44 protein-coding genes (1 of these 44 running past the window's edge) are annotated in these 57,671 nt (G+C 64.2%); 18 read left to right on the plus strand and 26 right to left on the minus strand.

The genetic code is table 11. The annotated features are described in order from the left end of the window. On the plus strand, window positions 1-148 hold a 148-nt coding region (locus GAK28_RS18225; RefSeq protein WP_291782783.1), incomplete at its 5' end, for an IS3 family transposase. A 615-nt stretch (window positions 149-763) separates the two neighbouring features. Here the strand turns inward: GAK28_RS18225 and GAK28_RS18230 are convergent. The 5 genes from GAK28_RS18230 to GAK28_RS18250 form a co-directional block, all read right to left on the minus strand. Beyond that, window positions 764-1,480, minus strand: coding sequence for an FkbM family methyltransferase (locus GAK28_RS18230; protein ID WP_291782586.1), 717 nt, complete (start codon window positions 1,478-1,480; stop codon window positions 764-766). A 79-nt stretch (window positions 1,481-1,559) separates the two neighbouring features. Then, window positions 1,560-2,720, minus strand: a complete 1,161-nt coding sequence (locus GAK28_RS18235; RefSeq protein WP_291782588.1) for a glycosyltransferase — start codon at window positions 2,718-2,720, stop codon at window positions 1,560-1,562. Between the two features lie 105 nt (window positions 2,721-2,825). Beyond that, window positions 2,826-4,520, minus strand: coding sequence for an MAC/perforin domain-containing protein (locus GAK28_RS18240; protein WP_291782590.1), 1,695 nt, complete (start codon window positions 4,518-4,520; stop codon window positions 2,826-2,828). A gap of 60 nt (window positions 4,521-4,580) precedes the next feature. After that, on the minus strand, window positions 4,581-5,339 hold the full coding sequence (locus GAK28_RS18245) for an endonuclease/exonuclease/phosphatase family protein (RefSeq protein ID WP_291782592.1): 759 nt from the start codon (window positions 5,337-5,339) through the stop codon (window positions 4,581-4,583). A 342-nt stretch (window positions 5,340-5,681) separates the two neighbouring features. Then, the gene (locus GAK28_RS18250) at window positions 5,682-5,867 is read right to left on the minus strand and encodes a hypothetical protein (RefSeq protein ID WP_291782595.1); all 186 of its coding nucleotides are present in this window, start codon (window positions 5,865-5,867) and stop codon (window positions 5,682-5,684) included. 258 nt (window positions 5,868-6,125) lie between these two features. On the opposite strand from GAK28_RS18250, the gene GAK28_RS18255 reads away from it, so the two are divergent. Beyond that, window positions 6,126-6,485 (plus strand): VOC family protein, encoded by a 360-nt coding sequence (locus GAK28_RS18255; RefSeq protein WP_291782598.1) that lies wholly within the window; start codon window positions 6,126-6,128, stop codon window positions 6,483-6,485. A 148-nt stretch (window positions 6,486-6,633) separates the two neighbouring features. Further along, window positions 6,634-7,758: an agmatine deiminase family protein gene (locus tag GAK28_RS18260; protein WP_291782601.1), complete on the plus strand. Its 1,125-nt coding sequence runs from the start codon at window positions 6,634-6,636 to the stop codon at window positions 7,756-7,758. 4 nt (window positions 7,759-7,762) lie between these two features. On the opposite strand, the gene maiA is transcribed toward GAK28_RS18260, so the two are convergent. From maiA to GAK28_RS18275, 3 genes are read right to left on the minus strand one after another with little or no spacing between them, the layout of a single operon-like run. Next, window positions 7,763-8,407: a maleylacetoacetate isomerase gene (maiA, locus tag GAK28_RS18265; protein ID WP_291782604.1), complete on the minus strand. Its 645-nt coding sequence runs from the start codon at window positions 8,405-8,407 to the stop codon at window positions 7,763-7,765. Between the two features lie 16 nt (window positions 8,408-8,423). After that, window positions 8,424-9,698, minus strand: coding sequence for a dihydrolipoyllysine-residue acetyltransferase (gene aceF / locus GAK28_RS18270; protein WP_291782607.1), 1,275 nt, complete (start codon window positions 9,696-9,698; stop codon window positions 8,424-8,426). A gap of 17 nt (window positions 9,699-9,715) precedes the next feature. Continuing rightward, window positions 9,716-12,283 (minus strand): pyruvate dehydrogenase (acetyl-transferring), homodimeric type, encoded by a 2,568-nt coding sequence (locus GAK28_RS18275; RefSeq protein WP_291782609.1) that lies wholly within the window; start codon window positions 12,281-12,283, stop codon window positions 9,716-9,718. Window positions 12,284-12,456: 173 nt separating this feature from the next. On the opposite strand from GAK28_RS18275, the gene GAK28_RS18280 reads away from it, so the two are divergent. Beyond that, on the plus strand, window positions 12,457-12,906 hold the full coding sequence (locus tag GAK28_RS18280; protein WP_291782610.1) for a MarR family transcriptional regulator: 450 nt from the start codon (window positions 12,457-12,459) through the stop codon (window positions 12,904-12,906). A gap of 448 nt (window positions 12,907-13,354) precedes the next feature. Continuing rightward, a complete protein-coding gene (locus GAK28_RS18285; RefSeq protein WP_291782612.1) occupies window positions 13,355-16,117 on the plus strand; it encodes a TonB-dependent receptor in 2,763 nt (920 codons plus the stop codon). A 66-nt stretch (window positions 16,118-16,183) separates the two neighbouring features. Here the strand turns inward: GAK28_RS18285 and GAK28_RS18290 are convergent, their stop codons facing one another. Beyond that, window positions 16,184-17,185: an alpha/beta hydrolase gene (locus tag GAK28_RS18290; protein WP_291782615.1), complete on the minus strand. Its 1,002-nt coding sequence runs from the start codon at window positions 17,183-17,185 to the stop codon at window positions 16,184-16,186. A 148-nt stretch (window positions 17,186-17,333) separates the two neighbouring features. Further along, complete coding sequence (locus GAK28_RS18295) at window positions 17,334-18,191, minus strand: LysR substrate-binding domain-containing protein (protein WP_291782618.1); 858 nt, start codon at window positions 18,189-18,191, stop codon at window positions 17,334-17,336. A 230-nt stretch (window positions 18,192-18,421) separates the two neighbouring features. Between GAK28_RS18295 and GAK28_RS18300 the strand changes: the two genes are divergently transcribed. Further along, window positions 18,422-20,383, plus strand: a complete 1,962-nt coding sequence (locus GAK28_RS18300) for a CocE/NonD family hydrolase (RefSeq protein WP_291782621.1) — start codon at window positions 18,422-18,424, stop codon at window positions 20,381-20,383. Between the two features lie 3 nt (window positions 20,384-20,386). Here GAK28_RS18300 and GAK28_RS18305 read toward each other — a convergent pair whose 3' ends face one another. Then, window positions 20,387-21,250, minus strand: coding sequence for a DMT family transporter (locus GAK28_RS18305; protein ID WP_291782624.1), 864 nt, complete (start codon window positions 21,248-21,250; stop codon window positions 20,387-20,389). 120 nt (window positions 21,251-21,370) lie between these two features. Between GAK28_RS18305 and GAK28_RS18310 the strand changes: the two genes are divergently transcribed. After that, window positions 21,371-22,759: a PLP-dependent aminotransferase family protein gene (locus tag GAK28_RS18310; protein WP_291782626.1), complete on the plus strand. Its 1,389-nt coding sequence runs from the start codon at window positions 21,371-21,373 to the stop codon at window positions 22,757-22,759. A 17-nt stretch (window positions 22,760-22,776) separates the two neighbouring features. Here the strand turns inward: GAK28_RS18310 and GAK28_RS18315 are convergent, their stop codons facing one another. Continuing rightward, window positions 22,777-23,658 (minus strand): LysR family transcriptional regulator, encoded by an 882-nt coding sequence (locus GAK28_RS18315; protein ID WP_291782786.1) that lies wholly within the window; start codon window positions 23,656-23,658, stop codon window positions 22,777-22,779. Window positions 23,659-23,776: 118 nt separating this feature from the next. On the opposite strand from GAK28_RS18315, the gene GAK28_RS18320 reads away from it, so the two are divergent. Beyond that, window positions 23,777-24,637, plus strand: a complete 861-nt coding sequence (locus tag GAK28_RS18320; RefSeq protein WP_291782630.1) for an aldo/keto reductase family oxidoreductase — start codon at window positions 23,777-23,779, stop codon at window positions 24,635-24,637. Window positions 24,638-24,673: 36 nt separating this feature from the next. Here the strand turns inward: GAK28_RS18320 and GAK28_RS18325 are convergent, their stop codons facing one another. Continuing rightward, on the minus strand, window positions 24,674-25,801 hold the full coding sequence (locus tag GAK28_RS18325) for an aminotransferase class I/II-fold pyridoxal phosphate-dependent enzyme (RefSeq protein ID WP_291782633.1): 1,128 nt from the start codon (window positions 25,799-25,801) through the stop codon (window positions 24,674-24,676). A 178-nt stretch (window positions 25,802-25,979) separates the two neighbouring features. Between GAK28_RS18325 and GAK28_RS18330 the strand changes: the two genes are divergently transcribed. From GAK28_RS18330 to GAK28_RS18340, 3 genes are all read left to right on the plus strand, one after another. Next, the gene (locus GAK28_RS18330; protein ID WP_291782636.1) at window positions 25,980-26,858 is read left to right on the plus strand and encodes an EamA family transporter; all 879 of its coding nucleotides are present in this window, start codon (window positions 25,980-25,982) and stop codon (window positions 26,856-26,858) included. Between the two features lie 504 nt (window positions 26,859-27,362). After that, window positions 27,363-27,611, plus strand: coding sequence for a hypothetical protein (locus GAK28_RS18335; RefSeq protein WP_291782638.1), 249 nt, complete (start codon window positions 27,363-27,365; stop codon window positions 27,609-27,611). A gap of 163 nt (window positions 27,612-27,774) precedes the next feature. Beyond that, window positions 27,775-29,679 carry a CocE/NonD family hydrolase gene (locus GAK28_RS18340; RefSeq protein WP_291782788.1) on the plus strand — a complete coding sequence of 635 codons (1,905 nt, stop codon included), beginning with the start codon at window positions 27,775-27,777 and terminating at the stop codon, window positions 29,677-29,679. Between the two features lie 205 nt (window positions 29,680-29,884). Here GAK28_RS18340 and GAK28_RS18345 read toward each other — a convergent pair whose 3' ends face one another. From GAK28_RS18345 to GAK28_RS18360, 4 genes are all read right to left on the minus strand, one after another. Beyond that, window positions 29,885-31,105 (minus strand): AGE family epimerase/isomerase, encoded by a 1,221-nt coding sequence (locus tag GAK28_RS18345; protein ID WP_291782641.1) that lies wholly within the window; start codon window positions 31,103-31,105, stop codon window positions 29,885-29,887. Then, entirely contained in the window at window positions 31,102-32,082 is a 981-nt protein-coding gene (locus GAK28_RS18350; RefSeq protein ID WP_291782644.1) for a carbohydrate kinase, read from the minus strand. The genes GAK28_RS18345 and GAK28_RS18350 overlap by 4 nt, the downstream gene beginning before the upstream one ends. Window positions 32,083-32,155: 73 nt before the next feature. After that, complete coding sequence (fucP, locus tag GAK28_RS18355) at window positions 32,156-33,385, minus strand: L-fucose:H+ symporter permease (protein ID WP_291782790.1); 1,230 nt, start codon at window positions 33,383-33,385, stop codon at window positions 32,156-32,158. 114 nt (window positions 33,386-33,499) lie between these two features. Beyond that, complete coding sequence (locus tag GAK28_RS18360; RefSeq protein WP_291782647.1) at window positions 33,500-34,549, minus strand: LacI family DNA-binding transcriptional regulator; 1,050 nt, start codon at window positions 34,547-34,549, stop codon at window positions 33,500-33,502. A 169-nt stretch (window positions 34,550-34,718) separates the two neighbouring features. Here GAK28_RS18360 and GAK28_RS18365 point away from each other — a divergent pair, with 169 nt between their 5' ends. The 4 genes from GAK28_RS18365 to GAK28_RS18380 all read left to right on the plus strand — a co-directional run bounded on the left by GAK28_RS18365 (window position 34,719) and on the right by GAK28_RS18380 (window position 41,124). Next, window positions 34,719-37,067: a GH92 family glycosyl hydrolase gene (locus tag GAK28_RS18365; protein WP_291782649.1), complete on the plus strand. Its 2,349-nt coding sequence runs from the start codon at window positions 34,719-34,721 to the stop codon at window positions 37,065-37,067. Between the two features lie 241 nt (window positions 37,068-37,308). Then, the gene (locus GAK28_RS18370; RefSeq protein ID WP_291782651.1) at window positions 37,309-39,105 is read left to right on the plus strand and encodes an ATP-binding protein; all 1,797 of its coding nucleotides are present in this window, start codon (window positions 37,309-37,311) and stop codon (window positions 39,103-39,105) included. After that, complete coding sequence (locus GAK28_RS18375) at window positions 39,102-39,551, plus strand: response regulator (RefSeq protein ID WP_291782652.1); 450 nt, start codon at window positions 39,102-39,104, stop codon at window positions 39,549-39,551. Before GAK28_RS18370 ends, GAK28_RS18375 begins: the two co-directional genes overlap by 4 nt. A gap of 31 nt (window positions 39,552-39,582) precedes the next feature. Then, on the plus strand, window positions 39,583-41,124 hold the full coding sequence (locus tag GAK28_RS18380) for a hybrid sensor histidine kinase/response regulator (protein WP_291782655.1): 1,542 nt from the start codon (window positions 39,583-39,585) through the stop codon (window positions 41,122-41,124). Between the two features lie 54 nt (window positions 41,125-41,178). On the opposite strand, the gene GAK28_RS18385 is transcribed toward GAK28_RS18380, so the two are convergent. The 3 genes from GAK28_RS18385 to GAK28_RS18395 all read right to left on the minus strand — a co-directional run bounded on the left by GAK28_RS18385 (window position 41,179) and on the right by GAK28_RS18395 (window position 45,554). Next, window positions 41,179-42,351 (minus strand): M23 family metallopeptidase, encoded by a 1,173-nt coding sequence (locus tag GAK28_RS18385; protein WP_291782657.1) that lies wholly within the window; start codon window positions 42,349-42,351, stop codon window positions 41,179-41,181. A 79-nt stretch (window positions 42,352-42,430) separates the two neighbouring features. Further along, a complete protein-coding gene (locus GAK28_RS18390; protein WP_291782659.1) occupies window positions 42,431-43,840 on the minus strand; it encodes a sigma-54 dependent transcriptional regulator in 1,410 nt (469 codons plus the stop codon). Window positions 43,841-43,907: 67 nt separating this feature from the next. Then, complete coding sequence (locus GAK28_RS18395; protein WP_291782662.1) at window positions 43,908-45,554, minus strand: ATP-binding protein; 1,647 nt, start codon at window positions 45,552-45,554, stop codon at window positions 43,908-43,910. Between the two features lie 285 nt (window positions 45,555-45,839). On the opposite strand from GAK28_RS18395, the gene sucC reads away from it, so the two are divergent. Continuing rightward, the gene (gene sucC / locus GAK28_RS18400) at window positions 45,840-47,000 is read left to right on the plus strand and encodes an ADP-forming succinate--CoA ligase subunit beta (RefSeq protein ID WP_166947401.1); all 1,161 of its coding nucleotides are present in this window, start codon (window positions 45,840-45,842) and stop codon (window positions 46,998-47,000) included. Between the two features lie 14 nt (window positions 47,001-47,014). Next, window positions 47,015-47,890: a succinate--CoA ligase subunit alpha gene (gene sucD / locus GAK28_RS18405; protein WP_291782668.1), complete on the plus strand. Its 876-nt coding sequence runs from the start codon at window positions 47,015-47,017 to the stop codon at window positions 47,888-47,890. A gap of 67 nt (window positions 47,891-47,957) precedes the next feature. Here sucD and GAK28_RS18410 read toward each other — a convergent pair whose 3' ends face one another. Then, the gene (locus tag GAK28_RS18410; RefSeq protein ID WP_291782671.1) at window positions 47,958-49,178 is read right to left on the minus strand and encodes a hypothetical protein; all 1,221 of its coding nucleotides are present in this window, start codon (window positions 49,176-49,178) and stop codon (window positions 47,958-47,960) included. A gap of 324 nt (window positions 49,179-49,502) precedes the next feature. Between GAK28_RS18410 and GAK28_RS18415 the strand changes: the two genes are divergently transcribed. Continuing rightward, a complete protein-coding gene (locus GAK28_RS18415) occupies window positions 49,503-52,505 on the plus strand; it encodes a TonB-dependent receptor (RefSeq protein ID WP_291782674.1) in 3,003 nt (1,000 codons plus the stop codon). Window positions 52,506-52,509: 4 nt separating this feature from the next. On the opposite strand, the gene GAK28_RS18420 is transcribed toward GAK28_RS18415, so the two are convergent. From GAK28_RS18420 to GAK28_RS18440, 5 genes are all read right to left on the minus strand, one after another. Continuing rightward, the gene (locus GAK28_RS18420; RefSeq protein WP_291782676.1) at window positions 52,510-53,622 is read right to left on the minus strand and encodes an FAD-dependent oxidoreductase; all 1,113 of its coding nucleotides are present in this window, start codon (window positions 53,620-53,622) and stop codon (window positions 52,510-52,512) included. Next, the gene (locus GAK28_RS18425; protein WP_291782792.1) at window positions 53,619-54,272 is read right to left on the minus strand and encodes a L,D-transpeptidase family protein; all 654 of its coding nucleotides are present in this window, start codon (window positions 54,270-54,272) and stop codon (window positions 53,619-53,621) included. Before GAK28_RS18425 ends, GAK28_RS18420 begins: the two co-directional genes overlap by 4 nt. Before the next feature lie 120 nt (window positions 54,273-54,392). Then, window positions 54,393-55,502, minus strand: coding sequence for a dipeptide epimerase (locus tag GAK28_RS18430; RefSeq protein ID WP_291782679.1), 1,110 nt, complete (start codon window positions 55,500-55,502; stop codon window positions 54,393-54,395). Window positions 55,503-55,511: 9 nt separating this feature from the next. After that, window positions 55,512-56,918, minus strand: a complete 1,407-nt coding sequence (locus tag GAK28_RS18435) for an SH3 domain-containing protein (RefSeq protein WP_291782682.1) — start codon at window positions 56,916-56,918, stop codon at window positions 55,512-55,514. A 13-nt stretch (window positions 56,919-56,931) separates the two neighbouring features. Then, window positions 56,932-57,671, minus strand: partial view of a DUF819 family protein gene (locus GAK28_RS18440; protein WP_291782685.1) — the 3' portion only. The gene runs 409 nt beyond the window's last position; 740 of the gene's 1,149 nt are visible here — the last part of the coding sequence; its start codon lies beyond the right edge, outside the window; the stop codon is at window positions 56,932-56,934.

Here is a 57,671-nt window from a genome sequence, read left to right on the forward strand (position 1 = left end):
GGCCATCCATGGTGAACACCTCGCCACACGGGAGCAGGCCAAGGCTCATGTGTTTGACTACATTGAGGTTGACTACAATCGGATCCGGCTGCACTCGACCCTGGGCTACCTCAGCCCAGAGCAGTACGAGCTGGCCAATGTCGCTTAGATAGGTGTCCGTAAATCAGGGGCAAGATCAGGATTCTCAAAAGTTACCTCACCGTCGTTCCTGCGCACGCAGGAACCCAGCGCCTCGGTTCGCAAGCAACACGATGACGCTGCATCGGCTTTTACGTAGGTAACGTACTCGCGACAACCCATCGCATCGCGCTGGGTTCCAGCGTGCGCTGGAACGACGTGGGGGCACGATCAAACGGTGACGATGACCTGGCCCGCTGCGCGGGGTCGCGCGCAAGCGCGCTCCTACAAGAGGCGGGATGCGATAATCGGATGCATCGCCGTAGGCACCGGCCTGCGCCGGTGCGACGACGCGCTTCGTCGTTCCGGCGTAGGCCGGAACCCACTGCCTCGGTTTGCCAGCCATGCGGCGATGCTGCATCGGCTTTTGCGTAGGTAACGTATTCGCGACAACCTATCGCATCGCGCTGGGTTCCAGCGTGCGCTGGAACGACGTGGGGCGCGATCAGACGGTGACGATGATCCGGCCCGCTGCGCGGGATCGCGCGCAAGCGCGCTCCTACAAGAGGCGGGATGCGATAACCGGGCGCATTGCCGGGGGCACTGGCCTGTGTCGGTGCGACGAACTTCGTCGTTGATCGATGTGTTAGGCGAGGGATGGGGGTGTTACGCGGCGGCGCGCGAAGAAGAGGCCGTGGTTGGGTGATTTTTCTTCGCACCGAGCGATCTCGACGTCGAAGCCTTGCGTCGACAGGTGGCTGATCAGTACCCGTTCGTCCAACAGGTCGAAACCATCCGCTCGCATCGATTCATCGACGTCGCCATGTATCGAGCCGGGTCCGAGTCGATGGAATTCCCCCACGATGGCCTCGACGAGGTCCAGTCGGGAGGCCGTCAACAGGATCGGATACTCGCCGCCTTCGCAGTCGATCTTCAACAGGCTCACTCTGCGCGCAAGTCGTGATAACACGTCGTCGAGCGAGACGGCGCGTATCCGGCGGGCTTCACCCTTATCGGATACGACGCGATGACCGCCCGTATTCAGGCGCTCGGAGGCTGAGCGTAGACGCAGCGGTTCGGAGGGTCTGTCCGATCGCCATACGGCCTCGGCGCGGAGGTCGATGGCTTCGGCGAAGGGTGCCAGGTTCTCCATGGCGAGGCTGAAATTTGCCGGCTCTGGCTCGAAAGCGATCACCCGGCCCGCGCCGCGATGGAGACAGGCGTGACTGAAGGCACCGATATGGGCGCCGATGTCGACGATCAGGTCGTTTGCATCGAACGTGTCGGGAAGCCGGTATTCGTTGTCCATGAGAACCGATCGGGCGATACCGTAATCCCAGCTTTCCGGCCGGAGTCGAAGCATGCTGCCATCGTCAAGGCGAACCTGGCATGTGTATGACATTCACGGCCCCCTTTCCCGAGCGTGACGAAGCGTGTCGCCGTCAGTGTCCATGAATCCACCCTTTCAGTCGTTGGCCTACGTCTCGCCAGGTCAGCGTGTTGACCGTCGCGTTGTGGAATGCGAGCGCGTCGTATGTCGCTCGTAAGGACACGTCCGTATAGAGCCGTGCCAGATCGTCGGCGATCGCATCGACATCCACCTCGAAGGCCCTGCGATTCAATGCCATGTCGTGGTAGGGCTCGGCGGGAATCATCAGGGCGTGATCACGCCAGAGTTCTCCACAGCCCGTATGCGCGGGGACGAGCTGCGCCCTGCCGGTGGCGGCATGTTCGAAGGCGATCAATCCCCACCCCTCGGCGTCGGCCGTATTCAGGCCGACATCACAGGCGTTGTACAGAAGATTGAGATGGGTATCGGTCGACGACGGATGGTCGAGCGTGGTTCCGGTCAGCAGGAGGCGGTCGTCGATGCCGAGCGAGCCCGCCAAGGGAAGGATCAGGGAGCCCCGATCGCGCAGGCCCATGTGCAGGTAAAGCTTGGCGTCGGCATCGGGCACGATGTCGAGGAACCGGCGAAAGGCCTGCAAGGTAAGGTCGACCCTTTTGCGAGGCTGGTTTCGGTTGGCATTGAGAACGATGAAGGTATCGTCCATGGCGTGGTCGGTGCCGAACAACGCATCCCGGGCCATCGTCCGTGCTCGTGGTGCGTGTGCGTCGAGGGGAAAGAACATCCCGATGTCGCAGCCGTGAGGAAGCACCTCCACGCGCGGCGCGGGGAGCGACAATTGGGCCAGGGCATCGAGAAGGCTGTCCCGGGCGAACGTCGTGTAGACGGCAAGGACATCCAGGGTCGCGAGTCCCGCCAAGGCGGGGGAGGGCATGACTGGGGAGTCGATCGCCATATAGGCGACGACCCGAGTTCCCGACAAGCGCATGGCGCAGGTCAGCTCGCATACCGTATCGATATCCGCAAAGATAAGCGCCACATCGTGCGACGATTCGCTCATGATACGGGCGACGTCGATGGCATCCATGCGGCGTGGTCGTGAGCTCGGGGCGTGGGTTTGAGCGATGAACGGGGCGGCGAGATCGAGGTGCGTGATATCGAAGTCGTCGGCGAACGCCGTATGCAGTTCGCCAAGCACGCGACCGAATCCGAAGCCGGGCCTTGCATAGCCGATGGTAAGCAGGGATCGCTTCATCCTCGACACTCCCATGGGGCGGTGAGTCTTGCCAATCCGGCAAGGTGATGGAGGATTGCCCCCATCACCTCGTCTACGGATTCCGTCGTGTGTACGGATGCGCGATCAGGATGGGATGTATATGAACGAGTTGCCATCCGTCGTCGGCTCAAGGAACGATTCCAGTATCAGTCCGCCGCTGGAGCGATCCTGGGAGTAGTAGGTCACGAAGCTCTCCACAGTGGCGGAGGTCGCACCCCGGAACATCCCGATGAGGCCGTAAGCTACCCGCAGGCCGAGCACCGATGTGTCCGTTTCCAGGCTACGCCACCACTCGTTGAGCGCGTCGCCTGCGCCAAGATTGACGAGGAAGTTGTAGAAGTCCGACGTGGGAAAGTCGGTCTTGTTGAGCACCCAGGGGATCAACACGGACACGATGATGTCGGACCGCTGGCTCACGGGGAACTTCTTGTTGAATTCGTCCAGTGCCTTGTCGTATGCCTCGGCGGAAGGCTTGCGGGAAGGAAGCAGGTTGCCCGGATGATTGGGGAATTCGTAAGCCGCCTGGTGCTTGACCGCGAGTGTCCGGGCATCCTGGACGACGAGGATGATCGCCAGGTTTTCCAGGGATGTCGGCGCGGAGATCACCAGATTTTCGTTGACGTTGACGAAACCCTTCGGGAGCGTCGTGAGGGGGTTTGGTTTCGCGCTTTGATTCTTCGTGTCCCTGGCGAAGGGCGTGGCGACGGCTTTCAGCAGGATCGATTTCGATGCGTAGGCATCCATGGCCTGGCGCAAGGCCATGGCTTTCTCGCCTGAAAAGATGTCCGCGATGCTTTTCAGTTTGTACTCCACGGGCATGGGCGCGGCCTGGGACATCGCCAGCCACTGGACGTAGATTTCATGGAAATTCTGATCCTGCTCGGGCACCAGGCTGTTGAGAATGGACATGCTTCCGATCGAGCTGATACGTACCGAGCGGGAGCTGGCCCAGCTTTTCAACGTGTTGTTCCAGATGACGCTCGCTTCGGCCTTGGTGGCGAAGAAAACCGCTTTGACCTCCGCCTTCAGCTTTGCCTCGAAGTCGATCTGGGAAACGATGTTCGCCTTGTTGGCGTACATGAAATAATCCAGGCGAGATCCCATCACCACTTCGTTGACGTAGTGCGTTCCGAACTTGGCGAAAAAAGCGAAGAATAGAGCGACGTTTTCGTGCTTGCTTGCGTCGAACCTCGCGGGAAGGTTTTTGTAGTCCGGGTCGTCCAGCAAGCCCTTGTAGAGCTGGCTCTCGGAGTCGTCTTTCAGGCGTAGCTTGTACGATCGGCTTTTCACCGAGTACAGGCCCATATGGTAATCCTGGACGGAGGAGGTCATGCTTGAAAAAGCGGCCTTGAACTCGCCGGAGAAAACCCGGTATCGCCCGTTCATGCCGGCTTCCGCCGCGAAATACTCCGATACGTCGGCGCGGCTGCTGAATATATGCGAGCTGCCTTCGTGGGCGCCGACCAGGAGCGGATCGTCGACTTGCTCGGGCACAACGTATTCGTTGCCAGACAACGTGTTATGCCAGGTGCGGTCGCTGGGTGTCGTCGTGTCGAAAAGCATCTTTCGGGCCGAACTGCTGTTGTAGCGGCCGAAGATGTTGAATCCCTTTCCCAGGATGGAATGTCCGGGAACGACCTGGCGTGGCTTTTTATCCTGCGTCCTGGGTTCGGACGGCATCGGTTGCAGTGGCCATAGAGGCCAGTAGGGAGGACGCGTCGGTATCACGGGCGCTGACTCGGTGCCGTTTTCCACGGGCTCTGGCAATTCCTGCGACATGAGGTATCCCCTCTGGATGGTGGATGATGTGGATGTCGTGACATAACGCTGGCGTGACGATCAGAACTCGGCACCCGCCACGGGTATCGCCGCGTTCACCTCGAAGAGTTGCGGGTAGTGATCGGATTGAAGCAGGGCGCTCTCATAGCGTTCGCATTGTTCCGAAACGCCGACGTCAGGGCTCGATATGGCGTAGTCGAGGCTGCGCTCGATGGCGTTGTATGGACCCCGACCCCAGGCGGGATGCGTCGGATCCGTCGGCGGATGCACGATGTGATTTTCGTAGAAGGGGTGCGCTTCCATTTGCCCGGGGTCTGCGTTGAAGTCGCCGGCAAGCACCCAGCCCGCTTGCGCGCTGTAAACGGTCTCGTCGCCCCAGATACCTGCGATGAGATCCTTTGCATCCGCTGCCCCGCCCCCGCCACTCGTGGCATGCAGATTGAAGATCCATGGGCGACCCGCGCCGGGTTGGACACCTAGCGTTGGTCGCCTGTTCCCCGGCAGCAGGCGCGTTTCTGCGTGCGTGGGGCGATATTGCCGAATGGCTGTGGCGAGACTGCAGCGCTTATTGCCGCCGGGCCATGTCTCCCTCCACTCGTGGTAGACGATGTACCACTCGGGCAGTGGCCGGAAGCGCGTTCCGCCGGGGGAGTATCGATAGAGATGACAGTCGCCATAGTCCGCGACGAATGTGGCGTTCTTCGTCACTTCTGTCACCTCCTGGAGGAGCAGCATGCTGAACGCACCGCTCTTCATTTCCTGGGAGATGGCACCCCACTTGGACTGGGCGCCCTGGGCGTTCCACGTCACGACGTTCATCGTCTCTCCACGATCGACGGGCAGCTATGGGGAGCCTCCTGTCGATGCTGTCCGGGAGGCTTTCAGGGAGCGTCGGTGTCACGGATGGGCGGAAGTCCGCTCCGTGAACGATGCGTCGGAGGCTAGATTTGCCGCAAGGCTTCGACAATCCCCGAAAACGGGGCTGTGGTGTGGAATGTGATTTACCACACGCGCGATCGACGGCATCCGGCTACGGGCGATGCCGGAGGACAATCTGGGATCGATGCTGATGGGTGCGTTGTGTAGGAGCGCGCCAGCGCGCTCCTACAGAGGCCTTGCAGGTTCCATGGTATCGACCTGGGGCCGGTGAAGCGGGAGCGATCAGATCGGGACGCAGCGCCAGGTCGCCTTGCCATTGATGACGCCGACGAACTGGGCGACCTGTCCATCCGGGCATACCGGTGCGTTGCTATAGATGTGGTTCGGCGTCGGAGAGGTAACGATGCCGCTTGCGTTCGCAGAGACGGCGGCCACGATCAGGACAAGACCAGCGCACAGGATCTTCATATCGACGTTCTCCCAGAGGAATGTGAAAGGTACGATCGGTCGGGACCCCCGGCTACGGGAATCAGGCACGCCTTTACTCCCGCACGGAAGGGTTTGCAACCGACGCCGGTAGGCCTTGGGGCGCGCAGGTGCCGGCCGTCCCCGGGTAGCCTCCAAAGAGACGACCCTCTTCCGAATCTGTCCATGCGGTCGTTGCCGGTGGGCCGTCCTTCTGCTATTGGTCTGCCGAACTGGGCCAGGGTCGACGGGGAGTAGGCAATGGGCGTGACGGGGATTGGCGGATTCTTCTTCCGGGCGAACGATCCGGAGGCGTTGAGCAAGTGGTATGCCGAACATCTCGGTGTGGGGGCGGGTAAGTACGGGAAGTGGGAGATGCAGGCGGGGACGAGTGTGTTTTCGCCGTTCAAGGCCGATACCGATTATTTCCCGGCCGGTCACCCGTGGATGCTCAACCTGCGCGTGGATAACCGCGATGAGTTGTGCGAGAAACTTCGCGCGGCGGGTATCGAGGTGATCATCAAGGAGGAATGGGATGCATCGGGGGTGGGACTATTCGCGCGCATCCACGATCCGGAGGGTAACCCGATCGAATTGTGGCAGCCGCCAATCAAGCCATGAAGCGTTTTTTATTTGATATATATTTTTATAAATTTATATACGGATGTTCCATGAAAATGGCGGCTAATTAGCAAGCCGCCATACATGTTCCCGCACTCAGAATGCCGTTCATTCGATTCATTCATCGCGTTTGACGAAGAGCGTATTTATGCAGAGCCGCCGGGATTTCCTTAAAAAGGCCTCGCTGACAGCGAGTGCCGGTTTCCTCCTGTCCCATGGTCTGAGTGCGAAGGCATTCGATAGCGAGAAAGCGTCGCCTGGCATGTGGCGCATGCCGGATGAAGACCTGCCGCAGGAGTGTGTCTTTCTCGCCTATGCGGCATCGTCGGCGGTGTGGAAGGATTTCGCGCCGGACGTGAATCGCACGATCGCGATGCTGGCCAGGACGATTTCCCGCTATCAACCGGTAACGATTTTCTGTCGCGAAGATCAGGAAGACGACGCGCGTGAAGCCTGCGGTACGCAGAACATCGATTACTTCCCGTTGCCGCTTGATGACATCTGGGTGCGTGACTACGGTGGTTGCTTCGTCCGTAACGCCGATGGCGACCTCGCGCTCGTCGATTTCAATTTCAACGGGTGGGGCGACAAGCAGCGCCACGGCAAGGACACCCAGGTGGCCCGCCTGCTGGGCGACGATCTCAAGATCGCATGCATCAAGAGTCGTCTTACGGGCGAGGGTGGTGGTATCGAGGTGGACGGGCACGGCACGGCGATCCTGACGGAAAGCTGCTGGGTCAATGCGAACCGCAATCCGGGCATGACGCGGGCGCAGATCGAGGCGGAGCTGAAGCTTCGGCTGGGTCTGCGGAAAATCATCTGGTTGCCCGGCATCAAGGACGAGGACATCACGGATGCGCACGTGGATTTCTATGCGCGATTCGTGAAGCCGGGCGTGGTCGTCGCGAACCTGGACGAGGATCCCGAATCCTACGATTACGACGTAACGCGCAAGCATCTTCAGATACTGCGCTCCGCCACGGATGCGGACGGCCGGCGCTTGCAGGTGCATATCCTGCCGCCGCCGACCGAGATCCGCAGCAACATCTACACGGAAGACGATTCGAGCTTCGCCGCCGGCTACATCAATTACCTGCCGATCAACGGTGCGGTGATCGCGCCGCAGTTCGGTGACGAGGAGGCCGATGAGCGATGCAGGCGACTGCTTGCTTCGCTCTATCCGGGGCGTGCCGTGGTGCAGGTGAATATCGACCCGATCGCGGCGGGTGGTGGCGGCATCCATTGCGTCACGAAGAACATGCCGCGCGTGTGAGATGTCAGGGTGTGTAGCCCGGGTGCCGGAACGGGTGCGCTTCGGCGAATTCGGGCATATCGAAGCAACGCTTCCCCAGGGCCGCGACCCTGGGGAACGCGTCGATGTCGATGTCGTAGAGATTCGCCGTGACGATCTGGCCGGCGATGCAGAGGTCGGCGATGGTTGGCGTGGTGCCCAGAGCGAACGGTGCGGCGGGGCGGCGGGTGAGCAGGCGTTCGTAGGACGCCAGGCCTTCCGATGCCCAATGCCTGCACCAGTTCGCCACCGACCCGGCATCCGCACCGAACTGCGACGCGAGGTACTTGCGCACACGGGGCACCACGAGGGGATGGGCGTCGGATGCCGATACCGCTGCCAGTGCGCGGGCGTAGGCCCGTTCTTTCGCGTCTTCGGGTACCAGCCGGGGGGCGGGGTGGATATCGTCGAGGTATTCGACGATCGCCATGGACTGGAAGAAGTGTTGGCCGTTGTGGATCAGCGTGGGCACCATGTGTTCTGCGTTGACGGCCGCGTAGGCGCTTTCGAATTGCCGGCCGGAGAGGATGTCCACTTCGATCTCTTCGAAGGGTATGTTCTTCAGGGCTAGCGCCACGCGTACGCGGAAGGCGGCATTCGAACGCCAGAAGCCATAGAGCTGGATGGTCATGGGTGGTTCCTTCGATTCAAAGCAGCACGCGGCGGAAGTCGGCGAGCAGGCAGGTGAGCGCGGCGCTGAAGCGGGCGGCGTCTGCGCCATCGATCACGCGGTGATCGTAGGACAGCGACGTCGGTAGCATCAGGCGAGGAAGAAAGGTATCGCCGTTCCACACGGGCTGCATGGATGCCCTGGAGACGCCGAGGATCGCCACCTCCGGGGCGTTGACGATCGGCGTGAACGCCGTGCCGCCGATGCCGCCGAGCGAACTGATGGTGAAGCAGCCGCCTTGCATGTCCGAGGCCGTCAGTTGGCCTTCGCGGGCCTTCCTGGCAAGGGAGGCCGTTTCTTCTGCGATCTCGCGGATGCCCTTGCGATCAATATCGCGCACTACCGGTACCACCAATCCCTGCGGCGTATCCGCTGCGAAGCCGATATGCACGTATTTCTTCAGCGTGAGGGTCTCGCCACTGGCGTCCAATGAGGCGTTGAAGCGCGGGAACGTTCGGAGCAGTACCGCTGAGGCCTTCATCAGGAAGGCGAGCATGGTGAGCCGTGGGCCGTCAGCTTCCTTGTTGAGCGCGACACGGAAGGATTCCAGGTCGGTGATGTCCGCCTGGTCGTGTTGCGTGACATGGGGGATGACGGCCCAGTTGCGGGCGAGGTTGGCGGCGGACAGTTTCGGGATGCGACCGAGTGCCTGCTCCTCGATCTCGCCGAATTTGGCGAAGTCGATCTTCGGCCAGGGTAACAGGTTCTGACCGCCCGTGAACGCTGGCACGGCAGGTGCAACGCTGTCGTTCGACAGCGTGCGCTTCACATGATCGGTCACGTCCTCACGCACGATTCGACCACCGCGCCCGGTGCCTTGCACCTGGGCCAGCGTGACGCCGAGTTGGCGGGCCAGCTGGCGTACGGCGGGGCCGGCATGCGGTGCGTCGCCGGCCGGGACGGGGACGATCTCGCGAGCCACCAGGGTTGCGGGTGGTTCGGCAGGCGGCGGTTCCACTTTCGCTTCGGCAGGGACCGGTTCGGGGATGGGCGTTGCGACCGGGGTGGCGCCCGCCACCTCGATCAGCGCGACCAGGTCGCCTTCGGACAGCGTATCGCCGACGCGCGCCTTGAGTTCCTTCACTATCCCGGCGACAGGAGAGGGAACCTCCATGGTCGCCTTGTCCGATTCCAGCGTGACGATGCTCTGGTCGAGCGACACCGTGTCGCCGACCGCGATCAGCAGTTCGATCACCGGTACGTTGCTAGAGCCGCCCAGGTCGGGGACGCGTACTTCTTTCAGGTTAGCCATGAGGATCCGTCCCAGCCTCAGACCGCCGCCGGGTCCGGCTTGCCGGCATCAATGCCGAAGGCCTCGATGGCGCTGGCGACGACCGAGCGGGGTAGCTGTCCCTCGTCGACCAGGGCTTTGAGGGCGGCCAGGGCGATGAAGTGCCGATCCACTTCGAAGAACGTGCGCAGCGATTCGCGGGTGTCGCTACGGCCGAAGCCATCGGTGCCCAACGAGACGAAGCGGCGGTCGTGGATGAAGGGACGGATCTGGTCGCCGACGATCTTCATGTAGTCGGTGGCGACAACGACAGGCCCTTCGTGTCCTTCGAGACAAGTCTGCACATAGGGCACACGCGATTCGTCTTCGGGATGAAGCATATTCCAGCGTTCCGCGGCCATGCCGTCGCGGCGTACTTCGGTAAGGCTGGTGGCGCTCCAGATATCGCTGGTCACGCCGTAGTGCTGTTCGAGCAGCGCGGCGGCGGCGATCACTTCGTTGAGGATCGAGCCGCTGCCCATGAGCTGTACGCGTGGTGCGTCCGGCGAGATGCCCTGGCCTTCGCGAAGCAGGTACAGGCCCTTGACGATGCCTTCTTCCACGCCTTCCGGCATCGCCGGATGCAGGTAGTTCTCGTTGAGCAGGGTGATGTAGTAGTAGATGTCCTGCTGCTCCACGAACATGCGGCGCATGCCGTCCTGGACGATCACGGCCAGCTCGTAGGTGAAGGTCGGGTCGTAGGAGATGCAGCTGGGGATCACCGACGACAGCACGTGGCTATGACCGTCGTCGTGCTGGAGTCCTTCGCCCATCAGCGTGGTGCGGCCGGACGTGGCGCCGAGCAGGAAGCCGCGCGTGCGCGCGTCGGCCGCGGCCCAGGCAAGGTCGCCGACGCGTTGCAGGCCGAACATGGAATAGAAGATGTAGAAGGGAATCGTGGTCAGCGCATGGTTGCTGTACGAGGTGCCGGCGGCGATCCACGACGAGATGGCGCCGGATTCGTTGATGCCTTCCTGCAGGATCTGACCTTCCTTCGCTTCCTTGTAGTAGCTCAGCTGGCCGGCGTCCTGCGGCGTGTAGAGCTGGCCCAGGTAGGAGTGGATGCCGATCTGGCGGAACAGACCCTCCATGCCGAAGGTGCGCGACTCATCCGGCACGATGGGAATGACCAGCTTGCCCAGTTCCGGGTCTTTGAGCAGCGTGCTGAGGATGCGCACGGGCTGCATGCCGCCCAGACGCTGGCGTCGCTCGGCGAAGTAGCGCGCTTCCTCGCTGCCGGGCTCGGGGCGCAGGTAGGGCATCTCCTCCAGTTGCTCGTCGCTGACGGGAAGCGCGAAGCGGTCACGGAAGGCGCGCACCGCGTCGGCGCTCATCTTCTTCAGCTGGTGGTTGATGTTCTGGCCTTCGCCGGCCTCGCCCATGCCGAAACCCTTGACGGTCTTGGCGAGGATCACGGTCGGTCGCCCGGTTGTGGCGACGGCCTGCGCATAGGCCGCGTGGACTTTCTCCGGATCGTGGCCGCCACGCGCGAGCTGCCAGATGTCGTCATCGGACAGATCTGCGACCAGCGCCAGCAGCTCCGGATACTTGCCAAAGAAATGCTCGCGCACGTACGCGCCGTTCTGCGACTTGAAGGTCTGGTAGTCGCCGTCCACGCATTCCATCATGCGTTGCCGCAGCAGGCCGGTGGTGTCCTTCGCCAGCAGCGCGTCCCAGCCGCTGCCCCAGATCACCTTGATGACGTTCCAGCCGGCCGCATGGAACGTGCCTTCCAGCTCCTGGATGATCTTCGCGTTGCCGCGCACCGGCCCGTCCAGGCGCTGGAGATTGCAGTTGACGATGAAGATCAGGTTGTCGAGACGTTCGCGTCCGGCCACCGCGATGGCGGCCAGCGATTCAGGCTGGTCCATTTCGCCATCGCCGAGGAAGGCCCATACCTTGCGTCCCTGGTGTTCCTTCAGGCCGCGGTATTCCAGGTAGCGCATGTAGCGTGCCTGGTAGGCGGCGGTGAGCGGGCCCAGTCCCATCGAGACGGTGGGGAATTGCCAGAAGTCGGGCATGAGGCGCGGATGCGGATAGGACGACAGGCCGTCGCGCGCGGACTCGCGCCGGAAGTTGTCCATCACCTCGTCGCCGAGGCGACCTTCCACATAGGCGCGACCGTAGATGCCCGGCGCCGAATGGCCTTGGATGTACACCATGTCGCCGTCGAAGCGGTCGGTGCGTCCGCGGAAGAAATGATCGAAACCTACGTCGTACATCACGGCGGCGGATTGGTAGGTGGCGATATGCCCGCCCACATTCGAGTGCTTGCCGGCGCGCAGCACCATGACCATCGCGTTCCAACGGATGTAGGCGTTGAGGCGGCGCTCAATGGCCAGGTCGCCCGGATAGGCCGGCTGCCGCTCGCGCGCGATGGTGTTCACGTAGGGCGTGGTCACCCTCCCGTGCAAGTTGCCGTGGCGACCCGCGTCATGGTCGGCCAGTTGGTCCATCAGATAGTGCGCGCGGTCGCGCCCGTCGGCTCGCGTCACCGCCTCCAGGGCTTCCACCCATTCGCGGGTTTCTTCGGGATCGATATCGGGCTGCGCGAGGGCGTGGTTCATGGGATCTCCGGATGCAGGTGTCCCGCCGGTTCGCGTGGAAGCGACGGCACTGGGGGCGTTGAAGACGGAAGGCGCGGGGTGGGGTGCCTATCGATTGCAATTGCAATTCATGGCGTCCCATCATGCCGTGGTAGAATTGCGTTTGCAACTCAACAGGCCGGGAGGTACCGCCCATGGCGAACAAGGAACCGGACCTGTGGTTCTCCTTCGTGCGTTCGCATCGCGCGCTGATCCGGGAAATCGAGCGTCGCCTCGCGAAGGCCGGTCTCCCCGCCTATGCTTGGTACGACACGCTCTGGGGTGTGGAAAGCGGCCCCGACGGCACGCGTCGCATGCACGAGCTGGCCGACGCGCTGGTGATCGAGCGCTACAACCTCACACGGCTGGTCGATCGCCTGGAACAGGAAGGTCTCGTCACGCGTGCGCGATCCGCCGAAGACGGCCGGGCGGCCTACGTCACGATCACGGAAGAGGGGCGGGCGCTCAGGAAGCGCATGTGGAAGGTGTACCAGGCGGCGGTCGCGGAGTTGTTCCTCCCGCAATTCGATGACGCGGCGCAACGCCAGACGGCGGAAGCCCTGGATCGTGCCGCTCTGCTGGCGCGCGAGTCGTCGCAGAACTGAAGCGGATCACGCGTCGTCGAAAGGCCCGCTGTAAGACAAGCGTGATACGTCGTCGCCGTCCCGTTGCCGTAGGTTCATCTTGGTGAATCAGCAGCGGAGTTATTGCGAAGGCGAGGCGGCAGTTACTTTCTTCAATTAATTCCGCTTGCGACTCTGCCGTTTTTTACCACATTGGATTTGCTCGAAATTTGTTCGGGGCCTCAAGAAATATCCCCAGCGAAAAACCGCGAGGTCGAAACATTTTTCGATGTCATCGCGGTTTCGTTAAATGCTTGTGCACCCTGGGTGATGGTGAAAGATTCAAGTTGAACGAGGCCTTCCCCTCTTTAACGGCCTTGTTATCGCCAACGTTTTTTCGCCACCTGATCTCCGTATCGGGCTAGCCCATTTCGTCCAAAATCCAAGGGTAGGGGTCGTCATCATAAAACGTAACAAGCTTGCGGGCGCTTTGGCCGCGCTGCTTCTGACTCCCATCGCGAGTGTCGCGTGGGCACAGTCCGCCGGTGACGGTAAACCCCAGGACAACAGCTCCAGCAACCCGCAGAACCTGCAAACCATCACGGTCACGGGTTCGGCGATTCCCCGCATCGATACCGAGACCGCGTCGCCGGTCACCACGATTTCCGCCAAGGACATCGCGCGCAGCGGCTACACCACCATCTCCGACGTGGTGCGCTCGATCTCCGCGGACAACAGCGGTTCGATTCCCAACAGCTTCACCGCCGGCTTTGCCGCAGGCTCGTCCGGCGTGGCCCTGCGCGGCCTGACGGTCAACTCCACCCTGGTGCTGATCGACGGCCATCGCGCCGCCACCTATGCGGTGGCCGACGATGGACAGCGTTCCTTCGTCGACCTGAACACGATTCCGCTCGCCGCGGTCGATCGCATCGAAGTGCTGAAAGACGGCGCCTCGTCGCTATACGGCGCCGACGCCATCGCCGGCGTGGTCAACGTGATCTTGAAGCCCGGCTTCCATGGCGTCGAAGCCACCGGCGACATCGGTACGTCCGAGCATGGCGGCGGCTTTACCCGCAAGGGCACCCTGCTTGTCGGTGGCGGCGACCTGGACAAGGATGGGTACAACGCCTACTTCAGCGCCCAATACCAGCAGGACAACGCCGTGCGTGCGGGCGATCGCGGCTTCCCGTACAACACCGCCGACCTCAGCCGCATTGGCGGCCCCAATCTGCAGGCGGGCCAGCCGGCCAATGGCTCGGGTTCGATCTACGGTTCGGTGACGCCGGGTTCGCTGGGCACGCCGGGTGATGTCACCACGGGCGTTCCCAACGCGGGTGCTACCGCGAGTCTGCTGAGTGGCGGTTGCGGCGCCAAGGGCGTGTCGACCACGGACAGCACGGGCACGTATTGCCAGCAGAACATGGTGTCGCAGTACGGCCAGCTCCAGCCCGAGATGAAGCAGGGCGGCGTGTATGGTCGACTGACCCTGAAGATCAACGACACCACCAAGGCGTACGTGTCGGTTGGCTACATGGAAACGAAGACCTCCACGGTCAACTCGCCCGCGCAGATCCAGACCTCGACGCCGAACAACACCAACAACATCGCGTTGCCGGTGTACCTGAGCAACGGCAGCCTTAACCCGAACAATCCGTTCGCGGCTAACGGCCAGGCGGCGCTGCTCAACTATGCGTTTGGCGACATCCCGCGTGGTGCCAACTACGACAACCACAATCTTCGCATCGTTGGCGATGTCGCCGGCACCTGGGGCGAGTGGAACTACGACGCGGCGCTGATCTTCAACCACACCAGCCTCGACACGCAGCTCTACGGCTATCTCAACTACGCCGCGTTGATCAATGCGATCAACACCGGAAGCTACAACTTCATCAATCCGTCGGCGAACAGCGCCGGGGTGCGTAGCGCGCTCGCCCCGGGCTACAACAAGACCTCGACCTCGGACCTCAATGCGCTCGACCTGTCCGCGAACCGTGCGCTGTTCGACCTGCCGGGCGGTTCGTTCGGCATGGCCACCGGCATCCAGTTGCGTCATGAGGCGCAGGCCGATCCGACACTGAACCCCGATAACGCCTTCCAGGGCCTGGGCAACGCGCAGACCAACGGCAGCCGCAACGTCGAAGGTGCCTATCTTGAGTTCGACGCACCGCTGCTGACCTCGCTGGAAGCGGATCTGTCCGGTCGTGTCGATCACTACTCGGATATTGGTACCGAGTTCGCACCAAAGCTGGGCCTGAAGTGGAAGCCGCTCGACTGGCTGGCCCTGCGCGGCACCTTCTCCAAGGGCGTGCGTGCGCCGAGCTTCTCGGAAAACGGCTCCAGCTCCAACGAAGGTTTCGTCTCGTACAATCCGCCGCCCGGGTTTGCGGCGGAGCATGGCAACAACGGCTACGTGCAGACCTATCAGCTGGCCGAGTTCACCAACGCCAACAAGGACATCAAGCCGGAGCGTGCGAAGAGCTACACCCTTGGCCTGGTACTGCAGCCGACGAGCTGGCTGAATGCGTCGTTCGACTACTATCACATCAAGAAGACCGATGTGATCACCGCGACCGATGCCAACAGCATCCTGAACGCGTACTACGCCGGCTTGCCGCTGCCGGCCAATACCCAGGTGATCGCCGATAAGCCGGATCCGCTCAACCCGACGGCGCTGGCTCGCCCGATCGAAGTGATCGGAAGCTATATCAATGCCAACTCGCTGAAGACCGACGGTCTCGATGTCGACCTGCAGGCGCACTTCGCGTTCGACAACGGCATCCAGTACATCTCCGAGTTCAACGGCACGGATATCTTCACCTGGAAACTGAAGCTGCCTGACGGTACGGTGCAGTCGTTCGCGGGTACGCATGGCCCGTACAACCTGTCGTCGGGTGCCGGTACGCCGCGGTATCGCGAATCGTGGTCCAACACCATGATCTGGCATGACCTGACGGTGACGGGCACCTTCTACCACACCAGTGGCATGAAGAACACGGCGCCCGATGTGTACGGTTCGGAGTGCATCCCGGATGGCTACACCAGCTGCAACGTCGGATCCTTTACCGAGTTCAACCTCACGGGAAGCTACCAGTTCACCCCGAAGATCTCGGTCACCGGTTCGGTCATGAATGCGTTCGACCGCAAGGCTCCGCTGGATGTCGCCAACTACGCTGGCGTCAACTACAACCCGACCTATGCGCAGGATGGTGCCATCGGTCGCTTCTACAACCTTGGCGTGAAGGTCAAGTTGTAAGCAGCCTGGTTCAAGGCGAAAAAAAACGACGCGGCGATATTCGCCGCGTCGTTTTTCTTTGGAGGATCAGCGACGACGTTCGGACCGGCCTTCGTCGATGAAGCCTCGCGCATTCAACCAGTGACCGAACATGCCCGGCCAGGCTTCTTCTTCGGGGATGCCTTCGGCGAGGCCGGCGCCATGCTCGCCATGGCGGAACAGGTGGACATCGGCAGGGACGCCGGCCGCCTGCAAGGCGTTGGCGAACAGCACGCTGTTCTGCGCACTGATGCGTTGATCGTCGAGGCTTTCGAAGAGGAAGACCGGCGGCGTTTCGGCGGTCACGTGATCCTGGCTCGACAGTTCCTGCTCCAGGCGATCCAGTTCCCGCCCCCGGTAGCCGTTCAGTAGATGCTTCAGCGAATTGGGCGAAGCGAACTCCGACGGTAGCATCGAGATGACGGGATAACCGAGGCCGAGGAAATACGGACGCACATTCGCCGTATCCACCGCGTCGTGCGACGGCATGCCGAAGTCCGACTCCGGGTGCAGCGCCAGCGTGCTGGCGAGATGACCGCCCGCGGAGAAACCGAACAGGCCGATGCGTCGCGGATCGATACCGAGGCGCGCCGCGTCGTGGCCGAGCAGGTTCAACGCACGGCGACCGTCCCACATGGGTACGGGATAGCGATAGGTGCCATCGTCGCGCACGAGACGGTAATACAGCACGAAGGCCTTCACGTGATACGCGTCGGCGAAATGCTGGGCGACGGGTTCCTGTTCCTTCGCGTCCGTCAGGTGGTCGTAGCCACCACCCGGAATGATAAGGATGGCGGGAAGGTCACCCCGGGCGCCTTCCGACGGCACGTATTCCCGAACGAACGGGATATCCCGGCACGGGTCGTCACCGACGCTGCCCGGGACGTTGCGAGTCCACAAGGGGATGTCACGGGAATCCGACGGATCGAAGCAAGTGGCGGACGACGGCGAGGGCGCATCGTCGCGATGGCTCCTGCGGGCGGCGGCGGGGCCACTGGCGAGCAGGGCGAGCGCTCCCAGCGAAAGGAGTAGCGACATGGAACGGAACATCGAGGAGTTTCCTTGGGAGGGACGCATGATTCAGGCACCTCACGCAAACGATCCAGGTCCGTTATGGTTGAACCGGCCACCCGTGGGCCAGTCGCATGGTTTTGCTGGCGTTTTGGTTTTTCCTTCGATGGTTTCGTCTGCAAGCGTCTCAGAGGGTCGGCAGCACAGCCCTCACGTGCTCTTCGAAATGCCCCAGCAATCGTGACGTACCGCTTCCCGCCGTCATCACCGTGATACCTACCGACGGCAACGGGGGCAGGCCGCTGGAGGGCGGCAGCACCTGGAGGTCGGGTGGTACGCCGGTGAGGGTCATCACGGTGATCGCCTGCCCGGAACGTACGACCGCCGTCAGGCCGGCCACGCTGCCGCTGGCGTAGGCGATGCGGTAGGGGCGGTTCGCGCGATCCAGGCTCGTTGTCGCCGCAATATGGTCCAGCGCATCGGGATCGGACAACGCCAGTTGCAGCGGATCGCGACGAAAGGCGTCGCTCCCCTTGCCGCCCACCCAGACGAAGGGCTCGCAGCGCAGGAACCGGTCGCGCTCGGGGCTGTCCGGCTGCGAGACGATCGCGATGTCCAGCGACTGGTCGCGCAGCCGCTCCAGAAGGCGCGGCGTGGGTGCGCAGACGACCTCTATGAACACCTGCGGATGCTGGCGGGCGAAGCTCTGGAGAAGCCCGGGAAGGAAGATGCGCGCGTAGTCGTCGGGACAGCCGAAGCGAAGCCGGCCCGACAAAGCGTCGCCAGTTAGCTCAGCGACTGCGTCGTCGTGCACGCGGAGGATCTTCTGCGCGTGCGCCAGCAAGCGCTCGCCATGGGTGGTGAGCAGCACGCCGCGACCGGTACGGATCATCAGCGGTTGCTGGATTGCCTGCTCCAGTTTCTTCAGTTGCTGGCTGAGCGCGGCCTGCGTGCGGCCGACGTGTTCGGCGGCCCGGCTCATCGCCGTCGCGTCGGCGATGGCGACGAAGTTCCGCAGCAAAGCGATATCGAGCCGGACGCCCATGGGCATCACCCTGCGTGTCGCGTGGGAGGGGGGATTAGCCATTCTTAGGTCGGGTGGCATCGGCAGATAAAGATGACTTATGGGGGATGCCGGGGTGCGAGGGCTCCCCGGTTAACGGCAACTTATGGAGCCCATTAGCGTTTTTAGCTGTCGCCTGCCCGCGACCCGTGGCTAAGATCGGGCGGAAACCGCTTCGATCGCTTCCACAACGACAGGATGAGTGTATGGGGATGACTCAGGGGAAAGTGGGTTTGCTGTGTTTCCTTGCCGCAATCGTGCCAGGCATGGCGATGGCGGCTCCGGTGGATCCACCGAAGCAGGGACTGGTCGGTACCAACGACATTCCGAAGACCTTCGACGACGTGATCCCGGGTGGCCAGGATTTCGTCAGGCGCGTGGTGATGATCCCCATGCGCGACGGCGTGAAGTTGCAGACCATCATCGTGCTGCCCAAGGGCGCGCACGACGCGCCCATGCTGCTGACCCGCACGCCGTATAACGCGGAAGAACGCGCCGGTAACCCGAAGGCGACATCGATGCTGTCCGCGCTGACGCTGAGCGATGCCGAGTTCGTGAAGGCGGGCTACATCCGCATCTACCAGGACGTGCGCGGCAAGTACGGCTCGAAAGGCAGCTACGTGATGATGCGACCGGTGCGTGGGCCGCTGAATCCGACCCGTGTGGATCATGTCACCGATGCCTACGACACCATCGACTGGCTGGTGAAGCATGTGCCGGAATCCAACGGCAACGTCGGCATGATCGGTTCGTCGTACGAGGGTTTCACGGCGGCGATGGCCTTGCTCGATCCGCATCCTGCGTTGAAGGCCTCGGTGCCGGAGAGTCCCGTGATCGATGCCTACATGGGCGACGACTGGTTCCACTACGGCGCCTTCCGCAACCTGATGCTCGGCTACGTGCACATGCAGACGGTGCAGCAGGGGCCGGGGGCGGTGACGCCGAGCGACGTCTTCGACAAGTACGATGAGTATCTCCGTGCGGGCTCCACGGGCGACTATGTGCGCAGTCGCGGCCTTGAAAAGCTGCCCTTCATTGCCCGGATGATGGAGCACCCGGCCTACGACGCGTTCTGGCAGGGGCAGGATCTCGCCCGCCTGCTGGCCGCCCATCCTTCGTCGGTGCCCACGTTGTGGGAGCAGGGCCTTTACGACCAGGAAGACATGTGGGGTGCGAACCACGCCTGGCTCGCGCTGAAGGCGGCGGGGCATGCCGCCAACAACTGGCTGGTGCTCGGTCCCTGGTCGCACAGCCAGGTCAACGGTATCGGCTACACGCTGGGGCCGTTGAAGTGGACGGGCGACACGTCGCTGGAATACAACCGCGACATCGTGCTGCCGTTCCTCAACGAACACCTGCGTGGCGGGCCGCCTGCGAACCTGGCACGGGTGTCGGTGTACAACACGGGCGACAACCACTGGGATCGCTTCCAGGATTGGCCGGCGGCGTGCGACAAGGGTTGCCCGAGCGGACTGAAGCCTTTGTACCTGGGCAAGGATTTCGGGCTCTCGTTCACCGCGCCCACGGAATCGCAGGCGGGCGACACATATGTCAGCGATCCTGCTCGGCCGGTGCCGTTCCTACCGCGCCCGGTGCTCGATCCCTTCTTCGGATACGGCTCGACCTATGCGGGCTACCTGCCGTGGAGCAAGTGGCTGGTCACCGACCAGCGCTTCGTCGACGGCCGCACGGACGTGCTCGTGTACGAAACACCGGTGCTGACCTCGCCGGTCCGCGTGCGCGGCATTCCCGTGGCGGATATCCGTGCCGCCACGACGGGAACGGATGGCGACTTCGTGGTGAAGCTGATCGACGTCTATCCGCCGCAGGTGCATGCGGATCCGACGATGGGAGGCTATGAGCTGCCCATCGCGCTGGATATCTTCCGTGGGCGCTATCGCGACAGCTTCGAGCATCCGACCGCGATTCCCGCCAACGAGCCGCAGCGCTACCGCTTCGAGCTGCCGAATGTGAACCACGTGTTCCTGCGCGGGCATCGGATCATGGTGCAGGTGCAGTCGTCGCTGTTCCCGCTGTACGACCGTAACCCGCAGACCTTCGTGCCGAACATCTTCAACGCGAAGCCGGCCGATTACCGACCGGCCAGCGTCACGGTCCTGCGTTCCGGTGCGCAGCCGTCGGCGGTGTGGCTGCCCGTCGTCGAGGATCGCTAAGGCTCAGGTGGCGAAGCGCCGGGCGCCGGTGACGCAGATCACCGCGCCGATGGTCACGGCCAGCATCGTCCAGCTCACGGTCTCGTGCAGCAGCAGGGCGGCAAGGCCCAGCCCAAGGAAGGGCTGCAGCAGTTGCAGCTGGCCCACGGCGGCGATGCCGCCCTGGGCCAGTCCGCGATACCAGAAGATGAAGCCGATCAGCATGCTGAAGACGGCCACGTAGCCCAGCCCGATCCAGGCCGACAGGTGCACGTCGCCAGGGGACGAGGGCAGGGTGTACAGGAACACCGGCAGCATGACGGGCAGCGCCAGCACGAGCGCCCAGCTGATGACTTGCCAGCCGCCGAGCTTGCGCGACAGGCGTCCGCCTTCGGCGTAGCCCATGCCGCAGACGACGACGGCCAGCAGCATCAGCAGGTCGCCGTGGATCGATGAGGAAGCGCCATCGCGCAGGGCGTAGCCGACCACGCAGGCGGCACCGGCGATGGAGAACAGCCAGAACGCCGGACGCGGGCGCTCGCCGCCGCGCAGCGTGCCGAACAGTGCCGTGCACAGCGGCAGCAGGCCCAGGAACACGAGCGAGTGTGCCGCCGAGATATGTTGCAGCGCCAGGGCGGTCAGCAGGGGAAAGCCGAGGACCACGCCCACGCTGACCACCGCCAGCGCGGAGAGGTCGCGACGGTTCGGGCGACGCTCTCCCTGCCATAGCAACAGGGCGAGCGCGAGCAAGGCTGCGATCGTGGCCCGGCCCGCCGTGACGAAATAGGGATCGAGTTCGACGACGGCGGCGCGGGTGGCCGGCATCGAGCCGGCGAAGATCACGACGCCGATCATGCCGTTGAGCCATCCGCTTGTGGATTTTTCCATGACCTGCTCCTGTGGGTAGCGTGCAGTGGACCACGCGGATGGGCGTTTCCCCAGACACGGTTGGGTACAATTGGAGGAAACTGTCTGGCACGTCAGGCAGTACAGTTGTGGAGAAGTGTCATGAGGCGTGGGGATACCCGTACCGAATCGGTGGTGGCGACGATCCGTGGCGGCATCGCATCGCGCGCCTATGGGCCGGGCACCCGGCTGCCTTCCGTGCGTGCGCAGGCCAAGGCCATGGCGCTGTCCATCTCCACGGTGGTCGAGGCCTATGAACGCCTTGCCAGCGAGGGTGTGATCGCCTCGCGACCGGGATCGGGCTTCTACGTCACCGGCGCACCGGCACCGTTCTCGCTGGCCGACATGGGTCCGAAGCTGGATCGCGAGGTCGATCCGCTATGGATGTCACGGCAGGCGCTGGAAACCGGTGCGGACGTGCTCAAGCCGGGCTGTGGATGGTTGCCCTCGTCATGGATGTACGAGGAAGGGATGCGTCGCGCCCTGCGCGCCGCCGCGAGGGCGGACACCTCGGCGCTGACCGACTACGCCACGCCGCTAGGGCCGCCGGAGCTTCGCCAGTTGTTGGTCCGTCGCATCGCGGGAACCGGTGTCGAAGCATCGGCCGACCAACTCATGCTGACGGAGTCGGGCACGCACTCCATCGACCTGGTCTGTCGTTTCCTGCTCGAGCCGGGCGATACCGTGCTGGTGGATGACCCGTGCTACTTCAATTTCCACGCGATGCTGAAAGCGCACCGGGTGAAGGCGGTCGGCGTGCCGTATACGCCCACGGGGCCGGATATCGACGTGTTCGAAGCCGTGCTTCAGGAACATTCGCCGCGCGTCTACATCACCAATTCGGGCATCCACAATCCGACGGGCGCGGTGCTGTCGCCGGTGACGGCGCATCGTGTATTGAAGCTGGCGGAACGCGCGGACATGGTGATCGTCGAGGACGATATCTTCGCGGATTTCGAAACCACGCACGCGCCGAGGCTGGCCGCGTTCGATGGGTTGTCGCGCGTGATCCTGATCGGCAGCTTCTCAAAAACCGTGTCGGCGTCACTGCGTTGCGGCTGCATCGCGGCACGCGCCGACTGGATCGACAGCCTCATCGACCTCAAGCTGGCGACGACCTTCGGTGGTGGACGCCTGGCGTCGGACATCCTGTTGATGGCGTTGACGGACAGCGGTTATCGCAAGCACATGGAATCGATCCGCCATCGCCTGGCGGATGCGCGCGAGCGCACCATCGCGCGGTTGCGTCCACTGGGTATCGAGCCCTGGCTCGTACCGCAGGCGGGGATGTTCCTGTGGTGCCGTTTGCCGGAAGGACGCGATGCGGGTGATCTCGCCCGCGCGTGCCTGCGCGAGGGCGTGGTACTGGCGCCGGGCAATGCCTTCAGCCAGTCGTTGAGCGCGGGCAATTTTCTCCGCTTCAACGTCGCGCAGTCGTCGGAAAAGAAGATCTTCGATGTGTTGGATCGGGCGCTGGCGTCGCGAGCCTGAGATGTCGTGATCCGGCGTCAGCCGGCACGACTCCGCACGAAGTCGACGAAGGCTCGTAGCGGTGACGGAAGGTGCTTGCGCCCCGGGTAGTAGAGAAACGGCCCGGAGAACGTCTGGCACCAGTCCTGGAGGATCGGCACCAGCGCACCACTGTCGATGTGCGGCTGGAGCCAGTCTTCGAACAGGTGGACAATGCCGAGCCCTCCCACGGCGGCCTGCACGGCCAGGTCGAATGCGGCGCCCTGGCGTACCTGCAAGGGGCCGGGAGGATCGACGAACACGATCTCGCCTTCGCGCTCGAACTCCCAGGCGGGGGTGGCCCCTCCAGAGAACTGGCCGCGCATGCATGCGTGAGCAAGCAGGTCGCGCGGGTGTTCCGGCGTGCCGCGTGCTGCGAGATAGGACGGTGAGGCAGCCGTAAGCAAGCGTTGCGTCCGTGGCCCGATGGGCAGCGCGATCATGTCCTGCGCCAGACGCTCGTCGTAACGGATGCCGGCGTCGCAGCCGGCGGCGATCAGGTCGACGAAACCGTCTTCCACCACCACTTCGACGCGGATATCGGGGTAGGTGGTGAGGAAGGGCACCAGGATCGGCGCGAACACGGTGCGCGATACATTCGCCGGGACGTTGAGGCGTAGCGTGCCAGCAGGGCGGTCGCGATAGAGGTTCACGATATCCAGGGCGGCCTCCACTTCGCCAAGCGCCGGGGCGAGGCGCTCCGCGAGACGGGCACCGACTTCGGTCGGTGCGACGCTGCGGGTGGTCCGGTTGAGCAGGCGTACGCCAAGCCGCGTTTCGAGTCGTCGGACCGCCTCGCTCAGGCTGGAGGCGGAAGCGCCCGCACTGCGGGCGGCTTCCCGGAAACCGCCCGCGCGGACGACGGCGAGGAAGGCGAGCAGGTCCTGGGGATCGGCATTCATTGTTCGGTATTCCGTACGGCCCGTGCCGATTCGACCGGATTATCGAGCGACGGGTCAATCCCTACCTTCACTCCGTCCCTTACTGACGGAGCGAGTCATGACCGATCTCAACCAAGCCGGCACCTGGTCGCTGGGCGACCGCCGCGTGAAGCGCATGGGCTACGGCGCCATGCAACTGGCCGGCCCGGGCGTCTTCGGACCGCCGAAGGACCCGGCCGCGGCGGTGGCCGTGCTGCGCGAAGCCATCGCCTCGGGCGTGGACCATATCGACACCAGCGACTTCTACGGTCCGCATGTGACCAACCGGATCATCCGCGACGCTCTGTCGCCGTATCCGGATGACCTCACCATCGTGACCAAGGTCGGCGCGACGCGTGGCGACGACGCCTCGTGGCTGCCGGCGCAGGAACCGGCGCAGCTGATCCAGGGCGTGCACGACAACCTGCGCAACCTCGGCGTCGACGTGCTCGACGTGGTGAACCTGCGCGTGATGGGCAACATCCACGCGCCGAGCGAGGGTTCCATCGAAGCGCAGTTCACCGCGCTGGCCGAACTGCGCGCCAAGGGACTGATCCGCCATCTCGGGCTCAGCAACGCCACGCTGGCGCAGGTTGAGGAGGCGCAGGCCATCGCGCCCGTGGTTTGTGTGCAGAACCAGTACAACCTGGTGCAGCGCGCGGACGATGCATTGCTGGAGGCGCTCAACGACATGGGTATCGCGTATGTGCCGTTCTTCCCGCTAGGCGGCTTCTCGCCGTTGCAGTCGGAAGGGCTGTCACGCGTGGCGACGCGTCTCGGCGCGACGCCGATGCAGGTGGCGTTGGCCTGGCTGCTGCATCGGTCGCCCAACGTGCTGTTGATTCCGGGTACCTCGTCGGTGGCTCACCTGCGTGAGAACCTCGCGGCGGCGGAGTTGGTGTTGTCGGGCGAAGTATTGGTTGAACTCGACGCCCTGTAGGAGCGCGCTTGCGCGCGATCGCGCGCAAGCGCGCTCCTACAGGCGTAGATGATTCTCCAGCGCTTCGATCGCCTCCGCGCAATCCACCCTCCCAAAACCGATACGGAAGCGATCGGTAGGTGTCGGCGACAAGGCCGACACGTAGTTGATCGCGGGTAGCAACAGGACACCGCTTGTCTCGACAAGCTTGGCAGCGAAGGCCTCGACGCCTTCGCTGCCGAGATAGCGCGGATACCCGATGCACCCCCCATCGGGGCGATGCCAGTCGAATCGATCGGCCCAGCGAGCGAAGAATCCGTCGAGATGGACGAGGTTTGCGTCGATGACGTGACGAATGCGCGCGAGGATCGTCTCGCGCGCCTTCAACGCGATCAGCGCGAGCTGTTCCGACGGCCCCGAATTGCAGATGGACAGGTAATGCTTGTAGCGCTCCATGCGTTCCAGCAGCGCGTGGTCGCGACAGGCGATCCAGCCGATGCGCAGGCCTGGCAGGCCGTAGGCCTTCGACATCACGCCTAGCGACAGGCCTTTCTCGTAGACCTCCACTGCGGCGGGAAGGTGCACCGTGCCGGTCGGGCCGAGCGGTCGGTAGACCTCGTCGCTGAAAAGCCAGAGTCCGTGCCGACGGCACAACGCGACCAGGGCGTCGAAGCGATCCCGTTCGAGGATCTTGCCGGTAGGGTTGTGCGGGAAATTGATCGAGACCAGCCGGGTGTTCGGGCGGATGGCGGCGGCGACTCGGTCGATATCGAGCGACCAGTTGTCCGCCGGGTCGAGCGCCACGCCGGTCACCTCGCAGATGGCGAGCGGCACGGTTTCCGCCGACTGGTAGTTCGGCGTGACCACGATGGCGTGGTCGCCGGGTTCGAGCAGCACGCGCATGGCGATATAGATGCCTTCTTCCGCGCCGGCGAAGCACAGCACGTCTTCCGACCCGCGGCCCGGATAGAGGCCAGCGATGGCATCGCGCAGCGCCGGTGCGCCATAGGTCTGCGTGTACCCCAGGTGCAGGTGCTTGAAGGCGAGGCGATCCTCGTCGCTGGCCAGGGCCAGCAGTTCCCCCAGGCCCATGCTCTGCGCATCGGAGGCGGCGAGGTTGTAGCGCGCGGCGAATTCCCAGCGCGAGAAGTAGGTTTCGAGGCGGAAGTCGGGGAGGGTGGTCACGGTGATAGCCTGGTGATCTTTTCGAGACTATATGTCTTCATGAGATGTATTGTCTATATTGTCAGCATCCTGGCCGATACCTCTTGCCGGCCGACGTATCCAGGCGGCATCTTGTGGTTCCCCGGCCGGCGCTTCCTGCGCACGGTCCGTCGAGGCAGGACTCCTCCACAGGTTCACGATGACCACGCAACGCACCTCCACCTGGCTACCGGCCTTGGCCGTGCTGGGTTCCATCACGTCGCTGTCCATCGGCACGTCGTTCGCCAAGAAGCTGTTCCCGCTGATCGGCGCCGAAGGCACCTCGGCCTTGCGCGTTGGTTTCTCGGCACTCGTCCTGCTGCTGTTCTGGCGTCCGTGGCGATGGCCGTTGTCGCGCCCTGACGCCATCTCGGTGATCCGCTATGGCTTCGCCCTGGGCGTCATGAACCTGCTCTTCTACCTGGCGTTGCGGACCATCCCGTTCGGCATCGCGGTGGCGATCGAGTTCAGTGGTCCGCTGGCCGTGGCGATGCTCGCGTCGCGTCGACCGATCGATTTCCTCTGGCTGGCCTGCGCGGTGACAGGGTTGCTGATGCTGCTGCCACTGGCCCACGACAGTCCGCTGGATCGCGTGGGCGTGTTGTTCGCCCTCGGGGCCGCCGTCTGCTGGGCGCTCTATATCCTGTCGGGCAAACGGGCCGGACATCTGCATGCCGGTCAGTCGGTGTCGCTCGGGCTGGTGGTCGCCAGCGTGGTGGTCGTGCCCTATGGCGTGGCGCATGCCGGCGCCAGCCTGCTCGACCCGACCATCCTGCTGGCCGGTGTCGGGGTCGCGATCGTGTCCAGCGCCATCCCGATGTCCCTGGAGATGATGGCGCTCAAGCGGCTGCCCAGCGAAACCTACGGCGTGATGGTGAGTCTTGAGCCTGCGGTCGCCTCCCTGCTGGCGATGCTTTTGCTGGGAGAGCACCTCGACGCGGGGCAATGGCTGGCCATCGGCTTCGTGGTGATTGCGTCCATTGGCAGCACGGTCACGGCCAGCCGCGCGAGGCCAGCGGCAGCGGAAATGGCGGGTTGACGGGCGAAACGGCGGAATCCGACCCGATAATTCGCAACCCAGACGTGGCAACTCTCGCTACCGTTTCGCAGGACGGCCACCCGTTCAGGCGGCCCCATGTCATCGCCCGGTCACGCCGATACCAGGGGATCGCGTGACGCGAAAACGGCATGCGGATCGTACCTGTCCGTATGGTTGACCTTATTGCCGGCCTTTCGGCAAGGGCCTATCTTCACAGACGACCTCGATTCGGGGTATAAAGCGCCACTTGAGGATGACAAGAAGACGTGACGCCCGCGTGCGCGGCGACGCGATTCCTCTGAAAATATACGTGAACGCGTCCAGCCCTAGCGGCAGGGCTCGCTTCACGTTGTGGATCCTTTGCGTCTGCGCTTTTCGGCGGGGACGCCCAGGGGTGTTACATTGATCTGCCAGCAGGCGCGGCAAAAGCCGTGGAGGGCCCATCGTCCCGAGGGGTACCAATGCCGCGCTTGCACCCATAAATAACGAATGAGGAGTAACCCCATGAAGCTCGCTTCGATCACCGTCCTTGCTTTCGCCGCCGCCGCCATGCTCTCGGGCTGCAACAAGAGCGACGACTCGGCCAACAACGCTCCGGCCGCCGCCTCGACCGCCGCTGCCGCCCCGGCTGCTGCTTCGACCGCCCCGGCTGCCGCTCCGGCCGCCGAAGCTCCGGCTGCTGCCTCGACCGCCGCTCCGGCTGCCGCTGGCACCGCTGCTCCGGCCGCTGCTTCGACTGCCGGCCAGCAGTAATACGCCTCATCCGAACCCACCGGGCCCTCGCGGGTCCGGTGGGTTTTTTGTTGCTCGTCGTTCGGAGAATGACAAGGGCATGACGTATGACGTTGGTGGTGGCGTTCAGCTTCGGGCAGGCTAGGAGGGTTTCGTCCCAGAACAGCAGGAAACGCCCATGTCGATGACCCTACGCCCGTTGCCCGCCATGCTCGCCTTGTCCCTGGCCGCGGCTTCTTCTTTCGCCCAGGCGCAGATCGCGCCGATGACGCCGGACATCCCGGTGACCTATACGGCTTCCACCAGCGCCAACGACTACGTCAAGCGCGTCGTCGAGATCCCCATGCGCGACGGCGTGAAGCTGCATACCGTCATCGTGATCCCCAGGAACGCGCATCGCGCGCCGATCCTGCTGACCCGTACCCCCTACGATGCCGATGGCCGCACCCAGCGCATCGACGGCCCCACCATGCGCAACCTGATGCCGCAGGGTGACGAGGTCTTCGTCGACGCCGGTTACATCCGGGTCTTCCAGGACGTGCGCGGCAAGTACGGCTCCGAGGGTGATTATGTGATGACCCGTCCGTTGCGCGGTCCGCTCAACGACACCAAGGTCGATCACTCCACCGACGCCTACGACACCATCGACTGGCTGGTGAAGAACGTGCCCGAATCCAACGGCAAGGTCGGCATGCTCGGCTCGTCGTACGAAGGCTTCACCGTGGTCATGGCGCTGGTCAATCCGCATCCGGCACTCAAGGTCGCCGCACCGGAAAGCCCCATGGTGGACGGCTGGATGGGCGACGACTGGTTCCATTACGGTGCCTATCGCCAGACCAACTTCGATTACTTCACCGGCCAGACCACGATGCGCGGCAAGGGCTCCCCTGCGCAGCGCCAGGGCTATGACGATTACACCAATTTCCTGCGTGCGGGTTCCGCAGGCGATTACGCGCGCGCCACCGGCATCGACGCGCTGCCGTACTGGCGCAAGCTCAGCGAGCACCCCGCCTACGATGCGTACTGGCAGGGCCAGGCGCTCGACAAGGTCATGGCGAAGCAGCCGCTCAAGGTGCCCACGATGTGGATCCAGGGCCTGTGGGACCAGGAGGACATGTGGGGCGCGATCCACAGCTACGAAGCCGTGGAACCGAAGGACACCACCAACACGATGAACTACCTCGTGATGGGGCCGTGGCGGCATAGCCAGGTGAACTATGGTGGCGCCTCGCTGGGCGCGTTGAACTGGGATGGCGACACCGCGTTGCAGTTCCGTCGCGACGTGCTGCTGCCGTTTTTCAACCAGTACCTGGTGGACGGCGCGCCGAAGGCGAAGACGCCGCCGGTCTTCATCTACAACACGGGTGAAAATCACTGGGATCGCTTTACGTCATGGCCGCAGGCCAAGGCCACCAAGCCGCTATACCTGGAAGCCAACGGCGGCCTGTCGTTCAACGCGCCGGCCGCGGACGCCGCGAAGTACGACGAGTACGTGTCCGATCCGGCCAAGCCGGTGCCTTACGTGCCGCGTCCCGTACACTTTGCCGATCGCCAGTCGTGGACGACATGGCTGGTGCAGGACCAGCGCTTCGTTGACGGCCGTCCGGACGTACTCACCTATGTCACCGAGCCGCTGAAGGCGCCGCTGCGTGTCGCGGGTGCGCCGCAGGTCAACCTGTATGCATCCACCAGCGGCACGGACAGCGACTGGGTGGTGAAGCTCATCGATGTCTATCCCGACACCGATGCCACCACGCCGACGATGGGCGGCTACGAGCTGAGCGTGTCGATGGACATCTTCCGCGGTCGGTATCGCGAAAGCTTCTCCGATGCGAAAGCGCTGACGCCTAACACGCCGCTGCAGTACCGCTTCGGCCTGCCCACGGTGAACCACACCTTCCTTCCGGGTCATCGAGTGATGGTGCAGGTGCAGTCGTCTTGGTTCCCGCTGTACGACCGCAATCCGCAGACCTTCGTGCCGAACATCTTCTTCGCGAAGCCGACGGACTACGTGAAGGCGACCCAGCAGGTGTGGCATACGCCGGGGCAGGCGAGCGCGATCGAGTTGCCGGTGGTCGAGAGCCACTGATTCAAGGTTGCGATTCCCCATCTATCCCTCACGTCGTCCCTGCGAAAGCAGGGACCCAGTGCGATCAAGTGGGTTTTAGCGAGAGGGTCGCCTACACACAAGCCGACGCGGCGTGGTCGTGTCTACTGGCAAACCGGGGCGCTGGGTTCCAGCGTTCGCTGGAACGACGGGCGGGCAGTTTGCCGGCCCGTCGTTTTTTGCGGACTTACTTGCCCTGCATCCGACGCAGCGACGCCATCACTTCATAGCAGGCGCCCATGGTGTGGTAGTCGGTCTTGCCGGCCGGGCTCTTCTCGTCGTCGTACTTCTCGTTGTTCCGCTTGAGGATGCGGTACCACGCGCCGTACTTATGGTCGACGAAGTGCTCCCAGCTGTACGCCCAGATCTTCTCGTACCACTCGTCGTACTGCTTCTCGCCGGTGGTCTCGAACAGCAGCTGCGCGGCGCCGAGCGATTCGGCCTGCACCCAGAAATACTTGTCGTCGTCGCAGACCTCGCCTTCCGGCGCGAAGCCGTAGGCGATGCCGCCGAATTCCTTGTCCCAGGCCTTGTCGAGCGCGACGTCGAACAGGTGCTTCGCCGTCGGGACGAGCCATGCCTTATGGCGCGGCGTGCCCTTGGTGTAGCGCTCGAGCATCATGAGCAGCTTGGCCCACTCGGTCTGGTGGCCCGGCTGGAAGCCCCACGGGCGGAACAGGTGCTTCGGGTTGTCGAGGTTGTACTTCAGGTCGACCGTCCAGTCCTGGTGGTAGTGCTCCCACACCAGCTTCTGTTCGGTGAGCGCGGCCTGGCGCTGGGTCATGTGCTCGGCGAGCAGCAGGGCGCGGTCGAGGTAGCGATCTTCCTTCGTGGCTTCCCACGCGGCGATCATGGCCTCGGTCATGTGCATGTTCGCGTTCTGGCCGCGGTACCCGGTGAAGTTCCAGTCCTTGTCGGCCTCGTCGCGGTACAGGCCGTAGTCCGGCTCCCAGTAACGCTTTTCGAGCAGGTCCCAGATCTCGCCCTGCCAGGCGCGGGCTTCGTCGAAGCCCACCTTCACGCCGCACGAATAGGCCAGCAGCATGAAGGCCAGGCCGTAGCAGTGGTTCATCTGGTCTTCGGGCTTGCCGTCGCGGATCGTCCAGGCGTAACCGCCGGTTTCCGGATTGCGGTGTACGTCACGCAGGTACTTCAGGCCGTGCATCGCCAGTTCCTTGTCCTCGGGCTTTTTGAACTCGAGGTAGGCCATGGCGTGGTTGAACACGAAGCGCGTGCTCGACACCAAGTGGCGGTGGCTGTGGTCGTAGACCGAGCCGTCGTCCTTGAAGTACTGGAAGAAGCCGCCGGCCTTGTCGACTTCGTGCGGCTTGTAGAAGGCCATGGTCTTCGCGACGTGGTCGCGCAGGACATCGACGGAATGGAAATCGGGAAGGGGTACGTTCGTCATGCGTGCTTCTCCATGAAGGCCTTTACTTCGGCCTGGTCGGGAATGGCGGTGAACGAGCCTTTGCGGGTGGCGGTGATCGCGCCACAGGCGGCGGCGAAACGAATGAGGTCGGTGAGGCGGTCCTGGTCGGCGACCAGCGCGTCGAGCTTGTCGACGGTGATGCCTTCGGCGGCCACGCGGGCGAGCAGGCCGCCCACGAAGGCGTCACCGGCGGCCGTCGTATCGACGGCATCGACCGAGTAGCCCTTGATGACGCCCTTGGCGGTGCGTGTGAACCAGCGCATCGGCTCGGCGCCGTCGGTGACGAGCAGCAGGCGGGCGTGACCCTTCCACAGGCGGTCAAGCACGGCCTCGTCGGAACCCGCGCCTTCGTGCACCACGGCGAATTCCTCGCCGCTGAGCTTGATGACGTCGGCTTCGGACAGGGTTTCCCACAGGCGCGGAAGCTGGTCCTCGCCCTTCGGCCACAGGGCTGGGCGCAGGTTCATGTCGAAGCTGACCAGTGCGCCCGCGGCGCGGGCACGGCGCATGCCTTCCACCGTGGTGGCGGCGATGTCGGCCTCGGTCAGCGAGTTGGAGCAGACGTGGAACACGGCGAGGTTGTCGAACGCGTTCGTACGGAAGTGTTCGGGGCGGAACAGCAGGTCGGCCGCCGGCGGGCGGTAGAAGCTGAAGCTGCGATCGCCCTTGTCGTCGTGCGCGACGAAAGCCAGCGCGGTGCGCGCCTCGTCGGTGCGGGCGACGTCCTCGGTGCCGACATCGAGGTCGGTGAGGCTCTTGAGCAGGAAGTCGCCGAACATGTCACGGGCGAGCATGCCGGCGAAACGGGCTTGCCCACCGAGGCGGGCGGCGGCGACGGCGACATTGGCGGGAGCGCCGCCGGCGAACGGAACGAAGGCGGGAGGCTGACCGGCGCCGCCCTGGGGCTGTGCGTGGAAATCGATCAGCGCCTCGCCGAAGCAGAGGATGGAAGACACGGCGTGTCCTTGGGGCGAGGATGGAAAAAACGCGGCGACCGGCACGTGGGCCGGTCGCCGTCATGCGGATGGATCAGCGGGTGGCGACGGGAAGATTGCGGATCTTCGAGCCGCTCAGGCCGTAGAACAGGATGTAGCCGTAGCAGATCAGCGGGATGAAGAACGCGTGCTGCACGCCGATGGAGTCGGCGACCACGCCCTGAATCCAGGGAATCAGCGCGCCGCCCACGATGGCCATGATCAGCAGCGACGAGGCCTTGCCGGTCAGCGGACCCATGCGCTCGATGCCCAGCGAGAAGATCGTCGGGAACATGATCGAGTTGAACAGGCCGATGGCGACGATGCTGTACACGGCGACCGTGCCGGTGGTGCTCATGGTGGTGATCACCAGCAGCGCGTTGATCACGGCGAACACGGCCAGCAGCTTGCGCGGCGAGAACTTGGCCAGCAGGGCCGAGCCGATGAAGCGGCCGACCATCGCGCCACCCCAGTAGAACGCCACGTGGCTGGCGGCGACCTCGCCCGTCATGTTGCCGATCTCCGGCAACTGCAGGTAGTTGATCATGAAGCTGCCGATCAAGACCTCGCCACCCACGTAGAAGAAGATGCCGAGCACGCCGAAGAACACGTGCGGGGTCTTCAGGGCGTCCATCAGCGAGTGGTGGCCGTCGTCGGCTTTCTCGGTGGTCTCCTGCAGCGCGGGCAGGTTGAACAGGTACACGCCGATCGCCAGCAGCACCAGCACGACGGCCAGGCCGATGTACGGGCCCTGCACGGCGCTGGCTTCATGCGCGCGGTAGGTGATCTGCTCGGCGGCGTTGAGCTTGGCGATGTCGGCACTGCTCTTGACCTCGTTGGAGAGGATCAGGAAACCGCCGAAGAACGGGGCCAGGAAGGTGCCGAACGAGTTCAGCGCCTGCGCCAGCGTGAGGCGGCTGGAGCTGGTGCGCTCCGGACCGAGCAGGGCGACGTAGGCGTTGGCGGCGACCTGGAGCACCGTGATGCCGGTGGCCAGGATGAACAGCGCGGCGAGGAAGAAGCCATACACGCGCATGCCGGCGGCGGGCCAGAACAGCGCCGCACCGATGCCCGCGATGATCAGGCCCGCGACGATGCCCTTCTTGTAGCCCAGCGCGGCCACCAGCCGGCCGGCCGGCAGCGACATGATGAAATACGCGCCGAAGAACGTGAACTGGATCAGCATGGCCTGGGCGTAGTTCAGTTCGAACACGGCCTTCAGGTGCGGAATGAGGATGTCGTTCAAGCACGTGAGGAAGCCCCACATGAAGAAGATCGTCGTCATCACGCCGAGCGCAAGCGGGAAGTAGGTGTAGCGGGTGTCGCCCGAGTCCGTCGCGGACGACGATGCATTGGGCAATGGCGAGGGACCGGTGGCCATGGGGCGCTCCATTGTGGGTCAGGGTGAAACCGGCTGGCAGCTGCTTTCGCGCACCACCAGTCGGACGGGGGCGATCGTATAGGCCGTATCGGTCTCGGGATTGCCCAATCGTTGCAGGATGAGTTCGGCACTGCGTCGGCCCAGGCCACGCGGGTCGACCGCGATGGTGGTCAGGGGCGGCACGCAGACCGACGCCTCGGCGACGTCGTCGAAGCCGGTGAGGGCGAAATCCTCGCCCGGCCGGCGGCCGCGTCGGGTCAGGCCGAGCATGAGGCCCAGCGCGACGGCGTCGTTGTAGCAGACCGCGGCCGTCGGTGCGGGGTCGCGGGCGAAGAGGGCACCGGTCTGGCGGGCGGCTTCCAGGCGCGTGGGGGCGCTTTCGATCAGCCAGATCGGTTCCACGGGCAATCCGGCGTCTTTCATGGCGCTCAGGTAGCCGCGGCGGCGCTGTTCCACCGAGCTGGAGTCGCGGTGGCCGCCGAAGAAGGCGATGCGCTGGTGGCCCAGGCCGATGAGGTGTTCCGTAGCCAGGCGGGCGCCGTGCTCGTTGTCCATCTCCAGGGTGTCCCAGCGATGGGTGCCGTCGTCGTCCGGCAGCTCGCGGTTGAAGACCAGCAGCGGCGTGTGCATGCCCACGGCGGAAAGCACCCGCTCGCCATCGCTGCCTTCGGCAGGCGACAGGATGATGCCGGCCGGTCCGTGTTCGACCAGGGAGGTGAGCACGGCCTGCTGGCGCTCCGGCGATTCGCCGGTATTGCCCAGCAGGGTGACGTAGCCGGCGCTGGCCAGGGCCTCGTCGGCCCCGGCCGCGAATTCGGCGAAGAAGGGGTTGCCCAGGTCGTTGACGACCAGGCCGATGCTGGACGACGTGCGCCGGCGCAGGTTGGCCGCGGCCCGGTTATAGACATAACCCTGGCGTTTCAGTTCGGCCTCCACCCGGGCCCGGGTGGCGGAGTTGACCAGCGGGCTGCCTCGCAGCACCAACGAGACGGTGGCACGCGATACATCGCATCCAAGGGCGATATCAGCTAGCGTGACCTTGCGGCGCTGCGGGGTGGACCTCGGCATCGTTACTCCTTCAAACGATCTAAACCGGGCGATGATCGCTCGCCGGTGTCAGGGATGCATCACGCACTGCAACATGCGAGGCTGCGGCATCTTTGCTACTTTCAGAGCGTTTGTCACGATCCAAATGATCGTGACCCGATACGACGTGTCCAACCGAGGGGTACCACCGATGTCGAGTCCGTCCCGTCTGCACCGAGGCCTGCTGGCCGCGGCCCTGTCCCTTGCCCTTCCTGCCCTGGCCTTCGCGGCCCCGGCTGGCAAGGCATCCAGCGCCTATGCGGCGGTAGACCCCATGATCGGTACGGGCGGCGACGGCCATACCTTCCCCGGTGCCACGGTGCCCTTCGGCATGGTCCAGCTCTCGCCGGACACGGCCATGCCGGACTTCAAGCACGCGTACAAATGGGCGGCCGGCTACCAGTACGGCGATACGAGCATTCTGGGTTTCTCGCATACGCATTTCTCCGGCAGCGGCCATTCCGACCTGGGCGACATTCTCGTCATGCCCATCGCCGGTGACGTGAAGCTGGATCCGGGTACGCCCGACCAGCCCGGCAGCGGTTACCGCTCGCGCTTCGATCACGCGAGCGAAAAAGCGGAGGCAGGTTACTACGCGGTCACCCTGGCCGACTATGGCGTGCGGGCCGAACTGACGGCCGGCCGTCGCGTGGGCTGGCACCGCTACACCTTCCCCAAGGGCAAGCCGGCCCACCTGCTGCTCGACCTGCGCCCGAGCATCTACGACTACGACGGCAAGGTGCTGTGGTCGTCGTTGCGCGTGCGCACGGATGGCACGGTGACCGGCGGCCGCACCACGCGCGGCTGGGCGCCGGGTCGCCAGCTTTACTTCGCCATGCGCTTCAACCAGCCGCTGGTGTCGCGCAGCCTGAAAAACCGCGAAGAGAACATCCCCTACAAGGGCTTCGGCGGCCCGGGCAACCGTGCCACGGATACCGACGGTATGAGCGGTCGTGCGCTGGAAGGCGTGTTCGACTTCGGCGACCTCGGCAAGCCGCTGGTGGTCAAGGTGGCGATCTCGTCCGTCAGCGAGGAGAACGCCATCGCCAACCTCGACCAGGACGGTGCCGGCTTCGACTTCGACGCTCGCCGTGCCGAAGCGCGCCAGCAGTGGGAGAAGGCGCTGTCGGTCGTCGACCTCGACGCCCCCGCGCAGGATCGCAAGACGTTCTACACGGCGCTCTACCACGCCATGCTCTCGCCGACCCTGTCGATGGACGTCAACGGCCAGTACCGCGGCCCCGACAACCAGGTGCACACGGCCAAGGGCTTCGATTTCCACTCCACCTGGTCGCTGTGGGACGTCTACCGCGCCCAGCAGCCGCTGATGACCCTGCTGGAACCGGAAAAGAGCAACGACTTTGTCAGCTCGCTGCTCGCCTCCCGCGAGGCCAGCCCGTTCGGCATCCTGCCCGTGTGGGCGTACCAGGGCATGGAGACCTGGTGCATGATCGGCTACCACGCGGTGCCGGTGATCGCCGATGCCTATATGAAGGGCATCCGCGGTTACGACGCGAACAAGGCCCTGGAGGCCATGGTGGCGAGCGCCACGTATGGCCCGTACGGTGGCCTGGATGACTACATGAAGCTCGGCTACGTGCCGATCGACCACCAGCCGGAGTCGGCGTCCAAGACCGTCGAATACGCCTTCGACGACTGGTCGCTCGCCCAGATGGCCAAGGCCATGGGCAAGGACGACGTGGCGGCCACCTTCATGAAGCGCGCGGGCAACTGGAAGAACAGCTTCGACACGAAGACCGGCTTCCTCCGCGCTCGCAAGAGCGACGGCAACTACCGCGAACCGTTCGATCCGTCGTCGGCGGCCTACGGCAGCGACTACACCGAAGGAAACGCCTGGCAGTATTCCTGGTATGTGCCGCAGGACGTCGCGGCGCTGATCGCCGACCTCGGCGGCAACGACGCCTTCGTGAAAAAGCTCGACGAGGTGTTCGACGCGAAGGTCGATCCGAAGTCGTTCGCCCATGTCGAAGACATCACCGGCCTGATCGGCTGGTATGCCCACGGCAACGAGCCGAGCCACCACGTGGCCTACCTGTACGACTACGCCGGCCAGCCCTGGAAAACCCAGGAGCGCCTGACTCAGATCATGAAGACCCAGTACGCGCCGACGCCGACCGGCCTCGTGGGCAACGACGATCTCGGCCAGATGTCGGCCTGGTACATCTTCACTGCGCTGGGCTTCTACCCGGTGGCGCCGGGCAGCAACCAGTACGTGATTGGTCGTCCGTTCGTCGAGAAGGCCACGCTCAACCTGCAGAACGGCAAGCGCTTCACCGTCTCCGCCGACCACCTCGACGCGAAGCATCCGTACGTGGGCAAGGTGACCCTCAACGGCCAGCCGCTGAACCGCACTTTCGTCCGCCACGAGGAGATCGTCGCGGGCGGCGAACTGCATTTCTCGATGCAGGCCACGCCGGCAAAGGACTGGGCGACCGGTGCCGACGCGCTGCCTTACTCGATGAGCAAGTCGGCGAACTGAAAGGGATTTCTCGCCGCCGTCACAGGTCCTTCACGGGGCCTTGGGCATTAAGGCGGGATTCCATGGGGCGGGTGCGCTACCTAAGCACCGACCGGCAGGCTAGACCGGCCGGCGGTGCGGGGGTAGCGCGCCCGCCTTTGTTTTCAGCGCCGTCCGGAAGCGATTGCACCGTCCCGATGCCATACCCGTCTACAATGAGAGCCCTTAACCGGGCAGGAGTCGTCGTGGGGATGACGAACGCATGATCGAACGCATCGGATTACGCTGGCGACTCGTCGGCCTGCTTGCCGCCGTGCTCGTCATCGTGGCCTTGCCTTACGTGGTCACCCGCGCCAGCACCGAAGACGCCCTCAACTCGCGCGACTGGGTCACCCACACGGCCGACATCAAGGCCAGCGTCTATCGCCTCGACGCCATCCTGCGCAGCAGCGAGGCGGCCATGTTCGCCCGCCTGGCCGGCTCGCCGGCCGATACGGCCCTCGAAGAACGCGCGCTGGCACCGCGGCAGACCATCCCCGGCATCATCGCGACGCTGCGCACCATGACGCGCGACAACGCCGAACAGCTCACCCGACTCGGCGCGATCGAATCTATCGCCAATGGGCGCATGGTGCTGACCGACCAGGCCCTCCAGCGACTGAAGGCCGGCGACCGCGATGGCGCCTTTGCTTCCATGGAAGACGCCCGACTGCTGTTCCCGTTCCGCGAGCAGGTGCGCCAGTTGCTCGACGAAGAGTCGAAACTGCTGACCGATCGCCGCGAGCAGGCCGAGAAGCTTGCCGCCAACAACCGCCTGGTGCTGCTGGTGGCCGCGCTGGCGCAAGTCGTGCTGCTATGCATCGTCGTGGTGGTCTCCGAGCGGCAGATATCCATCCGTCTCGCGGCGGAATCCAAGGTCGCCGAAGCCGTGCAGCGCTCGCAGCTAATCGTGCAGGCCGTCCGCGAGCCCATCGCCATGCTCGATGGCGACCTGCGCACGCTGTTGGTCAACACGGCATTCGGCGAGCTCTACGGTTTCGATCCGGAGGGTGGCAAGAACCCGCCGCTGAACGAGATCGGCGACGGCGCCTGGAACGACTCCGCGTTGCTCCAGCGCCTGAACGACGTGGTGGCGCGCGATCGCGAGCTGTGGGATTACGAGCTGACCCAGCGCACGGTCGATGGCGTGGATCGCTTCGTGGTCATTAACGCGCGTCGCATCGAACAGCCCGACAGCGACCGTCCGGCGCTGCTGCTCACGGTCAGCGACATCACCGCCCGCGCGCTGGTGGAGCAGAAGGTCTCCGAACTGAACCGCCAGCTTGAAGGCAAGGTGGAGCAGATCTCCGACGTGAACCGCGAGCTGGAAGCTTTCAGCTATTCGGTGTCGCACGATCTGCGTGCGCCGCTGCGCCATATTTCCGGCTTTGCCGGCAAGCTGGAAACCCAGCTTGGCGACCAGGCCGACGATCGCGTTCGCCACTACATCGATGTCATCAGCAGTTCGTCGCGGCGCATGGCGCAGCTGATCGACGACCTGCTGGTCTTCTCCCGCCTCGGGCGCGGCGCATTGCGCCTGCAGCCGGTGGACATGCAGTCTCTGGTGGAGGAGGCCCGTGCGCTGGTCGAGACCGACACGCGCGATCGGCGCATCGAATGGCGTATCGCCCCGATGCCGATCGTGGTCGGCGACGAAAACATGCTGCGCACCGTCTGGCAGAACCTGCTGGGCAATGCCGTGAAGTACACGGGCAACCGCGAGCTGGCGCAGATCGAGGTGGGCCTCGATCGCCTGCCGGCCGGCGACTACGAATTCTTCGTCCGCGACAACGGCGCGGGCTTCGATATGCAGTACGCCGGCAAGCTATTCGGTGTCTTCCAGCGCCTGCATCGCGCCTCAGAATTTCCCGGCAACGGCATCGGCCTTGCCAACGTGCGACGCATCGTCGCCCGCCATGGAGGGCGGACCTGGGCCGAGGGCGAAACCGACCGCGGCGCCACCTTCCATTTTTCTTTGCCGGCTTCCGATCTACCGGGCGCCAGAACGGGTGACTCATGAACCAGCGCGAAAAACTGCGCACCATCCTCCTTGTCGAAGACTCGATGGCCGATGCCGAAATGGCCATCGACGCGCTTCGCGAGGCCAAGCTCGCCAACCCGATCGTGCACCTGGAAGACGGCGTGGATTGCCTTGACTGGCTGCATCGCCGTGGCGCCTACGCGAACCGCGACGAGGGCGACCCGTCCGTCATCCTTCTCGACATCAAGATGCCGCGCAAGGATGGCCTGGAGGTTCTCCAGGAAATCCGTAGCGAAGAACGCTGGAAGCGTCTACCGGTGGTGATCCTCTCGTCGTCGCGTGAGGAGAGCGATCTCGCCCGTAGCTGGAATCTGGGCGTGAATGCCTATGTGTTGAAGCCGGTCGATGTCACCCAGTTCTTCCATGCCGTCCAGACGCTCGGCCACTTCTGGGCTGTGCTGAACCAGCGGCCGGAAGGCGGCTGAGCGCCGGGCCGCAGGAAGGGACAGGGTCGATATGAGCGCTCAAGGTCATAAGGTCAGGATTCTCCAGGTCGAGGACAGCCCCCTCGATGCTGAGTTGGTATTGACGGAACTGGATCACGACGGACTCGACTACGAAGTCCGGCTGGTTGACGACGAAGGGGCCTATCTGGATGCCCTGGATACGTTCCGGCCGGATATCGTGCTGTCCGATCTGAGCATGCCGGTGTTCAGTGGCGAACGCGCGCTGGAACTGCTGCGCGGACGCACGGCGGATATTCCCTTCATCTTCATTTCCGCGACGCTCGGCGAGGAAGCCGCGATCGAGGCGCTGCGCAACGGCGCCACGGACTACATCCTCAAGCAGAACACCGCGCGGCTTGCGTCCGCGGTACGTCGTGCGCTGCGCGAAGCGGAAGAGCAGGCAGGGCGCATGCGCGCCGAACAGGAACTCATCCGCGCCCAGCGCTTCGAAAGCCTCGCGTTACTCGCTGGCGGCCTCAGCCACGACCTGCGCAACCTGTTGCAACCGCTGCTGCTGGCCGGCGATACGCTGGAAGACTATGCCGACGACCCGCGCCTGGCCCGGCTCGGTGCGCTGGTCCGCGACTGCGGACGGCGCGGGTTGGAGATGGTCTCGTCCATGCTGTTGTTCGCGCGTGGCGCGCGTCGTGCCGAACAGGTACGCCTTGGCGCCTTGCTCGACGCGCTCAAGTTGCTCATGCAGGGCAGCGTGCCACGCAACGTCGCGATGGAAGTGGACGTCGTCGATCCGGAGATCGCCTTCGAGGGCAACCACACCGAATTGCAGCAGTGCCTGCTGAACCTCTGCCTCAATGCCATCCAGGCGATGCCGGACGGTGGCACGCTACGGATCGAGACGGCGCAGGTGACCCTGGCGGAGGATTTCTTCGCCGAAGGTGAATCCACCGCTCCTGGTCGCTACCTGCGCATGTCGGTGATGGACTCGGGCGTCGGCATGACGGCCGAGGTGCTCCAGCGTCTCTTCGAGCCGTTCTTCACCACCAAGGACACGGGAACGGGTCTCGGCCTGCTTTCCTGCAAGCGCATCGTTGCCAGCCACGGCGGCCTCATGCGCGTACGTAGTCGCCAGGACGAGGGCACGCAGTTCCATCTTTACCTGCCGTTGAACGTGGAGCATGACGAACACGGCGATCCGCTGGTGATGGAGGCTTCCCTCCAGGGCGAGGCCGAGCGTGTGCTCGTGGTGGTGGAAGAAGCCACGCAGCTATCGTTGCTGGCCGATACGCTGGATGCCTATGGCTACCAGGCGGGTGCGAGCCAGAGCGGTACCGCCGCGCTGCAATGGATCGAGGCGCATGGCGTGCCCGATCTGGTGGTGATGGATGCGGACATGAACCTGTTCACCGGCGTGCGTACGCTCGCGGCGTTGTTGGAGCACGGTTATACCGGTGCAGTGCTGCTGCTGGCGCGTCCCGATTCGCCTCCGAATCTCGATGAGCTGCCGCAGCTCGAACGCTTGCATGTGCTGGAAAAACCGATCCAGTCGCGGGCGCTTCTTCGTAAGGTTCGCGAGGCGCTGGAAGGCGCCTGATCGGATGTAGGAGCGCGCTTGCGCGCGGTCGCGCGCAAGCGCGCTCCTACAGGGTTAATGCGAGGCCGGAAACGAAACGACCGTGTCGCTCAAGGGCAGCTCATCGGCAACATGCTTCACCGGTGCGGCCTTCCACGGATCGCCCATGCCGAACAGTTGGCCCTCGCTTTCCGGTCCATGGACATCGAGCCGGTCGAAGACATAAGGCACGCCCTCGGAACCTTCGAACGCCATGGCGTCGGCTACCTGGAAATGCAGGTGCGGCGCGGCGGAATTGCCCGACTGGCCCAGTGCGCCGATCGTCTGTCCACGGGTCACCCGGTCGCCGACCTTCACCTTGACGCTGCCTTTTTGCAGGTGCGCGTATCCCGCGTACCGTCCGCCACCCAGATCGAGCACGACGTAATTGCCGAACAGCCCGTCCAGAGATAGCGCCGGCGGTTCGGGCTGTGGCTCCAGCGGCGTGTGCTCGTCCTGCCCGTCGCGCATGGCGACCACGGTCGCGTCGGCGACGGCAAGCACGGGTACGCCGTAGCCGTACCAGTCGGCATGCCGGGTCGCGTGGATATCCTTCACCGGACGAAAGGCACGTCCCTTGGCGTCGATGCCGACAAAGTCGAGCGCGTAACGCTGTGGAATGGTCAGGAAGCCGTTCACCGCGACGAGGCTGCCCCAGTGGTGCGAGTGCGCGTTGCCCGGCCCTTCGTGGGCGAGCCACTGGCCGCCGCGCAGGGGAGGGCCTAGCCGCAAGGGCTCGATATCCCGCACCGTGACGGCGACGCCGTCAAGCGACGACACCTGCCGCCGCTCATCGGTGAAGGCCATCCGATGGTGGAGGGCATGCGGGTGGATACCCTCGGGCAACGTGATCCACACGAAGAGCACCGCGCGCTTTCCCGCCGCGATCACGGGCGGCTTGCCGTCGTCCGGCGCGGGGCGTATCGCCGCGGCGACCCCCGCCTGGTCGAGGTGGAGCAGGGTATGCCCCTGCTCGTCGACGACATCGAGTGACTCGGGAACCAGCGGCCCGGTGTCGCCGTAGTAGTTGCCGACGTGCAACTCGTAGGCGAGATGCTCGGTGTCGTCGGTGCCGCGAAAGGGTGTCGGTGCGAAGGGAACGCGGGCATCCACCGGGGCCGGCGTCGTGGCGATGGCTGGACAGGCGAAAGCGAGGCATGCGCATAGCGCGATGCCCCGTGCGAGCGTGGCACGGTAAGGCGGCTTCATGGTGGCTTCCCCTTGCATGGTAGGAGCGCGCTTGCGCGCGATCGCGCGCAAGCGCGCTCCTACAGAAAACCGGACGGCATCAATCGATGCCGAGTTTCTTCAGCTTGTAGCGCAGCGCACGGAACGTGATGCCGAGTTTCTTGGCGGTGGCGGTCTTGTTGTAACGGGACTCTTCCAACGCCTTGATGATCGTGTCGCGCTCGATATTGGAGATGTAATCCTCCAGCGAGCCGTCGGCACCGACAGGAAGCGGGGCGGGTGCCGCGGCCGGGACAACGACCGGTGAAGCCAGATCCGGCGTGGTGACGGGCGTCGGCGTGGCCGTGCTGCGCTGGGGCAGCATCAGGTCGTCGGCCTCGATGGACTCGCCTTCGCACATGGCCATGGCGCGTTCGAGGATGTTCTCCAACTCGCGCACGTTGCCGGGGAACTGGTAGGCCTCCAGCGCGGCGAGGGCATCGGGCTTGAGTCGGTTCGGCGTCGTGCCGGCTTCGGTCGCGAGCTGACGCAGGATGAAATCGGCCAGCTTCGGAACGTCGCCACGGCGTTCGCGCAGCGGCGGTACGCGCAGTTCGATCACATTGATGCGATAGAACAGGTCCTGGCGGAACAGGCCCTGCTCAACGAGCGCGGCAAGATTCTTGTGCGTAGCGGAAAGGATACGGACATCGACGGGGATCTCGTCGCGACCGCCGATCGGGCGCACGGCTTTTTCCTGGATGGCACGCAACAGCTTCACCTGCATGTGCAGGGGCAGCTCGGCCACTTCGTCGAGGAACAACGTGCCGCCCTGGGCGGCCTGGAACAGGCCTTCCTTGTCGGCGTGGGCACCGGTGAAGCTGCCCTTGCGATGGCCGAAGAATTCGCTCTCCATCAGTTCGGACGGAATGGCACCGCAGTTCACCGGCACGAAGGCACCGGCGGAGCGGGGGCCCAGTTCGTGGATCAGTCGCGCCACCAGCTCCTTGCCCACACCCGATTCGCCGGCGATGTAGACCGGGGCCTGGTTGCGGGCCAGCTTGGCGATCTTCGTGCGGACCTCGGCCATGACCGGCGAGTCGCCGATCAGGCGGTCCGCCCCCGGGGCCGGCTTGTTGGCGCCGGCTTCGGCCTTGCGCTCTTCGGACAGGCGCAGGGCCGTGCGCACCAGGCGGCGCAGCAACTGGATGTCGACGGGCTTGGAAACGAAGTCGAAGGCGCCGGCCTTGAGGGCGTTCACGGCCGCGTCCACGTTGCCGTAGGCGGTGATCATCGCCACCGGCATGTCCGGGTGGGTGGCGGCAATGAGTTCGATGATTTCCTGGCCGCTGCCATCAGGCAGCCGCATGTCGGTGAAGCACAGGTCGTAGCGACGCGCTCCCAGCGCGGCCCGCGCCTCGCTGACACTGCCCACGGCATCGACAGCGAGTTCCATGCGGCCGAGGGTGATGGTCAGCAACTCGCGGATGTCCCGCTCATCGTCGATGACGAGTACGGTCTGCTTGCTCATGGGGTCCGAGAGGTTCCGTGAAGGCGCCCAATGTAACCGCCCCGGCCGTTCAGGCAAAGGGCGGAAGTCACGCCCGGGCCGCCAACGGCGCCATGCCGACGCTTCGGGCCGGCGGGGTCAGGCTGAGTCGGAAGCAGCTTCCACCGCCCGCTACGCGCACGTATTCAAGCGCGGCCTGGTTGGCTTCGCTCATCTGCCGGGCAAGGTACAGGCCCAGTCCCGTGCCGTACTCGTGGGTGGTGAAGAACGGCTCGAAGATCTGCGCGGCCACCTTCGGCGGAATGCCCGGGCCGCGATCAATCACTTCCAGGGTAGGCACGCCGGCTTCCGAATGCCGTGCCACGACCATCACGCGGGCGGGTTCACCGGGGATGCGCCCGTAGCGGAGAGCGTTCTGTACCAGGTTCCAGATCACCTGCTGGAGGTGCTGCGGATCGGCCACGGCGGCGACGGGTTCGCTGCCCGAGACGGCGCGGAGGATGTCGTTGCCCAGGTCGTTACCCTGGCGGTACTCCGCGACGAAGTGGTGCACCCACTTGCTGAGATCGAGGGTCTCGGGGCGCGAGCGCTCGCGGCGCGACAGCTGGAGGATGTTCTCGATGATTTCGTTGAGCCGCGCACAGTGGTTGTTGATGATCTCGACCATGCGCAGGTCGGTGTCGTTCATGTCGGTGGATTCGGCGAGCAACTGCGCCGAGTAGTGGATCGCCGCCAGCGGATTGCGGATCTCGTGGGCGATCGACGCGGACAGGCGGCCCAATGAGCTGAGCGTAAGTTCTTCCGCCCGTCGCGACAGCAGCGAGGTGTCGTCGAGGAAGATCAGCACGTGGGAGTCGTCATTGGCCGCGAGGCGCGAGAAGCGCGGGACCACCTCGGGCGTGCCGTCGGCGAGCGTGGTGGCGCTTTCGTCGAGCTTGCCCGAGGTGCGCCAGTGGTACAGCCGTCGGGACAGTTCGGGGGCCAGGGTGCCGAGGTCGCGCTGGTCGGCCGACGGATTGCCCATCAGCATCCACGCGGATTCGTTGAGCTGGTGGATGCGGTTGCTCTCGTCCACCAGCAGCACGCCGGTCTTCATGCGCCGGATGATCAGCTCGTTGACCTGGGCGAGGTTGGCCAGGTCGATGCCGCGCTGTTCGGCCAGGGCCTCCGACGCCCGGATGTTGCGGCCGAGCATGTAGCAAAGCGACGCGCAGGCGAAATAGGCCGCGCCGAATAGGCCGTACTCGACCAGTTCGCGGTCGGAGGTGTCCTGGGCGTCGGCGATGTCGAAGACGGAGTGGCCGAGCATCCCCAGGGTGGCCAGGGCGGCGAAGAACATGGACAGGCGCAGGGGCAGCAGCAGGGCGCCGGTGGCGATGTTCACCGCCAGCATCATGGAGACGCCCATGCGCACGTCGTGCATCAGCACCAGGGCCAGCAGGGCGGCCACGATGTCCAGGACCAGGCCGGCCGAGACGATCAGGGTGGGGCGGTGCAGCGACTGCCGGGTCCGGGCCACCATGACCAGGGCCGCCAGCAGGTAGGCCATGCCCATCAGGCGGGCCAGCAGCGGATCGGGCAGGGCGGGCCACGCCATATGCTCCGGACGGAACGCCAGGGCGGTATATACCGCGGCCTGTCCGAGCCGGAAGTAGTTGAAAAAGAAGAGTTCGTGGCGGGCCGCGGCCTGCGTCGGGCTGGATCGGGCTACCGTCGGCGGCGCGGGCGTGGACACGATGCGATTCTCTCCACTGGCAGCTCCGAAAGGCCGGAGGTGACCCTCAGTATAGGCGCCGGAAACCGCCCGGCAACACGCGTCGGCGGCAGGCGGGCCCCCCGCGGCGGACCACCATGCGCCAGCGAATGCGGCCCGCGCCCCTTTCATTCCGGGGCCTCATACAGGAAAATACGCGGCCGTATTGCGTGAAAAAGGCGCAATCGCTCCATCCCCACACCCGTGCGTGTCGTTCGCGGCCGCGCGCTTTTCTCACGTGTTTCTCCCGTTCGCTCGAGGTATCGAATGAATTTCCACGAGTACCAGGCCAAAGAACTGTTCGCGAAGTACGGCATCGCCGTGCCCCCGGGCAAGGTAGCCAACTCGCCCGACGCAGCCGTCGACGCCGCCAAGCATCTCGGCGGTTCCCAGTGGATGGTCAAGGCCCAGATCCACGCCGGTGGCCGTGGCAAGGCCGGTGGCGTCAAGTTCTGCCGCAGCCTGGATGACGTCCGTGCAGCCGCCAAGGGCATGCTCGGTACGAACATGGAAACCTACCAGTCGGCCGGCCGCGCGCTGCCCGTCAACCTGGTTCTGGTGACCGACGCGACCGACATCGCGAAGGAACTCTACCTCTCGATCCTCACCGATCGTGACACCAAGTCGATCTCGTTCATCGCCTCCAAGCACGGCGGCGTGGACATCGAGCAGGTGGCCGCCGAAACGCCGGAAGATATCCACACCTTCCAGGTGGATTTCGTCGAAGGCCTCCAGCCGTACCAGTGCCGCGATCTCGGGTTCAAGATGGACCTGAATCCGAAGCAGGTCGGTCAGCTCGTCAAGATCATGCTTGGCCTGTACAAGCTGTTCAATGAAAAGGACCTTGCGCTGGTCGAGCTCAACCCGCTCGCCATCCTCGAAGACGGCAACCTCGCCGCCCTCGACGGCAAGGTCAACTCCGACGACAACGCCGAGTTCCGTCACCCGGACCTCGCCGCCATGCGTGACCTCACGCAGGAAGACGCAGCCGAAGCGGCTGCCGTCCAGCACAACCTCAACTACGTCACCATGGACGGCACCATCGGTTGCATGGTGAACGGCGCTGGCCTGGCCATGGCCACCATGGACGTCATCAAGCTGGCAGGCGGCGAGCCGGCCAACTTCCTCGACGTCGGCGGCGGCGCCACCAAGGAGCGCGTCTCCGAGGCGTTCAAGCTCATCCTCTCGTCCGACAAGGTCAAGGCCATCCTGGTCAACATCTTCGGCGGCATCGTCCGTTGCGACCTCATCGCCGAAGGCATCATCGCGGCCGTGAAGGAAGTGGGTCTGCAGATCCCCGTGATCGTGCGCCTGCAGGGCACCAACGTCGAGAAGGGCCGCGAACTGCTGGCCAACTCGGGCCTGGCGATCACGCCGGCCGACGATCTCAACGATGCGGCCCGCAAGGCCGTGGCCGCAGCGGCCTGAGGAGCGATAAATCCATGAGCGTCCTGATCAACAAGAACACCAAGGTCCTCGTCCAGGGCTTCACCGGCCAGCAGGGTACCTTCCACGCCGAGCAGGCTGTCGACTACGGCACCAAGGTCGTCGGTGGCGTGACCCCGGGCAAGGGCGGTACTGAGCACATCGGCCTGCCGGTCTTCAACACCGTGCGTAACGCCGTCGACCAGACCGGCGCCGACGCCTCGGTCATCTTCGTGCCGCCTCCATTCGCGGCCGACTCGATCCTCGAAGCCATCGAAGGTGGCATCAAGGTCATCGTGGCGATCACCGAAGGCATCCCGGTTCTCGACATGATGCGCGTGAAGAACGTGCTGAAGTCGCACCCGGACGTCGTCCTCGTCGGTCCGAACTGCCCCGGCGTCATCACCCCGGGCGAGTGCAAGATCGGCATCATGCCGGGCCACATCCACAAGCCGGGCAAGGTCGGCATCGTTTCGCGTTCGGGCACCCTGACGTACGAAGCGGTCTTCCAGACCACGAACGAAGGCCTCGGCCAGTCCACTTGCATCGGCATCGGTGGCGACCCGATCAACGGCCTGAACTTCATCGACTGCCTGAAGCTCTTCCAGGACGATCCGCAGACCGAAGGCATCATCATGGTCGGCGAAATCGGTGGCAGCGCCGAGGAAGACGCGGCTGAGTTCATCAGCCAGTACGTCAAGAAGCCGGTCGTGTCGTTCATCGCTGGCGCCTCGGCTCCTCCGGGCAAGCGCATGGGCCATGCCGGTGCGATCATCTCGGGCGGCAAGGGCACGGCGGAAGCCAAGTTCGCCGCGCTGGAGAAGGCGGGCGTCACCACGGTGAAGTCCCCGGCCGACCTCGGCAAGACCCTCGCGGGCCTGATGAAGAAGTAAGACGCTTCGTTCCTTCCGGAGCGAACCGAAAGCCGCGACCTCCGGGTCGCGGCTTTTTTCATGCCTGTCAGTTGACGACGGGAGGGCCGCCTTCCGGGGAGTCCGGCCATTGAGTGCCCTCGACGATGTAGGCACGCATGCGTCTCTGGTTGTCGTCGGAGTAGGTGTAGCAATTGGAGCGAAAAGCCCAGGCGAAGGGATACATGTTGCTTTCACACCACCAGCCGCTTTTGTACTGGATCGCTCCGTTTTCATGGACCGCGCCGAAAAGGTGACCGAGTTCATGGGCGACGATGCGATAGCGCCCAGAAATCGCCGACATCGCCGAGTTGCCTTCTTGCCAGGCGATCCCTGTCACCTTGGATTCGGGCGGAAGTAAGGTGATCAACATGAACTTGTTGAGATGCGTGTCTTCGTAGGCGATGTCTTCCTCTTCCGCCCAGCGTTTCGCTGTCCGGGTCCAGTCGATGAGCGCCTTGGCATGCATGTAGGGAATGTCCGTGACGCCACGAATCAGCGAGTGATAGGTGACGTCGATCTTGGTGAAGGGCATCGTCGTTCGCAGGGCATCGTCGAGCCACCAGGCGACATAGCCGGCATGGACATGCTCCGGTGTCATGTATCCCATGACATCGTCGTGGACGAACATGTTGAGCGTCACCGTGCGATTGACAATATTGTTGTTCGTATCGATTTCGCGCCTCTCCCTTCGCAGTGGCACCGCCGGGTCACCGGTCAGTCCCGTATCCGCGACGCGGATCCGCTCGACGACGGGATCGTTCGTCGTGAATCCGATCACGTGCATGCCGTCTTCCTTAGGGATGGATATATCCAGGTGGTCGTCGCGACGCGTCATGGCGACCGGCTTGCCCCCTAATGCACCGCTGAACATTTCCGAATGGACGCCGTCGGCGAAGACGATGTCGGCAGGAAGGCGGGATTCAATGACCAACGTGTCACTGTCTCGACCCGCCTCACGCTTTTTCCTCGTGCCTTGAAGGGTGAGCTCAATCCGTGCAGGGAGGCCTTCATTGACGACCTGGTCGAAACGGGCGACCAGCTCGGATGGCGTGGTCGTGGGCGGCTGTGCCTGTGTGCCAGGGGCAACCATGGCCATGGTTGCGGCGAAAGCCATGCCAATCCGTCCTGATGTGATATGCATCACGCTTCCTTTTTGCTTGCGGGGAGAGGAATGTAATGAAGCCACCACCCCGAGGAAGATCGTGGGACGCTCGATGGGGAAAAGGCCTACGTCATCTGTCGACACGAAAGAAATATGGACGTCCATACTTCCAAACCGTTGACGAGGATGCCTGCCCTTGTGTTACCGTGTTGCTAAGCAACATGTCATCCAGGGGGCGTCCATGCACCACCCTCATTTCGCAATCGCATCCTGTCAGGCCGCTCTCATGAGCGGCGGGCGATGTCGTAGCCGCTGATCCTGCGTGGGCGTCGCATCGCGGCGTTTCCATCCGATTCTGATTCGTTTCCAGCGTCGCTTGCGGCCTGACGAGGCGTTGTGGCCGTTCGTCGGCGCGCTGCGGGCCCTTCATCCACGGGGATATTGGGGTGGAGGGCTCTTTTTTCCGTACATCCAAGGGGTTCCATGGTCATGACGCCGCTGTCGCGGGCACTGCTCGCCGCCGCCATTCTTTCTGCGTTGCCATTGACGGCAAAGGCGCAGTCCACCACCGGTTCGATCTACGGACAGGTGAAGGCCTCGCCGGGCGATTCGTTACGCATCACCAACGACACGGGCCTGAGCCGGGACGTGGGCATCGATGAACGTGGTCGTTACTCGGCAGCCCAGTTACCCCTGGGCTCCTATACGGTATCGGTCATCCACGATGGCCATGTCGCGCAAACCCGCGAAAACGTCTCACTGCGTGTCGGTTCCGGTGTGGAAGTCTCCTTCGTCAACGCGGATGCTCAGGACCTTGGCGGCGTTGCCGTCACCGCCAATGCGCTACCCTCGATCGACGTGTCGACCGTGGATTCGCGGACCGTCGTGACGGCCCAGCAACTTGCCCGGCTGCCGCTTGGGCGCAATGCCGAGGCCATCGCCTTGCTGGCGCCGGGCGCGGTGAACAACAGCGGCAGCTTTACCGGGCCAACGGGTAATTCGCTCGTGTCGTTCGGCGGTTCGGCGGCGAGCGAGAATGCCTACTACGTCAACGGATTCAATACGACCGACCCCTTGCGTGGCTTCGGCGGCATCTCGCTTCCCTATGGCGCCATCGATCAGCAGGAGGTCTATACGGGCGGCTACAGCGCCCAGTACGGTCGTTCCGATGGCGGCGTGATCAACATCGTCGGCAAGCGTGGTACGAACGAGTGGCATGGCGGCGCGCAACTGATCTGGGAGCCGGAGCGGCTTCGCGCCAACGAGCGCGATAGTTACTACACCAATGGCCTGCCGCCGCAGCCGAAGGCGGGTTATCTCTACGCGCCCAATCGCGGTAACGCGACGACCTCGACCACGGCCAGCCTCTATGCCGGTGGCCCGCTCATCAAGGACAAGCTGTTCCTGTTTGCGGCCGCCGAAGTGGAACGACGTACGGGCGACGTATTGAACAACGTCACCCAGGCGCAGGCGCCGGACCGCTCCTACCGTTACCAACTGCCACGCTGGTACGCCAAGCTGGACTGGAACATCGACGACAGCAATCTTCTCGAAGTGACGGGCGCCTCCGATAAGATCGAGAAGTCGGGAACGATCTACGATTACGACTACGTGAACCGCATCCGTGGAACGCGCCTGACGGGAGCAAACAACGAGAAGCAGGGCGGCGATCTCTATACGGCCCGCTACACGGGATACATCACCGACGACCTGACGGTGAGCGCGCAGTACGGACGCATGCACACGTCCAACTACGTGGTGCCGTCGGGTTATGCACAGGACGCCGTTTACATCAGCAGGTTGGATTTCCAGAACCCGGTCTATACGGGAGGCGTCGCCCGGCAGGGTGGCCAGACGGTGTCTTCAGTGAGTAATCCGGGACGGAGCAACGACACCCGAAACACGCGCATCGATATTCATTACACCATCGGCGATCACACGATCACCGCCGGTATCGACAACCAGCAGGCCCGGGCCCGCGACCAGGGCTCGGCGACATCGGGTCCCGGATACGCGTGGACCTATGCGCAGGCGTCGCCCGGGCTGCCTATTTCCACCGGCGCCGGCGTGGATGCACCGGGAAAGTATCCCGGAGGCGAGCAGGGCTACTACGTGATACGCGGGGTATCGTCGAGCCTCGCTACCGTGCGTTCCAGCCAGCGTGCGCAGTACATCGAGGATGCGTGGCAGGTGAGTGATCGTTGGCTGCTGACGGCCGGTCTTCGCAACGACCAGTTCACCAACTACAACGCCGACAGTCAGGTCTACATCCGGCAAACTTCCCCGCAGTGGGCGCCGCGCATCGGTTTCAGCTGGGATGTGAATGGCGATGCGAGTTTCAAGGTGTATGGGAATGTCGGTCGCTACTACCTCGCTTTGCCGCTCAACCCGGCGCTCAATGCGGCAGGTGGTGCGCTCAGCACGTCGCAGTACTTCACCTACCAGGGCATCGCGGCCGATGGCCAGCCATTGAACCTGACGGCCATCGCCCCGGGCGTGCCGGTGTCGCCGAACAATTACTTCGGAAAGCTACCGGATCCGAAGACGGTCGCCGCGCGTGGCATGAAGGCGGAGAACCAGGACGAGTACATCCTCGGATTCACGAAGACCTTCGGGCTGTCATGGATTTATGGAGCGAAGCTGACGTATCGCAAGCTGCGCAACGCCATTGACGATTACTGCGACATCGGACGCATTGTCGCCAAGGGACGTGCGCTCGGTTACGACATCGACAGTTCGCAGACCAACAGCTGCTATCTCTTCAACCCGGGCCAGGCCAATACCTTCGTCCTGCTCGACAGGGCGGGCAACCACGTCGACGTGCCGGTGACCAACGCCGAACTGGGGTTCGACCGCCTGAAACGCTCGTACTACAGCCTCGAACTGCTGCTCGAGCATCCGTTCGATGGTAAGTGGTACGGAAAGGCCATGTATGTCTTCTCGCGCAGCTATGGAAACACGGAAGGCCAGCTTCGCTCCGATCTCAACCAGACCGCCGCGTCGACCAGCGAGGACTGGGACAACTCGTGGATCATGGAACATACCAATGGTCCGCAGAGCAACGATCACACCCACCAGTTCAAGCTATTTGGCTACTGGCAGGTCGCGTCAGAGTGGCTGGTGTCTGGAAATCTGAGCCTGGTTTCGGGCACACCGCGTCATTGCCTCGGCTACTACGGTGCCGACCATAGCGATCCGGCGAGCTACAACAGTGATTACCACTACTGCGATGGTCAGCCCTCACCGCCCGGAAAGCAGGGGCGCTTGCCCTGGATTCGTCAGATCGATCTGGGCGTCACCTGGCGTCCGTCGTTCGGCGAAGGCAAGCTCGCCTTCAATGCGAACGTATTCAACCTGCTCAACGAGCAACGCGCCTTGCAGCAGTTCCCGCGGTCCGAAGCAGGCCCTGGTATTCCCAATCCCGCCTATGGCGTGATCACGCAGCGTCAGGCGCCGCGTTACGGGCGCCTGAGTGTGTCGTACGACTTCTGATGGGTCAGCCTCGCTTCGGCGCCAGCATGGCGGGGGTGACGCCTGCGTCCTGGAGGTGGGCGGGCAACTCGCGCCCCAACGCCAGCATGGCGCAGGTCTCGCCCATCGCCGCGCTGGTCTGGATGCCGTAGCCGCCCTGGGCGGCTAGCCAGAAGAAGCCAGGGGCGTCGTTGGCGAATCCACCGACCAGGTCGCCGCTGGGGACGAAGCTACGTAGGCCTGCCCAGATGCGCTTCGGACGACGGATGGTCATCGTCGTGGCTTCCTCGATGCGGTGAATCCCCAGGGCGATGTCGTATTCCTCGGGCTGCACATCGTGCGGATAGGTCGGGTCGGCGTTGGCTGGCGAGCCCAGCAGCAGGCCGGCATCGGGCTTGAAGTAATAGGACTCGTCGAAGGCGAGTATGAAAGGCCAGTCGGTGGTGACCAGGCCTTCTGGTGGTTCGAACAGAAAGGCGGAGCGGCGACGGGGCTCCAGACCGATGGGAGCGACGCCGGCGAGTCCGGCGATGACATCGGTCCAGGCGCCGGCTGCGTTGACCACGATGGGCGTGCGGATGGCTTCATTGATCAGCCACTCGGTGCCGTCGCGTTCGAGCGAGGTCACCTCTGTGTCGAGTCGCAGCGTGGCGCCATGGTCCTTCGCGCCGCGAAGGAAGGACTGGTGCAATTCATTGACGTCGATATCTGCGGCGTTCGGTTCCCAAAGCGCGTTCTGGGATGCCTCGGGTCGCATTACGGGGACACCCGCTTTTATCGCCGCATGGTCCACGACGGCGAGGCTTGGCGTATGGATGCGCAAAGCCTCGTAATCGGCGAGCAGGGCCTCGACCTGGCCCTCGCTTGCGACGACGAGCGAGCCGCGGCGACGCAGGATCGGGTGGTTTGCGAACCCCGGGGGCGGGGCATCAAGGAAGGGATGCGTGGCCCGCGACAAGGCGCGTACCTGCGGCGATCCGTAGATTTCGCTGAAGTGTGCGGCCGACCGGCCCGTGGTGTGCATGCCGGCGAAGGGCTCGCGTTCCAGCATCAACACACGCGCGTGCGGTGCGAGAAAATAGGCGATGGAGGCACCGGCAATGCCGGCACCGATAACGACGATGTCGTAATGATTCATGGGGAGGGCAGCCGCCAGGCGTCGCGAAGACGCGCGTATTCATTCTTGGGCAGGAGGACGAAGACGGGTTTCTTTTTGGGGTCGAGCCAGGCGAGCAGGCGCTCCATCGTGGTGTCGGTCATCGCGGTGCAGCCAGCGGTGGTGGATGTGGGCGAACGCCAGAGGTGCGCGAAGATGCAGCTACCACCACCTCGCCGGCCGTCGGGATTGTGCTCGATGACGAAACCCATCCGGTAGAGGCCATCACCGTTCAGGTGCAGGTCGCGTCGCATGGGTTCGGTGGAACCTTCGACGGCTTTGCGGCCGACCTTGTCCGCGTCGACCAGGCGGTTGTAATAAGGCGAGCCATCCACGTCCATGCAATAGTCGGAAGCGGTGAGACCGACGTAGGGCATGGCGGTGGCATGGCTTCGTGCGTAACCGAAGGCCTCGCCGATACGGAACACGCCGGCCGGGCTGCGGTTGTCGCCTTCGTGCTTCTGTGGGCCGTCGTTTTGGGTTGGGTTGAGGCCGATGCCCCAGGCGCTACCGTTCTTGCCGATGGTGACATCGGCGGCACTGCCGGTTTCCTTCCATGCACCTGCATCGCGCACGTAGGTACGAAGCGTTCCGTGCTCGGCGTTCCAGTCATCGGTCGTCACGACGATCATTTGCTGGGCGCCCGACCATGCGTTCGGCGCTTCGACCGCCAGGACGGCTGTGGGGAGGGTGATGCAAGTGAAGCCTAGCCAGCGAAAGAGCGAGGAGGCGCGCATGTAGTGCTCCGGGAGTCAGGTACCCTGCTTGAGGTCGAGGGGCTCGAGACCATGAATGGCTCGGATGCCGAGGCCCGGTACATCCCGGATCGTGATCTTCGCCTCGTTGAAGTCGATGCCGCCGTCGACGGGATCGAGCGCGCACAGGGACGGGACATCGAGATCGACCTTGGTAATGACATCGGCCTTGGCGACCGCCAAGTGGACGGCCGCCGCGACGCTTACGCTGGATTCCAGCATGCAGCCCATCATGCATTCGATGCCATGCAAGCTCGCGATGTCCGCGATGCGGATGGCGTTGGACAAGCCGCCGGTCTTCATGAGCTTGATGTTGATGATGTCGGCGGCGCGCATCCGGATCAGCTCCAGCACCTCGAGCGGACCGAAGACGCTCTCGTCGGCCATGATGGGGGTATGTACGCGCTCGGTGACGTAACGCAGTCCTTCCAGGTCGCGCGCCTTCACCGGCTGTTCGACCAGTTCCAGGTGGACGCCGGCGTCTTCCAGGACATGCAGTGCGTAGACGGCTTGTTTCGCCGTCCAGCCCTGGTTGGCATCCAGGCGCAGCAGCGCGCGGCTGTGTACCGCGGCGTGGATGGCGCGAACGCGCTCGATGTCCACGCCGATGTCCTTGCCCACCTTGATCTTCAGCGATGCGAAACCGCGCTCCACGGCCGAAACCGACTTGGCGACCATCGTATCGATGTCATCGACGCTGATCGTGATGTCGGTGGTAATGACCGGATCGCCGCCGCCCAGCAATCGGTAGAGCGGCGCACCGTACAACTGCGCCCACAGGTCGTGCACGGCGATCTCGACGGCCGCCTTGGCACTGGTGTTGCGCACCAGTGCGTTCTGGATCCCATGGGTCACGCGATTGAGGTCGGCGATATCCAGGCCAATCAGCTTCGGCGCGATGTAGTGGCGGATGGCTTCGATGATGGAACCATGCGTGTCGCCCGTGATAACCGCCGTGGCCGGTGCGCCGCCGTATCCGATACGGCCGTCATCCGTATGCACCATCACGATGACGTCCTCGACCTGGTCGACGGTACGAAGTGCGGTCTTGAACGGCGTCTTCAACGGAATGCGGAGCATGCCGAAACGGATGTCGGTGATCTTCATAGAATCCCTTCAGTGCTGCGGGGCACGGATGCGCACGATACTGGTCATGCGGTCGACGAAGGTCTGGGTGTCGTTGAACATCAGTGGCAGCAGGGGCGTCACCGCGACTTCGTTGAGCTTGATCTCGCGCATGCTGCCATCCGGCTGTCGGTAGGAGATGCCTCCGACATCGTGGATCACGTAGGGTTGGCCGTCGATGCGGCCGATCACCATCATGACGTGGCCCGGTATGTAGACGAGATCGCCGATGTCGAGCGCGGCCACCGCTTTCAGGCGGGTCGCACGATCGTCCTTGTCGGTGTACGCGGTGTGGTCCAGGCCCGGACTAGTGGCCTGATCGCCTGTATTGCGCGGCATCTGCACGCCCATGCTGCGATACACATCGGAGACGAATCCGCTGCAGTCGCGTCCGTCGTAGGCATGTCCCCAGCCGTAGCGCTCGCCGAGGAAGCGGAACGCCTGGCGGACGATGTTGGCGTGGGTCAGGGGAAGGTAGTCTGCGGAGGACTCCGGGCCGCGTTGGAGCAGGGCGGGGTGGAAGGACAGCGCGCCATCGTCCCCATGCACCGGGAGGCTGAGCACCCAGGAGGTGTACGGGCTTTGTCCGTTCACGGGGCGGTCCGCGGGCACCGTGGTATCCAGCGGTACACGCGTGCCCATGTCGAGTTGGAGTCGCGACAGGGCGGGCACTTCCGGCGTGAAGACGGTGCGCGGGGTCGCACCGGTCACGACACGGTACGGTGAAGCGTCCGCGTGGGCGAAGACCTGTGCGGCCGTGCCCGTAGCGATGTCTTCGGCGTATACCCATGCGGCATAGCGTTCGCTCACCACGAATAGCCAGCGGCCATCGCGGCTTGCATGCACCACGACAAGCGGATTGCCCGGAAACAACGCACTCTCCTGGAAGCGATCGATATCGGTATCGCCGGGGCGACTGAAAACGCGCAAGTCGCTCGGATAGCCACGCAGCGCGGTGCGTCGTACCGCCATGCCATAGCGGGGCTTGATCGTGTCGGGGATGGCATCCGTGGCCGCGTTGGCGATCACCTCATCAAGTGTTCCGTCGGTGATCGGTGCGCTGTCGATGCCGTAGAGCGGTTTGTTTGGACGTTTCGTCAGCTTGCCGATCCAGCCGGCGACCGTGTCGCGCGGCAGCGTGGCGGGAAGGTGGCGAATATCGTGCATGGAGGGATCGAGGCGGAGAACGCGCGCGTTCAGCGCGGCGATCGCGGTCTTGTCCATCACGATGGCATCGGGGGCGGCCAGGCGATCGACCCAGAATTCGGGCGTTAGCTGCGCATCGCCTATGCCGGGAATGCCCGAGGGCGGAACCGCTTGCGTGCCGATCGCCATGAGTGGCGTGGAAAGGCCGCAGGCGAGGGTCACGACCAGCAGGGTTTGGCGGAAGGTGTTCATGTCCGGGTCCAGGTCACGAGGCCAGCGACGACAGCACGGAGGCGACAACGAGGCCGAAGCCTGTACCGAGGATATATCCCAGCAGCGCCAGCAGGATGCCCACCGGCACCAGGGAGCGTGAATAGGTCGCGGCAAGCACCGGTGTCGCGGCCACGCCGCCGATGTGCGCCAGCGAGGATATGCCGCAAAGATACAGGTCGAAATGAAACAGGCGTGCGAAGAGGCACAGCAGCACGGCGTGCAGGGCAATGATCGTGACGCCGCACAGCAGGTAAAGCGGTGCGGCGGCGATGCCGGCGAAGCTGCTTTGCGAGGCGAGCACGGCGACGACCGAGATCAGCAGTGCGCTCGACACGGCCTGCGCACCGGGTAGTCGGGCGAGCGGTGTCTGCGCGGCGACCAGTCCTGCGGCGGTCGCGATGAGGATGGTCCATGTCGTGGCCGAGACCATGCTGCCGACGGGCAGACGAGCGCCCAACAGGGTGGACAGCGCGGCGACGGCGAGCGCGATGCCCAGCCACAGCAGCACGCTATCACCGGTGGCCGGCGCGCGGGGCGCGGTGTCCGCGACGGCGAGGTCGGCGCTGGAGGTGGCGCGGGTCCAGCGATTGAAGGCCGGCGCCAGGCGAGCCACGGCGAACAGCACCACGACCCACATCGAGTAGCACAGCGCATCGGTCAGCAGCGTGGTGGCGAGCGCGGTGTCCGACATGCCGATGGCTTGCTTCACCGCGATCATGTTCGCGGTACCAC

Origin of the sequence: Luteibacter sp. (assembly GCF_009912395.1) — a bacterium.
Taxonomy (GTDB): Bacteria; Pseudomonadota; Gammaproteobacteria; order Xanthomonadales; family Rhodanobacteraceae; genus Luteibacter.

Coding starts and splice junctions, on each gene's coding strand:
- GAK28_RS18230 (WP_291782586.1), bottom strand. CDS start 1,480: ATGCTTCGACTCCGGCCGGAAAGCTGGGATTACGGTATCGCCCGATCG.
- GAK28_RS18235 (WP_291782588.1), bottom strand. CDS start 2,720: ATGAAGCGATCCCTGCTTACCATCGGCTATGCAAGGCCCGGCTTCGGA.
- GAK28_RS18240 (WP_291782590.1), bottom strand. CDS start 4,520: ATGTCGCAGGAATTGCCAGAGCCCGTGGAAAACGGCACCGAGTCAGCG.
- GAK28_RS18245 (WP_291782592.1), bottom strand. CDS start 5,339: ATGAACGTCGTGACGTGGAACGCCCAGGGCGCCCAGTCCAAGTGGGGT.
- GAK28_RS18250 (WP_291782595.1), bottom strand. CDS start 5,867: ATGAAGATCCTGTGCGCTGGTCTTGTCCTGATCGTGGCCGCCGTCTCT.
- GAK28_RS18255 (WP_291782598.1), top strand. CDS start 6,126: ATGGGCGTGACGGGGATTGGCGGATTCTTCTTCCGGGCGAACGATCCG.
- GAK28_RS18260 (WP_291782601.1), top strand. CDS start 6,634: ATGCAGAGCCGCCGGGATTTCCTTAAAAAGGCCTCGCTGACAGCGAGT.
- maiA (WP_291782604.1), bottom strand. CDS start 8,407: ATGACCATCCAGCTCTATGGCTTCTGGCGTTCGAATGCCGCCTTCCGC.
- aceF (WP_291782607.1), bottom strand. CDS start 9,698: ATGGCTAACCTGAAAGAAGTACGCGTCCCCGACCTGGGCGGCTCTAGC.
- GAK28_RS18275 (WP_291782609.1), bottom strand. CDS start 12,283: ATGAACCACGCCCTCGCGCAGCCCGATATCGATCCCGAAGAAACCCGC.
- GAK28_RS18280 (WP_291782610.1), top strand. CDS start 12,457: ATGGCGAACAAGGAACCGGACCTGTGGTTCTCCTTCGTGCGTTCGCAT.
- GAK28_RS18290 (WP_291782615.1), bottom strand. CDS start 17,185: ATGTTCCGTTCCATGTCGCTACTCCTTTCGCTGGGAGCGCTCGCCCTG.
- GAK28_RS18295 (WP_291782618.1), bottom strand. CDS start 18,191: ATGGGCGTCCGGCTCGATATCGCTTTGCTGCGGAACTTCGTCGCCATC.
- GAK28_RS18300 (WP_291782621.1), top strand. CDS start 18,422: ATGACTCAGGGGAAAGTGGGTTTGCTGTGTTTCCTTGCCGCAATCGTG.
- GAK28_RS18305 (WP_291782624.1), bottom strand. CDS start 21,250: ATGGAAAAATCCACAAGCGGATGGCTCAACGGCATGATCGGCGTCGTG.
- GAK28_RS18310 (WP_291782626.1), top strand. CDS start 21,371: ATGAGGCGTGGGGATACCCGTACCGAATCGGTGGTGGCGACGATCCGT.
- GAK28_RS18320 (WP_291782630.1), top strand. CDS start 23,777: ATGACCGATCTCAACCAAGCCGGCACCTGGTCGCTGGGCGACCGCCGC.
- GAK28_RS18330 (WP_291782636.1), top strand. CDS start 25,980: ATGACCACGCAACGCACCTCCACCTGGCTACCGGCCTTGGCCGTGCTG.
- GAK28_RS18335 (WP_291782638.1), top strand. CDS start 27,363: ATGAAGCTCGCTTCGATCACCGTCCTTGCTTTCGCCGCCGCCGCCATG.
- GAK28_RS18340 (WP_291782788.1), top strand. CDS start 27,775: ATGACCCTACGCCCGTTGCCCGCCATGCTCGCCTTGTCCCTGGCCGCG.
- GAK28_RS18345 (WP_291782641.1), bottom strand. CDS start 31,105: ATGACGAACGTACCCCTTCCCGATTTCCATTCCGTCGATGTCCTGCGC.
- fucP (WP_291782790.1), bottom strand. CDS start 33,385: ATGACGACGATCTTCTTCATGTGGGGCTTCCTCACGTGCTTGAACGAC.
- GAK28_RS18360 (WP_291782647.1), bottom strand. CDS start 34,549: ATGCCGAGGTCCACCCCGCAGCGCCGCAAGGTCACGCTAGCTGATATC.
- GAK28_RS18365 (WP_291782649.1), top strand. CDS start 34,719: ATGTCGAGTCCGTCCCGTCTGCACCGAGGCCTGCTGGCCGCGGCCCTG.
- GAK28_RS18370 (WP_291782651.1), top strand. CDS start 37,309: ATGATCGAACGCATCGGATTACGCTGGCGACTCGTCGGCCTGCTTGCC.
- GAK28_RS18375 (WP_291782652.1), top strand. CDS start 39,102: ATGAACCAGCGCGAAAAACTGCGCACCATCCTCCTTGTCGAAGACTCG.
- GAK28_RS18380 (WP_291782655.1), top strand. CDS start 39,583: ATGAGCGCTCAAGGTCATAAGGTCAGGATTCTCCAGGTCGAGGACAGC.
- GAK28_RS18385 (WP_291782657.1), bottom strand. CDS start 42,351: ATGAAGCCGCCTTACCGTGCCACGCTCGCACGGGGCATCGCGCTATGC.
- GAK28_RS18390 (WP_291782659.1), bottom strand. CDS start 43,840: ATGAGCAAGCAGACCGTACTCGTCATCGACGATGAGCGGGACATCCGC.
- sucC (WP_166947401.1), top strand. CDS start 45,840: ATGAATTTCCACGAGTACCAGGCCAAAGAACTGTTCGCGAAGTACGGC.
- sucD (WP_291782668.1), top strand. CDS start 47,015: ATGAGCGTCCTGATCAACAAGAACACCAAGGTCCTCGTCCAGGGCTTC.
- GAK28_RS18410 (WP_291782671.1), bottom strand. CDS start 49,178: ATGGACGTCCATATTTCTTTCGTGTCGACAGATGACGTAGGCCTTTTC.
- GAK28_RS18415 (WP_291782674.1), top strand. CDS start 49,503: ATGACGCCGCTGTCGCGGGCACTGCTCGCCGCCGCCATTCTTTCTGCG.
- GAK28_RS18420 (WP_291782676.1), bottom strand. CDS start 53,622: ATGAATCATTACGACATCGTCGTTATCGGTGCCGGCATTGCCGGTGCC.
- GAK28_RS18425 (WP_291782792.1), bottom strand. CDS start 54,272: ATGATCGTCGTGACGACCGATGACTGGAACGCCGAGCACGGAACGCTT.
- GAK28_RS18430 (WP_291782679.1), bottom strand. CDS start 55,502: ATGAAGATCACCGACATCCGTTTCGGCATGCTCCGCATTCCGTTGAAG.
- GAK28_RS18435 (WP_291782682.1), bottom strand. CDS start 56,918: ATGAACACCTTCCGCCAAACCCTGCTGGTCGTGACCCTCGCCTGCGGC.